The sequence below is a fragment of the Bacillus yapensis genome, assembly GCF_005280205.1.
Lineage (GTDB): Bacteria > Bacillota > Bacilli > Bacillales > Cytobacillaceae > Robertmurraya > Robertmurraya yapensis.
This window is the reverse complement of the sequence record NZ_SUND01000015.1, coordinates 1-57,671: the sequence shown is the minus strand read 5'-3', so window position 1 is coordinate 57,671 and position 57,671 is coordinate 1. Positions and strand designations below refer to the sequence as shown.

The following is a 57,671-nucleotide window of genomic DNA, read 5'->3' as shown; positions in this document are numbered from 1 at the left end:
ATTAAGGGTTTCAATATCTTGGTAGTCTTCGATATTGGCAAACTTTACGTTTGTCATCCCGATTTCTTCCCCTTGATATATATATGGCGTTCCCTGAAGCATATGAAGACAAATCGCTAACATTTTCGCTGATAATTCTCGGTAGTCTCCGTCATTTCCAAATCGAGAAACCACACGTGGCTGGTCATGGTTGTTCCAATACAAGCTATTCCATCCTGTTTCATGTAAGGAGAGCTGCCATTTTTCTAGATTTTCCTTAAGGGCCACTAAATCAAATGGCTGAACATCCCATTTCTCAAAAGGTCCGCTATCTAAATCCATATGCTCAAACGTGAAGACCATATTCAACTCTTGGTTTTCCGGGTTCGTATACACTTTCGCATCCTCCGGTGACGCCCCTGGAGTTTCCCCTACTGTTAAAACATCATAGTTGCTCAAAACCTTCTCATTCATTTCTTTTAAAAACGAATGAATCTTTGGCCCATTAATGAAGTACGGACTACCATTGCCATACAATTGCCCTGGATGCTTTTCCCCATCTGGAAGGCGCGTATCCTTCGAGATAAAATTGATGACATCCATACGAAATCCGCCGATCCCTTTATCCAACCAAAAAGTCATCATATCAAAAATGTCTTTTCGAAGAGGCTCGTGCTCCCAGTTCAAGTCGGGTTGTTTCTTCGAAAATAAATGTAAATAATATGAATCTGTCTGTTCATCTTTTTCCCAAGCAGAGCCTGAAAAAACGGAACCCCAGTTATTTGGAGGATTTCCGTCTACACCATCTCTCCAAATATAATAATCACGGTATTTCGATTCCTTCGATGAACGCGACTCAACAAACCACGCATGCTCATCTGATGTGTGATTGACGACAAGGTCCATCACAATGCGAATGTCTCTTTTGTTTGCTTCATCTATTAGCTTATCAAAATCATCCATTGTCCCAAACTCTTGCATAATCGCTTGATAATCGCGAATGTCATAGCCATTGTCGTCGTTCGGAGAATCATAGACTGGACTTAGCCATACTACATCTACTCCCAGCGTTTTCAAATAATCAAGCTTTGAAATAATCCCCTGTAGGTCACCAATTCCGTCCCCGTTCGAATCCATGAAACTTCTCGGATATATTTGGTACACCACACTACGTTTCCACCAAGGCTCTTTTGTCTTTTCCAAAGCCAAGCACCTCCTCTTCCTCCTTATTCTAATTTTTCTTCATCATTTACGCAAGCGTTTGCACTAAATAAAATGAACTCTTTTCTAATGCAAAAAGCGCCCCCATTACGTTTGGGAACGCCTCAACAATTTTATCAACACTAGCGAGAAGACTCCTTCCTCAACAACGTAGGGAGAAGATGAATCGCTCTTTGTGTCTAATTTCGGAATTAAATGAAATCTAAAGGACAACGTTTTGAGAATTTGATAAAATAAAATTAAGAACGGATGTTCCTTTGGGGGGTGGTTGAGAAATGAGGAAAACCTATTTTTCTACTCGTGTATACAAAAATGAGCTACCAGAAAAATATAACGACTCTATTTCTCATACCCTTCTTTTGTTCAGTCGTTCTAAACACTTCGCATTTCAAACACAAGTATTAGAAAAACGTTCGAATGAATCGAGAAGAGAAAAATCGCTGCATCTTACCGTAAAAGAACGTTTTCAATTGAATGATCATTATGCAGGTAGTGCTGTTCAAGAAGCAAACGCCCTAATCAAATCCCAAAATGAGCTTAAAAAAATGTATATCCAAAATAAAGAGGTTCAATTGGATTCAGTGAAAAAGAAAATCAAATCAACCAAACGGCATTTAACGACTCTTTTAAAAATAAAACAATCTTTTGTAAACGGAAATCCAAAATTTATTCAAACCTCCAGAGGACAACAATTTGGCCATTTTTTTGTGGTGAAATTTAAATTTAGATCTGACATATACTATCATGCTTACCAATTTGAACATGACTATTTAGATGTTCAAATCGTTCATTTCAAAAATAGATTAGGTCGATTGAAATTCAGATTAGATAGGTTGCAAAAGGAGCTAGAAAGCTTAAAACATAACACTAAAAGTGTAGTCTTTGGCACGAAAAAATTATTCAAGGCTCAACACACAAAGGAAAACTATCAAAATGACCACCAAGAATGGCGAAAAGATTGGGAACAAGCTCGCTATCATCAAATGACCATTAGTGGACGAAAAGATGCCAAGGTCGGCAATTTTGTGTTTTGTTATATTCCAAAGACGAGAGAACTTCATTTCACTACCCCGGATGGGACTAAGATAAAGATTGAAAACCTTGTATTTCCATATGGTCAAGAGCAGGTTGACCACGCAATTGAAACACAGATGAGCTGCAAAAACAAAAAGAAATACGGCAAACCCATTGCATGGTCTGTCGAAGACCATGGGGACTACTATATTTTTAAGTGTATAGTGGATGTTCCAGAAAACCCTCATAAAAATTTTAGTCGGGCAGACGGCTTATTAGGTTTGGATTTAAATGTAGACCATGTCGCATGGTCCAATATCAACACAAAAGGTCAACTGATAAAATCAGGTGTGTTTTCTTTCGATTTAGATGGAAAAACATCTGATCAAATTACGAAAATCATTGAAAACAAGGCAGTGGTCATTGTTGATTTAGCAATGAAGTTAAATAAACCTATTGCTTTGGAAAAATTAAATACCACCCAATCCAAAGTTTCTCATCCATACGGCAATAGAAAAGCCAATAAAGCGATGAGTCAATTTGCATATAATAAGATGATTTCTGCCATTAAAAACCGCGCAGAGAAAATGGGTGTAGCCGTGTTTGATGTGAATCCAGCCTACACATCCCAAATTGGCAAAATCAAATATATGAAGCGTTTGGGTATCTCGATTCATCAAGCTGCTTCTTATGTGATTGCACGACGTGCAATGGGTTTCAAAGAAACACTTCCACCAGTGTTGCATTCCCTGTTACCAGAGAAGATAGCAGGTCTACATCACTGGGCGCAGTGGAAGTGGGTTTCGTCATGCCTGTCTGATGTTCGTAAACACGCGTTCTATCGGATAGAACTTTTTGCCTGCGACAAGATTGACTCAATGAATCAACTCTTTCCTCAAGGGGCTCTATCAGACTTGGAGGTAAAAGGTTTGTCAAAGGTGAAAAGTAGAAAAACCATTGCTTAGTTGAACGGGCGATGGTCTACTAAATTCTTTAGTAGCCTTTTTAGGAATCCCCTTCCTCAAAAATCCATTTGGATTTTAGGTAGGGGTAGTTCAAAAGTCCAATTCTCCTAACCTTTCATAAGCACGATTCTTCGTTAGATTTTGTGACTGCCATGAATGGCTCTTTATATACACTCTATCCTTTTTTTGCTGCTGGAGCATAGACTCTACCCCTGTAACATTAGGATGTTTTTCGTAGAGCTCAATTAGGGCGAGAGTGCCCGTAGCAGATAAATTCCTTAAATAGTAAATATCAATTTTCCCGGTCTCCTCGTAACGAGCAATGTTTTTATCAGCGACAACCTTATTGAGATTGACCATATTAATGCCCGCATAATAAATCAGGGTAGCAATGAAATAGAAATGGAACAATGAAAGCTTCTCGAGCCAGATTTTTACGAGCGTATAAGCAAGAATAACCATAAGAAATATCATGAAGGAAACGACGAGAACCCGGGTAAATGTATATCCGTACGCCTCTTCATACAAATTCATTCTCATAAAAGCTGATACTAAAAGAACTCCACTTGCCAAGACGAGAACCGAAAGGGCAAGCTTCATTACTTTTTTCAAAGCACCAAATAGATTTTTTGTAAAAGTAATCACAATGGTTGTTACTGTCAAATTGATGAGCGTAACAAACAGCAATTCAAAAAATCCACGACGGGCATATTCTGCATACGTATAACCATCTGCCAAAGCCCCATTAAAGAAATACTTGAACTGAACAACAATAAATAATAAATAGACCAAATTAAGGAGGAAGAGGACCGTTAGTGTGATAATTCCATCTAGGGTTACACTAGATACTTCTCTTGGATGGATTTGAATTTTTCGTTGTAAAAGTACTTGTAAATAACCAAAGAATCCAAAAGTACAGAACAAGATAATAATGAACCTTATAAAATACTCAGGACTAAAATTAATCAACTCAGGCAACATCCCGATAAGTCTTTCAAATTGAGCATCAGCTGAGATTAAAAGCTGCAAAACAACAAATAAAACGGGAATGGAAATCGCAATTCCAATTAAAATCTTTTTCCATGCTTCATGTTGAGCTGATTTATTGCTGTTTGCAAAAAGCTTAGTAGCATGACTCGCGAATTTCGCATTAAAAACGATACTGTCAATTAGACGTTTTAGCGTATAACCGATGAAAAACAGACGATTCCATTCGATATTTTTTGGCGCTGTAATGAGGGCCAGGTGGAATATCACAAGAGCAGGAATCACAAGAATATTTAATACGTAAAAAGCCATGACATCGTATAAATAATACCCTGCAGACAACAACCAGATCACTATCAACACAAAGTATCCAAGCCTTTGATGGGAAAAGGAAAAGGCTCTAAATCGCCAAAATACTAACATGTAAAATGCAACAATGAAGCCAAAGAAAGAGAGACCTATTTGACCCCTAAAAAACGATTCTTCTGCCACAACTCCGGCAATTAAACACAACAATAAGAAAATCCAGTCTAGCTTCCCAATTTTTATTTCCATGATGTATCCTCCATTTATTTCGTAATTCTATATACATAGAATTACTATGTATTAGGCCAAAAAAAAGCTTAGATCGAAGCTTTTTTCCCCCACTTATAACTAATAAGACATACTGGATATAAAAGAATCGTGAACAGGATGCATAGCATGATAAAGGTTTCCGTTAATAACGGACGGAACCACTCATGCGGAATGATCTTGAACACCGTTAAAATCATTAAGGATAAATTCGGGATTAACGCTAATAAAAATGTATTACGCAATAACCGTTTCCCTTTATGGCCGAAGCCCTTGCCGATTTCATAGCCAAGCAATGCCCAAAAAAACATATATATTAGAGCGATTAAGATTGGAACGGATGTCAGCTGATCCCAAAGACTCGTGAGCCAGCTCCAATCAAGTAGATTATGAGCTAAAGTTAGAGCCCCTCCACCACCAAAAAAAAGAATATTCACAGCAATAAATAGCCATTTCATATTACTCGGCGTGACCGATAACTCTTCCTTCCACATGGCTGCGATTTCTCCTGGTGTACCAAACCGCGAATAGACTTGTTCACGCATATCTGATTCCTCTACTTGTCCATAAAAGCTGATGAGGAGTTCATCCAGATGGGCATCATATTCCATTAATATTGATTCTTTTTCTGGATGATTACCTAGCTGCCTTGCAAGTTCATTTAGAAATTCATTCTTCAGCAGTTCCATGTTTTTGTCTCCCCATCACCTTGTTCATTACTGAAACAAAGTCGTTCCATTCACGGGTTTTCTCTAACAGCATCTCTTTTCCTGCGTCTGTGATGCGATAATATTTTCTAGCTGGACCCTTCTCTTGTTCCTGCCAGTAGCATTCAATGTATTCTTGCTTTTCAAGCTTATGCAGGGCTGGATACAAAGTGCCTTCTTTAAAGGAAAACTCGTTGCTGCTTCGCTTTTCTAGCTCTTTTACAAGCTCGTAGCCGTACATATCCCGCTCTTCAAGCAACTGGAGTAACAAAAGGGCTGTGCTTCCTTTTACCAATTCACGATTAAACATTTTCTCACCTACCTAGAATTTTTAGGTATATAGAAATCCTACACCGTTACAAAGAAAATGTAAAGTGTAGGATTGAAAAAAGTTCCAATTATTCTATTCCAGTTTCTGCTTCCCATTTAGCGATTTCTTCGCGGACACGTGGTGCCACTTCCGTTCCTAAGAGCTCAATTGCTTTCATCACGTCTTCATGCGGCATTGTCCCCACTGGTACGTGAAGCATAAAACGAGTGATGCCCACATTCTTACGAAGATGGATGATTTTTTGTGCAACCGTTTCTGAATCTCCTACATATAAGGCTCCCTCGAAACTTCTTGCTGCATCGAAGGCAGCGCGGTCGTAATGGCCCCAGCCTCGCTCACGACCAATGACATTCATCGCTTGCTGAGTTGGTGGGAAGAATTTTTCACAGGCCGTGTCGTTATCTTCTGCAATAAAACCATGAGAATGAGAAGCAACTGGTAGCTTAGACACATCATGGCCAGCTTGAGCTGCTGCGCGCTTATAAAGCTGGACTAGGGAAGCGAATTGAACTGGTCTTCCGCCAATAATCGCTAATACAAGTGGCAATCCTAGCTGACCTGCACGGACAACTGATTGCGGAGTTCCACCACTTCCAATCCATACCGGTAACGGATCTTGAACCGGTCGTGGATACACCCCCAAATTATTAATCGCCGGACGATGGTTTCCACGCCATGTTACTTTTTCGGATTCTCTTATTTTTAAAAGTAAGTCTAGCTTCTCTTCGAATAATTCATGATAATCATCTAAATCGTAGCCAAAAAGTGGGAAAGACTCGATAAAAGATCCTCGTCCTGCCATAATTTCTGCCCGTCCATTCGAAATGCCATCAAGCATTGCAAAATCCTGGAATACGCGTACTGGATCATCTGAAGAAAGAACTGATACAGCACTTGTTAGTCTGATTTTTTTCGTTTGTGGTGCTGCTGCAGCAAGTAAAATAGCTGGGGATGAGGCTGCATAATCTTTTCGATGATGTTCCCCCACACCAAAGACGTCCAGTCCGACTTGATCAGCAAGAATGATTTCCTCTACTACTTCACGTAATCTCTGTGCATGGCTTATGACCTCGCCAGTTTTGACATCTGGCGTCGTTTCTACAAATGTACTAATTCCTATTTCCACTATGTATTTCCTCCTATGCTTTTTATCTTCATTTTGAGACTTTTTTACTTGAATCGCAAGAAATTAGTCGAAAGAAGACAAGGACTCTTAAAAATAAGGGAATATCTGGTACAATCTAGTTGGTGGTGATGTTAATGGAACCGAAATGGCTCGAATGGGCAAAACAACTGCAGTCCATTGCCCAAGCAGGATTAACCTATTCGAAGGATATTTATGACATTGAAAGATTTGAGCTAATTAGAGGCATGAGCATCGATATTCTTTCCCAGTACACGGAAGTGGATCAAACGATCATTCGGGATCTTTTTGCCAATGAAACAGGCTATGCAACTCCGAAAATAGATGTTAGAGCAGTAGTGTTTAGAGACAACAAAATTTTAATGGTGAGAGAAAATATGGACGGTGACTGGGCTTTGCCAGGCGGTTGGGGTGATATCGGGCTAACACCACGTGAAGTTGTGGTTAAAGAAGTAAAGGAAGAAGCCGGTTTTGATGTGAAAGCAACTAAGCTATTGGGGATACTTGATAAAAAATGTCATCCTCACCCTCCTTCTCCCTATCATGTCTATAAAATATTCATCCAATGCGAAATCATAGGCGGACAGGCGGAAGAGGGACTCGAAACAAGCGCGGTTGATTTCTTTGCTGAAAATGATCTCCCTCCACTATCCATCGCTCGAAATACCGAATCACAAATCAAATGGGCGTTTAAGTATTTGCATAATCCGCAGGAACCGGTGCGTTTTGATTGATTTGGTCAACACCATAACAAAAAGGCTTTGGATCTCGCATTCCAAGCCTTTTTGTCCCCGTATTACTATCACACCAGTCCGATTTATGGATTATTTTTAATACAACGGCACCTTCCATGGTTCTTTTAAATCTTGATAACGAGTGACAGAAGCCAAATGTAAACTCATTTCTTCAGGAACTTCTTTTAAGCCCTCAACTTTCAACTCAATCGTTGTCTTATACCGACCGTTCTTATCCTTTTCATTCAGAACAGATCCGCTCCAAGTGGTAGCATAGGCATTGCCTTTTTCATCGACTATAACCCAATCTCGCAGCTCCGAAGCCTGTTCCTCTTTCCCACCCTCCATTTCGATCTTAAGAAACCTTTCTCTTTCAATTGGAATTACCGATTTACGTAAGGAGTACTCGCTCGCCATATCAACTTTTTGAATCGTGATATAATTCCCCTCATACTCAAAATTGACTGGATGCTTTTTTAACTCCTTTGGCTTGATGTTTACAGAAAAATCTGAGGGTACCGTCTTTACAATTCTATCAAGGACAAAAGTTAACTGTTTCTCTTCTTTTTGTGGAACAAAGGATTCATTCCAAGCTACTTGTCCTATCTGCTCCAAATCTTCCCCTTGACCTTGAATCATTCCGATATCAACTGAAGTTCCTTCCCCTTCAAAAAAGGCATAATCATAATTGTAATACACCGGTTTCAATGCTGCATTTTCAATATGATATTGTACCCCTGTACTAAATCCTAGAAAGGATTGAACGACTTCCTCTCCAAAAGTTTCTTTAAACTTTTGAATTTGTGTTTCTATTCTTTCTCTTTCTTCCTCAGTAAAAGATGTTTCGTATCGTAATACACTTGAAGAAGGAGCAAATCGAAACTCTTTCATTGTTAATGAAACACCCTGAATATTAATGTGGGCATCGTTTAAAGCCAAATTTTTAGTAGACTTGATGCTTTCCGTTAAATCAATCGGCACTTCTAAGTCCCATTTCCCAGATGTCCCATCAAGTTCCTTAATATCAAACTTTAAGGTTAACTCCTTTAAAGTATCCAAATCTTTTAATGAAAGTTCTATTACTCCATATTCATCCGACGACTCCCCGGACCATCCAAGGCTAGTGATTTCAAGCTGACTCCCACTGGAATCAAAAGCTACAAGCTCATTTTTTGTTTCATCAAATTCCAAATAACTATCTAGAACTGCTCCTTCCTGATCAAGAATTTGATAGGATATAGCAATACGTGTAGGATCTGCAACTACATCCTCGACTCTAAGTGTTCTCCCCTTGTCTGTCACTTCCTTATTTATTCTCGAAGCAAAACCAGCATCCGAGGCCATTTTTAAGCCTTCATCCACATGTCCTGTCGAAAAAAATCCTCCGACCAATTTGGCAAGGCTTGGGCTTACGGTTGTAGTTAATCCTATAGCAAGTACAACTCCTGCTGCGATTAACAAGATTCTCTTCCAAGGGGTCCTCCTCAAGCGAACTTTTTGTTCATAAGGCTCGAGCTGTTCGAGAACAAACATATCAAACTCATCGGGTAATTCAGGCGTTTTTAAGGTTTCTATTAAAAAATGTTGCTCCTCCTCAAAAGCTACAACTACTCGCCTACATTCCTTACAATTGGTAATATGCGCATAGATATGATGTATATCTTCTTCAGCTAATAGATTATCAACATACTGGGACAATTTATCGGTCGTTGGACAGTTCATGAAAATAACCTCCTTCCTGTATCACTGTATCTCTCATTTTTTTCTTTGCTCGAAAAAGCTTATTTCTCACATTGGTAATAGGCATACCGACTAGTTCACCAATCTCCTCATAAGTTAATTCATTGACATATCTCAATAAAATAATCATTCGTTCATCATCTGGCAATGTTGCAATTAATCTTTCTAACTGTCTCTGTTTCTCTTTTTTCAGAAAGATCACTTCAGGATTGTTAGGGTTTACTACGGAGTCTTCATTGACTCCTACCAGTTCTAGGGAATATTGCTTTTTACGGAACTGATCCATACAATGGTTGATTGCTACCCGATATAGCCAGCTAGAAAAAGAGCCTTTCTGTTCATACTTTTCCAGCTGGTGATACACTTTTATAAAAGCATCTTGGACCAAATCTTGTGCATCTTGAGGATTTTTTGTCATCCGTACAATAGTTGCGTATAATGGATTTTTGTATTTTTTTATAATATTTCCATAGGCTTGCTTATCTCCAGAAAGCACTTCACTAATCCATTTCAAATCCTCTTCCATACTGACCTCCTTACGACAAAAGATATGCGCACTCCTTTGTTTTATCATTTCATCTATTATAACGAGTGTTCACAGGTAAAAATTTCATATATTCATAAAAAAATCTATTAGATGAAATTAGTCGAGCTTTTTCCTTGATAAAAAACATGAGGTTTATGTTAAAATATGTTAATAACTTACAAATGGTTTATTGATATAATTTTACATGACTACGTACGGATAAGAGGGGATATTATGGAACATACAGGTCTAGTATTAGAAGGCGGCGGTAGCCGTGGTGTTTATACAGGAGGCGTCCTTCGTTATCTAATGGAAGAGGAAATTTATTTTCCTTATATAGTAGGTGTATCTGCTGGTGCATGTAATGGTACTTCCTACGTTTCTCGTCAGATTGACCGTAATAAGATCGTTACGATTGATTATGCGAATCATCCTGAGTTTTTGTCTTTCCGGAATTTAATTAAAAAGAGACAGCTTTTTGGCATGGACTTTTTGTTCGATAAGCTACCAAATGAGTTGGTCCCCTTTGATTTTGAGACTTATTATCAGGCCAAAGAAGAGTTTGTCGTTGGTGTAACTGATTGTATATCTGGTGAACCTGTATTTTATAAAAAGGATGCTTACGCTAATAAAGAAGTCCTAACCTTGCTTCGTGCATCGAGTTCTTTGCCATTAGTTGCACCTGTTGTCCATTTTGATAATCGCATCCTTATGGACGGTGGCATATCGGATCCGATCCCAATCAAGCAATCCGTTACCGACGGAAATCCCAAAAACGTTGTCATTTTAACGCAAAACAGAGGCTATGTGAAAAAGCCACAATCAATGGGCTGGTATCTTCGAAAAAAATATAGTCAGTATCCTGGCTTATTGAAAGCTATTGAGAATCGTCATAAAGTTTATAACGAAACGCTACAATATATTTTTGATGAAGAGAAAAAAGGGAATGTTTTTGTCATTGCGCCAACTGACAAATTAGAGGTTGGACGTTATGAAAGAAATATAAGCAAACTAGATGCGTTATATCAAAAAGGCTTTGAAGATGTTAAAAAAATCTCTGAACCACTCAAAGAGTTTTTATCATAGGCTGTTTTCGTAAAGATTGTTGTTAAAATCCTACTGCCGTTGGCCAGCGGCCGATTTTAACGTAGAAATAGCCATTTGGCGCATCTTAACGAGTTTGCAAGCTCTTTTCTCATTAATTTACGATCAGTATCATTTTAAACAAAGTTAAATTCATTGATTTATTTTTTCCTAAAGCAACAAAGTTTGAGAAAAGAGCCTTATCATAGGCACAACAAAACGCTTGGAATTAAATTTTTCCAAGCGTTTATTTATTTCGGTCTTTCTATCGAAAAAATTTCGCCAACCTTGGCATAATTAGATCCAGCCAAGCGGCCTACAGCAGCAAGTCCTCTTGGGTCAATTCTTCCTTTTTCATAGAGTTCCTCAATTACATGGAATCGAACAACCTTCCCGATAATGAGATCATTATTATTGCCCAATTCCAATGAATGTTCTAATGTACATTCCATGCGGATTTTCGCTTCTTTTATCCCTGGAACAGAAATAATTTCACTATCAATCGGCGTCAAACCTGCTAATGCTACCTCACTTTGATCAGGTGTAAGACTGGCAGCTGTCAGATTAATTTTCTCTACATTATCTTCATCAACGATATGAACGACAAATTCTTTTGATTCTAGAATGTTTCTTGATGTGTCCTTACGATTTCCATTTCTACGACCAATGGAAACGGAAATCATCGGTGGATCCGAAGACACGATATTGAAATAACTAAAAGGTGCACCATTTAATACTCCTTCTTTAGACATTGATATCACGAAGGCGATTGGCCTTGGAATGATACTCCCAATCAATAACTTATAATTTTCTCTTTCATTATTAGTAGTCGGGTCAATGGATATCAAAGGTTCATCCCCTTTAGTCAAGTTCTCTTACTTCAAACGGAATGACAGCCTGCTCGATTTGCTCACGATGTGGTTCGTATTGTTCTGGTAGCATGAAATGCTGTCCCATTGTCTCATAAGATTCATCATGGGCAAAGCCTGGAGGATCTGTGGCAATTTCAAATAAAATTTCTCCATGCTCTCTAAAGTAAATCGCGTTAAAGTAGTTTCTGTCTTGGACTGGAGTCACGCCATAACCAAAGCTTTCAACATATTTCTTCCAATCTAATTGGTCAGCATCGTCGTTAGCTCTCCATGCAATATGATGAACGGTCCCTACGCCCATACGTCCCCGTCCAACTGAAGTTGCTTTTAAGTCTACTACATTTCCGATTTCTGCAGAAGAGCGGAAACGGATGATATCTCCTTCTTGTCCTACTCGTTCAAGGCCTAATACATTTTCTAAAAGATCGGCAGTTTTTTCTGGCTGTGCTGACAATAGAGTTGCACCACCAAATCCTTTAATCGCTACTTCTGGTGTGACGCCACCAAATGTCCAAGTATTAAGCTCTCCTTCTTCGCGCTCAACCATTTCCAAATGAAGTCCATGTGGATCATCAAATTGAATATATCGTTCGCCAAAGCGTTCTACTTTTGTAAATGGAACCTCAAACTTTTCTAATCTTTTTTCCCAAAACGCCAATGCACCAACTGGTACTGCATAAGACGTGATTCCAACTTGCCCATCTCCAATTTTTCCTTGATAGGCATTTGCCCATGGGAAGAATGTGATAATCGTACCTGGCTTCCCACCATCATTTCCAAAATAAAAATGATACGTACCAGGATCGTCAAAATTCACTGTTTGCTTCATTAAACGTAATCCTAAAACACCTGCATAAAAATCAACATTTTCTTGAGGATGACCTACAATAGCTGTTATATGATGAATTCCTGTAGTTTGTTTGCTCATGATATTCTCTCCTTTTTCATTAGTTTTTCCATAATATGAAAATCAATTATCTCGAATTCGAGATAATATCTCAAAAAAAATATAGTTAATTAAAATATCTTGAATCTGAGATAATTTTATAATGGTTTGTGCACTATGTCAATAGAAAAAGGTATTTCTGATTTAGAGTAGAAAATATTTATATATCAATTTGTCCGAATGTAGAAATCAGAAATAAATAAATAAACAAACACGCACAAAAAAACAAAGGGGAATTAATATGAGCAAAAAACTGAAGACAAGATTGACTCAATGAATCAACTCTTTCCTCAATGGGCTCTCTCAGACTTGGAGGCAAAAGGTTTGTCAAAGGTGAGAAGTAGAAAACCCATTGCCTAGTTGAACGGGCGATGGTCTACTAAATTCTTTAGTAGCCTTTTTAGGAATCCCCTTCCTCAAAAATCTAAATAGATTTTAGGTAGGGGTAGTTCAATTATTGATGAGAAATGCATAGAGAGCAACCGAATTGGTTGCCCTCTTTTTTTTACAATTCAGGTTCAAATGTTTTACAATCCGTTTCTTCGCTCTTGGAAGCTTCTTTCCCTTTGTGACTCACCACGTAAATCGCATCTGCGTGACATCTATTGCCTTGCCCCCAATAGGTACAGTTCGCTACTTCACAAAGTACATCCTGTGCCAAAGTATCTCACCTCCCTGTATTTTAGGATTTGCCGCAATGGTCGGTTCATACTGGGTAAGATTTGCCGTCAGATAGAGATGGCGTTGAACGAATAATCCACTGATCTTATATGGTGAACTAGGTCACCTTGATATTCTAATTGGAAATGTTCGATTTGTTGGAGGTCGTGTGGCGAAATTAATGAAAGTGGCTTGTTGAATTGAACGACCCCACCTTTGTTTAGAGTCGTAGCGACAAATTCTGAACAAAAATAGGCATGCTCTCGTTTCAGTTGTTTCTTTAAAATAAATGCAAATAGTCCTATAAAATTGTATCTATACAGATGTTTTTGGGATTCGATGTTTTTGACGAAATCCTTCATGATTTGAAGCTGACTGTCCGTAACAGTAAAGCTATAAATTCTACACCTGGCATTTTTGAATAATCCTTCGTCTACGCTCTCTTTTACAAAACCACCGATGAATGGGTTTCTCGGATCTTTTCGACCAAAACTGTATACTTCTTTGAGGTTCTGGTCAAACGCGATAGAAGCGTGGTTATATGGCTTTTTAGTATATAGCTTAATCATCCTTGTAAATAATGTCCCCGTATCGGTTAAAAGCAAGTATACCTTTCTCTCTCCCATTATGATCCCCTCATGTCTTTATTTACTCTTTCATCTTAAAGGAGATTTGACGGGGTCATAATGGACTAGAGAAATATTTTCGACTCGGACTTGAGACGTATTTCCGACTTAGCCTCATCCTGTGCTTCGAGCCATTTGTCGGTCAGCTTTGGCCCTTCCTTGACTCATCCTGGCGTACAAATTCAATTTATCGGTCAGCTCGTCTCCTTCTGGCTTTATCTTGGCGTACAAATCCCATTTATCGGTCAACTTCACCCCCTTCTGTGCTTATCTTGGCGTACAAATCCTATTTGTCGGTCAGCTTCATCCACTTATGCACTTATGTTGGCGTGCACCCCCCCCAAAAAACAAAAAAAACCGAAGAGATACCCAATAGTATCTCTCCGGCCTGAAACCAAACCAATAAATTAATCTTCTTCAATTTCCTTACGGTTTTTCTTGAACATCTTAGACAATACTTCGTATACGATTGGCACAACAATCAATGTTAATAACGTCGAACTTGTTAAACCACCGATAACCGTAATTGCTAGACCCTTCGAGATTAAACCGCCGCCTCCACCAGCACCCATAGCTAATGGAATTAATGCACCAATTGTTGCAATTGCTGTCATTAGGATTGGGCGAAGACGTGTTGCTCCCGCTTCAAGGATGGCTTCACGCATGCTCATTCCATCGCGTTCCATATGGATAATACGATCCACGAGTACAATTGCGTTTGTGACAACGATACCGATTAACATCAAGAGACCCATCATAACCGATACAGAGATTGTTTCGCCTGCTAGATACAATCCAACAAACGATCCAATTACTGCAAATGGTAATGAGAACAGGATCGCAAATGGTGCTAATCCTTCACCAAATGTCACAACAAGAATGAAGTATACAATAGCGATTGCCGCAGCCATTGCAACACCAAGCTGTGTAAATGTTTCAGTCATATCTGCTTGAACCCCAGCGACACCAACTGTTACACCTTTTGGTAAATCTAATTTATCGATATCTTTTTCAACTTCTGCTGAAGTTTTAGAAATATCTTTATCTAAAATTGTACCTGACACCGTAGCATAGTATTCACCTTTACTACGAGCTAGTGTATTTAATGTTGTACCTTCTTCAACAGTTACAAGTTCAGAAAGCGGCATTGTTGTTCCAAGAGCTGTTGGTACCTGAGTAGCTAAAATATCATCAATGGATTTTGGCTGCTCTGTTTGCTCTTTTTGAACAATAACTTCTAATTCGTCACCGTCTTTTTCAACTGTTGTTAAAACATCTTCTGTTTTAGTTGGATTTAACATCATGACAATTTGACCTGTCGTTAAACCATATTGTAGCAATTCATCTTGCTCAACTTTGAAGGTATACTCGACATATGCTTCTTCTGCACTTGAAGAAACATCCTCTAAGCCATCATTCTTCTTCATAACATCTTCTACTTGTTTTACAGCGTCATTTAATTTGTCTAAATCTTCACTGTAGAACGTATAGCTAACTTCATTTGTAGACATCGACATTGACGTGAAGTTCTGGCTCTTCCATTCTCCGCTTTGTCCGATGTTGAAGACATACTCTTCAATTTCATCGCGAACCTCTGCGAAGTTCTCCATGTCTGGGTCAAAGATTAGGTACATTAACGCACCGCCTGCTCCTCCGCCCATCATCGCTGTCATCGGATCAGCACTATCATTATCAGTAATAGATACTTGAACAATGTCAATGTCTTTACGATCAAGCATTTTTTCTTCTACTTTTTCAACATTTGCTAATGTATCCTCCATCAGCTCGCCAGCTTCTGGTGTGTACGTTAAATACATAACCTTTTCTTCTTCACTACCCATGAAGCTAAAACCAATTAGTGGAGTTAACGCCAAGCTACCTGCTAATAATACGATCGCGATAAGAGAAGTAATGATTTTATGATTAAGGGCCTTTGCAAGTACCCCCTTGTACCAATTCGCTAATTTCCCTACCTCTTTATGATTGCTTTCTGTTTTTTCACCATAAAGCTTCTTTCTAAATAAGAAGTGAGAAAGAGCTGGTACAATCGTGATCGCGACTAATAATGAAGCTCCAAGAGCAAATGTCATCGTTAAAGCAAACGGCATGAACAATTCTCCAACCATACCGCCTACAAAAATAAGTGGAGCGAATACCGCAACAGTTACTAATGTTGATGACAAAATTGGTTTGAACATTTCAATCGTTGCTTCACGAATCAATCCACGACCTGTGAATTTTTCTCCTTTTAAGTGGAGACGACGATATATATTTTCCACGACGACGATCGAGTCATCGATAACACGACCAATGGCCACAGTAATCGCACCAAGAGTCATAATATTAAGCGTAATGTCCAACCAGTTCAAAATCATTAACGCCATAAAGATTGAAACTGGGATAGAAACGATTGAAATAATCGTTGATTTAAAATCACGTAAGAATAAAAGGATGATTAGAACCGCAATTAAACCACCAAATACCGCCTTTTCAACCATCGTAGTTACGGATTCCTTAATTGGTTCACCTTGGTCAAGAGAAACATCCACTACAAGACCATCGATTCTTTCTTTCTCATCTTCCATTAAATCCTTCACAGCATCGACAACGTCAACTGTGTTTGCTTGTTGCCCTTTAACAATTTGGATGGCAATCGCGTTTTCACCATTTGTACGTGAAACCGATTGTTCTCTACCAACCAATTCAATTTTAGCGATATCGCCTAATTTAACGAATGGAGAAGGTTGCGATTGCGAAGGTGTTACTGGAATAAGCATGTCTTTTAATTCATCAGCCGTCATAAATTTACCATCGACGGAAACAGCTTGTTCACCTTCTTCAAACTCGTAAAGACCTAGTGAAACAGCAAGGTCACTCGCTTGAATCATTTCCTTCACTTTATCTTCCGTTAAGCCAAGCTCCTTCATTTTTGCTTCATCGTAAGTAAGCTCAACTTCTTCAATATGCTGACCTGTAATTGTTGCGGAAGCAACGCCATCGATCTTTTCAATCTTTGGAAGTAAAACATCTTCTACCGTTGATGTTAATTCAACAATATCCTCTGTTTCACTACTTACACTAAGTGCCACAACTGGCATCATATTCATACTAAGTGCCGTAACCGTAGGCTCCTGAGCCCCTTCTGGCATGGTTACTGTATCTAACGCAGATTCTAACGCGCGTTTTGCCTCGTCCATATCTACGCCGTAATCATATTCAACTTGAATATTGGCCATATTGGAATAAGAATTGGAATAGACAGCTTTCACGTCTTCCAAATTTTCAACTGCTTTTTCGATTGGCATCGAAATTTCTTCCATCACCTTTTCAGGAGTGGCACCAGGGTATACACCCATAACCATTAAGTATGGAATCGAAATATTTGGTATGGTCTCCATTTTCATTCTTGTACCGGAATATATCCCCGACGCAGTTATGATTATTGTGAGGAGCCACACTGCTAGTTTGTTTTTAATAACAAAATTGACTAACCCTTTCACTGTTACACCTACCCTTAATTGACTTTGCGAACTCATTTTCTTATAATAATGACTAACTGGTCATTTGTCAATAAATTACCTAGGAGAGATATGAAGAAATGGTAAAGAAATTATTAATTATGGAAAAAGCATTAGAACTCTTTGCAAAGCAAGGATTCGAAGCTACTTCTGTCCAACAGATTACCGATTATTGTGGGATCTCAAAAGGTGCTTTTTATCTTTCATTTAAATCAAAAGAAGAGTTAATTTTAGAGCTGATCGATCATTTTATGAAACAGTTCATATCTGACATTGACTACTCGGTCAAAAATACGAACAAAGATGATCTTCTATCCGCTTTTTTCTATGCAACTTATCAAAGTTTCCAAGAACACTCTAACTTTGCCAAGATTCTTATTCAGGAACAAGCCCATTCCTTAAGCGAGGAGTTCCTTCTTAGAATGCGTGACTATGATCATAAATTGGACAAAGCCATATTAACTATGATTGAACGCGTATATGGCCCTAAAATCGAAACTATCAAATATGATTTAATCTATAGTATCAAAGGATTTGTGAACAATTATTCCGGATTAATCCTTTTCAATAACCTACCAGTAGATGTCGACTTACTCGTTCGTTCGTTGGTGGAAAAAACAAATATTCTTGCACAACATATGACGATCCCGTTCGTCTCTCCAGAAATTTCGACACTGTTATTACGGTCGAAGGACGAAAAAGTTTCAAAAGAGCAACTCATCGAATTACTCGAGCAAAAATTAAACGAACTTGATGAGTCAATCGAAAAAGAATCATTAAGCCTACTAAAACAACAGCTGCTGGAACCATCTTTTAGTCCTGCGATCGTAAAAGGGCTATTGGAAAACATCCGAAATCACCCCCACTGTAAATGGATTTCTTACTTGTTGCGAGATTTTTTTGAAATTTAAAAAGCGATCCCTCGATTGGATCGCTTTTACTTTTATGAAGAATAAATTATTCTGCAATAACCACTTTGTAAATTCTATATGTAAACATACTGAATACTTTTCCCAAACTTTTCAGAGTCATTTCTTTATATCATCTTCCGGTTCCTCTGATTCTTCCCACCCATATAGATCGTTAATTTCTTTCGCCAGTTCATCTAAAAATTCATCAGATAATAACGGATCATTTTCTTTCAGCATGCCAGATCCTCCTTATGCTTGATAACAAATTGTTCATTATTTTTTACTAACATTTCCCTTTTTTAAAGTTTTATCCTCTATGAAAAATAGTTATTTACTTTTTCAGATCACAGGAGTATTATTATCACAGTTTCAAATTTCTAAATCGCTGAAACCGATAGGTACGGGGGAACCATTTTCGTGGATTTCAATGTGAATCCAAGGGGTGAATCCTTTATTGGTAGGGCTACTCAATGGTCCGAATCCGACAGCTAACCTCGTAAGCGTTATATGAGAAGGAAGGTGGAACTTGTGGGACAAAAATTATAATGTCTACAAGTCTATTTCGTGATGACTTGTAGGCATTTTTTTATTCGCAAAAAAGTTACGCTGCTTCGAAATTTCTTTTTGGGGTAAATTACGTTTATAAAAATTGTGGTGGTGTAGTAAGTCATGATGTTTCCATTGAAGAGACTGTTAATAGGTCGACCATTAAAATCAACAGAACTCGGTGAGCAAAAGCTTAATAAAACGAAAGCATTGGCTATCCTGTCTTCCGATGCTTTATCTTCTGTTGCTTATGGTCCAGAACAAATATTAATTGTCTTATTAACAATAAGTGCGGCAGCTTTCTGGTATTCCATACCGATTGCTATAGGAGTATTAGTCCTACTTACAGCACTTATTTTATCGTATCGACAGATTATTTTTGCGTATCCTCATGGTGGTGGAGCCTATGTGGTGTCTAAAAATAACTTAGGGGTTAATCCAGGGCTCATTGCAGGTGGGTCTTTACTTGTTGATTATATTTTAACGGTAGCAGTAAGTGTATCAGCAGGAACAGATGCAATCACTTCTGCATTTCCGGCACTCCATTCTCACAATGTGCTGATAGCTATCATTTTTGTGATCTTTCTTACTTTATTGAATTTGAGGGGAGTAACGGAATCTGCTTCTATTTTAGCATATCCGGTTTATTTATTTGTATTGGCACTACTTATTCTTATCGGTGTTGGGTTATTTAATATTGCGACTGGTTCCGTCCCACCGGATTTACATACTCCAGTCGGGACTCAGATAGCAGGAATTAGCCTATTTTTACTTTTAAAGGCATTCGCCTCAGGAAGTTCAGCCTTAACAGGGGTTGAAGCGATTTCCAATGCGATTCCAAACTTTAAAGATCCTGCTCCAAAAAATGCAGCAAAGACCCTCGCTTTTATGGGCGGATTACTAGCAATATTGTTTTCAGGCATTGTTTTCTTATCTTATTATTACGGAATTGTTCCAAGTATCGAAGAAACGGTTGTCTCACAACTTGCCGAAGACACCTTTGGAAGAAACTTTATGTATTTCTTCGTTCAAGGTACGACAGCCTTAATCTTAATACTTGCCGCCAACACGGGATACACAGCTTTCCCATTATTGGCGGTTAACCTAGCAAAAGATAAGTTTATTCCGAGAATGTTTACGATTCGCGGAGACCGACTTGGATATTCCAATGGAATTATCTTTCTAGGACTTGCTTCTATTGTCTTAATTATCGCCTTTGGCGGGCAAACTGAGCATCTTATTCCACTTTATGCAGTTGGTGTATTCATTCCATTTACTTTGTCCCAAACTGGAATGGTCGTGAAATGGCTGCGTGAAAAGCCACAAGGTTGGGTTGGAAAACTTATTATTAATGCATTAGGAGCTATCATTTGTTTAGTTGTTACCTTGATGTTCTTTATTACTAAGTTTCCACAAGTATGGTCCGTACTAGTTTTCATACCGGTGATTATGTTCGTCTTTCACCGAATTAAGAACCATTATGAAGCCGTTGGTGACCAACTTAGAATTACAGAAGATAATCATGCTGTCCCGATTGAAGGGAATGTTATTATTGTCCCAGTTGCAGGCATTACCCGAGTAGTCGAGAATTCATTAAACTACGCAAAATCGCTTAATCCAAATCAAATTATTGCAGTATATGTTTCTTTTGAAAGAGACGAAGAGAAGAAATTCGAGGAAAAGTGGCAAAAGTGGCAGCCTGATATCCGCCTTGTGACTTTGCATTCACAATACAGAAGTATCATCCAACCACTTACGAAATTTGTGGATATTGTCCAGCATAAAGCAAGTGAGTCTAACTATGGGGTAACAGTGGTCATCCCTCAATTCTTACCAAAAAAGGGTTGGCAAAACATTCTTCATAACCAATCTAGTTTACTCATTCGTGCATTCTTGCTTTTCCGAAGAGATGTTATGATTACAACTGTTCCATTTCATTTGAAAAAGTAATGAAAGACTCCTCAAAATTTTTGAGGAGATTTTTTTTGCATAGTGAATTGCTTCCTTTATAAATTAATTGGATAAAGAAATCGGCACTAAAACATCTAGTAGCTCTTTGTAATGATTATGTAAAGGATTTCTCCTAGCTCAAAAGTGTTGATCATTTAATGTTATAATGTTCTAAACCAGAAAATTTTCAACCCTCCATTACTTCTTCGAGTCTGTTAAATGACAGATACTCAATCTAAACAAGGGAGAGAATGCGATGAAGCTTATAGCTCTTGATATGGACGGTACCACTTTAAATTCAAAAAAAGAAATGAGCGAAGAAAACATCCGAGCGATTAAAAAAGCTCAAGAAGAAGGGCATATCGTCATGATTTTATCGGGAAGACCGTTTGTCTTAATCAACGAACAGATTTCCAAACATGGTCTGGAGTGTCCGATTGGCGGGAATAATGGCACAGAGTTATATAAAGAAGGAAAATTGCTTGAGCGAACTTCTTTAACTACAGCTCAAAGTCTACAAATAGCTTCCGAACTTGAAAAAGAAATTGTCCCTTATAAAATTGGAACAGACAAAGGTACGTTTGTGCATAAAGATTGGTTTGAACGATTTGATCAAGTCCTAGAATCTGGACGTGTGCCCGATGAATACTTCACGCATAAAGATTACAAGATGTTCACTGCGTCTCCTAAGGTTTATGGACAAGGATTTTTCCAACAATATGAGGACGTCATCCATGAGGAATCTGCTGTGCAAAAAATTCTTGTCTTAACACTCGATCCTGAACAAAGGCAACGATTGCAGACAAATTTAGAGGCTATCGGCGAAATTTGTGTCACCTCGTCCTCTCCTTTTAATCTTGAGATTATGCACATAAACGGGAATAAAGGAAACGGACTTAGAGCGATGGCTCAGCATCTCAATATTCCTATCGAAGACACGATTGCTATTGGGGATGAGAAAAACGATCTCCCGATGTTTGCTGTAGCTGGATTATCTATTGCCATGGGTAATGCCGATGAAGAAATTAAGAATGCTACTGACCTTGTAACTTTAACGAATGATGAAAACGGTGTAGCTTACGCCATTGAGCAATATGTATTAAAAGGTTCTTATATATCGTAAATAGAAAGAGATACCGCATCTAAAAACGGTATCTCTTTTTTTACTTCAAGCTTCTTTTCAAAAATGCTTTCGTTCGATCAAATTGAGGGTTCTCAAATAATGCTTTTGCATTTCCTGACTCGACGACTTCCCCATTGTCCATGAAGATTGCTTTCGTGGCCACTTCTTGGGCAAATCCCATTTCGTGTGTAACGACCACCATCGTCATCTTTTCTTTCGCGAGATTTTTCATCACCTCTAGGACTTCACCAGTTAACTCTGGATCGAGAGCTGAAGTAGGTTCATCAAATAACAAAATTTCCGGTTCCATCATGAGTGCTCTCGCAATCGCTACTCGTTGTTTTTGACCTCCTGAGAGATTAGCAGGATAGGCATTTTTCCACTTCGTCAAACCAACCTTTTCTAGCAATTCCTCAGATCGCGCCTTAATTTTGCTCATTGGTTCTTTTTTTGCTAGTTTAGGCGCAATCTCCAAATTGCCACTGACCGTTAAATGCGGGAACAAGTCAAAATGCTGAAATACCATGCCCATTTTTGACGTAATTTGTTTAATTTCCTGTGGTTTAGCATAGATTCCTTTTTCCACAAGGGATTCATCATTTATTTGGATCGTTCCTCCATCAATCTCTTCAAGGTGGATTAAGCTGCGTAAAAGAGTACTTTTTCCCGAACCAGAAGGACCAATAATCGCAACCACATCGTTTTTATTAATATCGAGTGAAATCCCTTTAAGGACATCGAGCTCGCCATATGATTTCTTCAGATTAGAAACACTGATAATTGGCATATCCATACTCCTTATTATTCAAACTTAAATTTACGTTCAAGATATTTAAAGAACAACGATAACACGAGTGTCATGACCAAATAAATAATAGCCGCAATGAAAAATGGCACGATCGTGAAATCCCGATTCACAGCTGTTTGGGCAAAGTGTAATAATTCTGGTACTGCAACTGCATAAAGCAAAGCTGTATCTTTCACTAAGGTAATCGATTCATTCGCCACTGCTGGCAGAGCGATACGAATCATTTGCGGGACTATAATCCGTGTTAAGGACTGCCACTTCGTCATTCCGAGAACCTTTGATGCTTCATATTGCCCCTTATCAATGGACAGAAGGCCACCCCTAAAGATTTCCGCAAAATAGGCAGCATAGTTAAGAACAAATCCTAAAGTGGCGGCAACAAATCGATCGAGTACAAGATATTCGCCCACTCCAGGAATCATCGGTAATCCAAAACAAATGAATAATAACTGTAGCAATAACGGTGTCCCGCGCATGACATAGATATACCCATGCGCCAAATAGGAAAGAATTTTCACCTTGCTATTCACTGCAAGTGTTAACAGGAATCCTAGTGGGATCGACAACACAATCGCAATAATAAATAAAAGAATTGTTGTTTGTGCCCCCTCAAGCATAGGCTTAAGCAGGGTAATGATATATTCTGACGACATTTTCCTTGTCCCTCCGAAAAATAAAACAGGCTTTCCAGTGGAAATCCTGTTTTAACAACTATTTGTTACTTACACGATCGCTTACTTCAATAATCGATCTTCACCAAACCAGGTTTTCGAAATTTCACCGGCCGTACCGTCTTTGACTAATTCATCCAGTGCCGATTGCAGCTGGTTAAGCAATTCATCGTTTCCTTTCTTGACTCCGATTCCATATTCTTCAGGAGCAAGAGACTCATCAAGCACTTTAAACGTATCTTTTTGAATGGTCATATAGTAATCAATAACAATGGAATCAATAATGACGGCGTCCAAACGACCGCTTTTTAAATCATTTAAGGCAGTTACATTATCAGAGAACTCGGTAACCTCTTTAACTTTAGAGCTTAATTCACTTGCATTCAAAGCATCAGCTGCAGAAGAAAGTGCTTGTAGGCCAACAACCTTACCGTTTAAATCATCTAGCTTTGTCAGCTTTGAATCCTCCAACGTAACGACCACTTGCGCATTGCTTAAATACGGTTTTGTAAACAACACTTTTTCTTTGCGTTCATCGGTAATAGTGTAGCCATTCCAAATAAGGTCAATACGACCACTGCTTAATTCAGATTCCTTCGCTTTCCAATCAATCGGCTGGAATTCAGGAATTTTCCCCATCTTCTCCACGACTGCCTTCGCTAAATCAATATCGAATCCAACGATTTCATTGTTTTCATCACGAAAACCCATTGGAGCAAATTTATCATCGATTCCAATCACAATCGTTTGTTCATCTTCTTTTGAAGATGAATTCGAACACGCTGTGAAAAGAGTTAAAGTAATTATTGAAGCTAGTATATATAGAACGAATCTCTTTTTCATGATTCTGACACCCTCTATTTGATATTATTTTTTCGAAACGCTTTAGTTCGCTAATATATTAATGAGTTAACGAATATAAATTTACCATACCAGAAAAATATTTGTCAACAATAACATTTTAATATATTAGCAGACTAAAGGATTGGTTTTTCTCTCATAAACAAAAAATAGGTAGGACTTTTCTTAAGCCCTACCCATTTTTTCTTATAATTTTTTTTGCACCTCTAAATAATGAATTTGAGGTCCATCATTTTTTTGAACCCTAAAGATGTAACCACCGTATTCTACTTCGGTACCAGTCGTGGCATCAAATTCTTGAGTCAAGAACCAGCCTCCAATCGTATCCGTCTCTTCTTCTGAAAGATCCGTACCTAATAAATTGTTAACATCCTCAATTCGTAATTTAGCGTCGATGATATAATGATCTTCCTTTAATTTTCGAATATCAGGAACTTCATCCTCATCAAATTCATCTCGAATTTCACCAACAATTTCTTCTAGAATATCTTCAACCGTCACTAATCCAGAAGTTCCGCCATATTCATCCATCAGAATCGCCATGTGGATGCGTTCTTTTTGCATTTTTACTAATAGATCATGAATTGGCACATTCTCAATCACACGAATAACTGGATTAATGAACTTCTCTAAGTCGAATTCTTCTTTAGAAGTTTGAAGGTAAAAGTGAGCCGTTAAAAATTCTTTCATATTAATAAAACCACGAATACTATCCTTATCCCCATCAACAACTGGATAACGAGTATAATTTTCGGTTTTAATGGTGTTCAAAATTTCATCAAAGGTACCATCCAAGGAAATCGTGACCATCTCTGTTCTTGGTACCATAATTTCTTTCGCAATTCTTTCATCAAATTCAAAAATATTATTCATATACTTCAATTCATTTTTATTAATTTCCCCACTCTTATAGCTTTCGGATAATAAAATACGAAGCTCTTCTTCGGAGTGCGCAACTTCATGTTCTGATGCTGGTTTTAAACCGAATAAACCAACAAGCACACGAGCTGAGCCATTCAAAAACCAAATGAATGGGTACATGATTTTATAGAACAAGATAATTGGTTTTGCAAATAAAAGTGTAACTTCTTCTGCTTTTTGAATAGCCGCTGTTTTTGGGGCTAGCTCCCCGATCACCACATGTAAAAATGTAACTAATGCAAAGGCAATCCCAAAAGATAGAATATGTGTAATTGATTCATTTAAGTGAAAATACTCAAACAAAGGGTGCAATAATCTTTCAACAGTCGGCTCACCTAACCACCCTAATCCCAAAGCTGTAATTGTAATTCCTAGCTGGCAGGCTGATAGGTATTCATCTAAGTGCGTAACTACTCTTTTAGCCGCTATCGCACCTTTATTTCCTTCTGAAATCAGTTGATCAATTCTTGAAACACGTACTTTTACAATCGCAAATTCTGTTGCTACGAAAAAGGCTGTTAATGCAATTAATAGTACAATTAAAATTAAGTTAATAGTCGTCAATCATTCGCCTTACCTAGGTAAGGCATACACCTCCAGTATTTTTCTAATTTATCTTATTATGTGTATTAACTAAGCAATAAAAGCAATGTCTGGATTAAAGACAGGCTTTCGGGTGAAATTTTTTTCTTTATTTCAGCGAATCTCGTTTGATCCGTCTTCTCCAGCTGTGCTAAAACTTCAGAAACTTCCTTTTCAAGTCCTTGAATCTTCAAGCGTAATTCTAATACATCAACCTCTTCTGAATATTTTTCAATGATCTCTTGTTTGATCTCATCAAGTGACATACCTTCTATTTTTCGTTTTTCAATGAAGTGAATTCTTTCGATGGAAGATAAGTCATAATATCGATAATTTGAAGCAGAACGTTCTGCTTTTAACAAACCTAGGTTTGTATAATAATCAATCGTTCTCTTTGTAACATGAGTTATATCAGCTAATTCACCTATTTTTAATTTCTCAGCCCCAAGAATTTCACCCCAAACTATAACGTTATGGTTTCTCCATGATTTATACAAGGTAAAATGCACCCTATCATTCATATACGTTGATTATCTATAAAAGTTTCATTTTTTTGCACGAGACCTTAGCAATGCTTCCATTCTAAGATCAAAAAGAACACGAAGAAATCCCTCTTCGTGTTCCACAAATCCTTTTATCCTAGCAATTGTTTTCTGCTCGATTTATCTTTGTACATATTCCGATCTGCTTGAGCGAATAGTTCCGTCATTTTCCCTAATGAATGTGAAGTATAGGCATGGCCAATCGACAATTTGATATTGATATTCGAGTCAATTTCGTTATGTCTATGTATTTCTGTTGTAATGTCCTGAACGAGATGCTCGATCTCTTTTTCAGTTTTTTCCACAACTAGTAAGACAAACTCGTCTCCACCAATTCTTGCGACCATGATATCATCAGAGCTAAATTGATTTAATAACGTTGCCGCCTCTTGAATTAATTCATCTCCCGCTTTATGCCCAAAGTTATCATTCCTAAATTTTAGTTCATCTAAATCACACAAAACAATTCCTGCAGATGTGTCTATTTGTCCATCTAAATCAGAAAAGATCGATTCAAAAAAAGTTCGATTATAGATATCGGTTAGAGCATCATGATTAATCTGAAACTCTAAATCCTTCCGTAATTTTATCTTTTCATCAATATTCCGCATAATTCCCTGAATTGCTACAAGCTCACCATTTTCATAAATAGGAGTTGTATATTCCTCAAACCATCTATACTCGCCTTCTTTATCTCTCCATCGTTGAATGATTGGTTGACTATAATCGAGTGTACCATTTAATTTTTTGATAAACTGGTCATAATCCTCGGGATGGATCAACTCCAAAGGTACAAAGGGGTTTTCAAATGCCTCTTCGATGATTCCTTCTCCAAGGAATTTATCCAAAGCAGGGCTTATATATCTGTGCCCCATTTCTGGTTTTATATCAAAGTGATAGATAACATCCGTAGAGCCCTCTAATAATTGCAGGATTCTTTCTTTGTTGTTAAAACTCGATTTCCATTTTTTCTTAACAAACTTGATACATACCTGACAAATAATGATTCCCACAATTAAGCCAAAAGAAAAATACATGACCCCCATAATAGATTCTCCCACTTTTCTATTAGTTTCGGTCCCAGTTGTAAATTAATTTCTTCAAAATAAATAGACTAACCGAATCCCGATTAGTCCCTTTTTCTCTATAAGAACATTTCGGTAACTGGCAGACATAATCTTTCGATCTTAGTCCCTATAGTTTTGCGTCTTCACCTTTCGATGAATTTGCCTTTATCGGTGCTATATTTAGTTAAAACAATCCCCAATTGTTATACTTAAATTTTACAGTAGAAAAATGACAAATACAAGAAAAACATAGAACTTTTTACCTATATTTTCAGGAGTTTTTTCCTAGTTGATCCCGAAAACAGTCAGGAGATTAAAGGACAATTCAACACTGCTTCTCACAACATATTATAAGTCTTTTTACCTATTTTTCTTTTTTCGGAAAAATAGTGTAGGAAAAGGACCAAATGAAATCAATGATTAAAATTTTCATCCAAATATTACTGATGCTAGCAATTGGATTATGATTGCTCGTTTTGATAATCCCCTCTATCCCTTGCGGCAATGGAATGTTGAAGAGAGAATCAGGAACAAAGCCAAATAGGATGGCGAAGATGATATGAGCCATTACAAAAGTAAGGAAATGACCATAAAAATTTCGTCTTTCTTGTTTGGCATGTTCCTTTCCGTATACATCCCCTCTTGTATCTTCCTCCACAATTGATTGAGTTTCCCCTTTTAGATGAGCAACCTTTTTCTTAATCCACCTGTCCAATTTTTTAAAATCACTTTTTCCAAAAATTAAGCCATAAATGATAAAGATGACAATAATGACTTGAAATGAGGAAAAGGTTCCCACATGGATATAATCCAATACTCCGAGGAATAGAACTGCTAATTCTTCTAGAATAAGGATAATGAATGCCACAAGGCTCGCTTTCTTCATCCGGAACCAATAACGGAACAGAAGTGCCAACACAACAAAGACCCAGAATATGACCTCTGAGATTATTAAAAATGCTATCTTATGCTCTAGCAAAAATGTGATCACCTGAGTTCCTCCGATCGTGCTTTGAATATGTACTCTATTATATGTATTTCCTATACCATACTATGTTTTTTTGATCGACTACAGTCCATAAGTTGCCCCATGATATCTCCTTGTAAAGAATAATTGTTCTACTAAACTCATTAATTAAATCATTTTTTTCTCAAGAATGATTTTATGTAATCCCTTTTCATCTGTATATGTTTCAATCACATCGAATCCGAATTTGATATTTAGAATTAACATATTGCGCCACTTATTCATTGTCTTTGTTCGAACAATTTTATACCCTTTTTCCCGTAAGTATGCGTGTTGTTTATCCATTAAAGTAGCAGCGATACCATTCTCTCTATAATGGGTATCCACGCCTCCCAACCAACTATAAAATGTCTCTCTATCAATCTCATATCCAATTTTATAACCAATCACTCTGTTACCATCCATCGCGGTAATAATTAATATATGAGGTTTTCTTGCCAGTTTATCGCTCAAGTTATCCGTTGTCCCAAAAATACTTCTATGTAATTTATTGATTCCCTCTACAACCGTGCTCTCAGGTATTGAGGTATAAATTTGATAATGAAAGTTCAATAATTACTCCTCCCTCTAAACATTTAAATATTCGTCAAAATGTCTCTCAGTCCTTCTGCAAATACAAAAAGAAAAGGAAATGCCGCAGCATCTCCTCTTCTTTTTGTTATCCATTTTTTCCTTTCCATGAATCCTTTAAGGAAACTATTCTATTGAAACTTAGCTTTTCACCAGCTTTGTCTAAAATAAAATATCCATGTCGAAAGAATTGAAATCGATCTCCGATATTTGCATTTGTTATGCTAGATTCTACTCTACAATTCCCCATCGTAATCTTGGATTTAGGATTTATTTTTTCTTCCCAACTTTTTTCCTTGTCTTTCACAATCTCATCATCTTCAAATAGTGATTCATAGAGATTCACTTCAACGGATTCACTATTTAAAGCTGAAACCCAGTGAATAATCCCTTTGACTTTCCTACCTGTAAAACCAGTTCCACTCTTCGTTTCTGGATCATAGGTGCACTTCAGTTCAATGATTTCTCCCGAGTCATCCTTAACCACTTCATGACACCTTATGATATAAGCCCCTTTTAAACGAACTTCTGTATCCAATGACAATCTTTTAAACCCTTTTACCGGCACTTCCATAAAGTCTTCTTTCTCGATATAAATTTCGTTCGAGAACAGTACCTCACGGGTGCCTAAATCAGGATTTTCCTTATTATTTTCGATTGGTAAAAGTTCAGTTTCGTCGTAATTTGTAATCGTCACCTTTAAAGGATTAAGCACCGCCATTACACTATTAACTTTCGTTTTTAATTCATCGCGTAATACTTGCTCCAACATCCTAAAATCGACAACACTTTGATGCCGCACAAAGCCCATGTCATTCACAAAGGTTCGAATACTTTCTGGAGTAAAACCTCTTCTTCTAAGTCCGCCTAAAGTAGGCAACCTTGGGTCATCCCATCCTTCTACAAAATTCCCTTCCACTAATTCCCGTAAATATCGTTTACTTGTGACAACGCCGGTAATGTTCACTCGACCGAATTCCCGTTGCTTCGGTGGCTCCTTTATTTCCAATTCATTCAACACCCATTCGTACAATGGACGGTGATCTTTAAATTCGATCGAGCATAAGGAATGTGTGATCCCTTCCAATGCATCTTGTATTGGGTGCGCAAAATCGTACATTGGATAAATGCACCACTTGTTCCCCGTTCGATAATGTTCTGCGTGAATAATTCGATATAAAATAGGGTCCCTTAAATTGATATTGGGTGAGGCCATATCAATTTTTGCTCTTAATACCATGGAACCATTCGAGAAATCACCATTTTTCATCCGTTTAAACAATTCGAGGTTTTCCTCAATCGTTCGATCTCGAAAAGGACTATTTTTACCAGGCTCCGTTAAAGTCCCTCGATATTTTGTCGTATCCTCAGGCGATAATTCACACACATATGCTTTTCCCTTTTTGATCAGCTTGAGGGCCGCCTCGAATATTTCATCTGAATAATCCGATCCATAAAAGACTCTGTCGCCAGGGTCATACCCAAGCCACTTCATATCTTTAATAATAGAGTTTACATATTCAATATCTTCTTTTAACGGATTGGTATCATCAAAACGAAGATTGAAACGTCCTTTAAATTTTTGTGCGACCATATAATTCATATTAATGGCATAAGCACTCCCGATATGAAGATGACCATTCGGTTCAGGGGGAAACCTTGTACACACCACTCGACTGAATACACCGTTCTCCATATCTTCTTCAATAATTCGCTCGATAGAATTACTTTTCTCCTCCATTTGTATTCCTCCTTGAATTATTTTTGATAAAAACAAAAAAATCCCACCCCCAAGACTTCTAAATAAGTCTTGGGGACGAGATTTGATATCGCGGTGCCACCCCAGTTCGTTAATATGTCACCATATTAACCTCTTCAGGTACGGTATTATCTAAAATACGTATACCCTAGCTCTATAACAGGAGCTCCTGTCACACTATCCCCAAATTGGTTCCAATGTGATTACTCAGAGTCTTGGTTCGTTGAACTATTCTTACTCCTTTTCAGCAACCGGAGCTCTCTGTGAAGAACTAATTTCATCTACTCTTCTCGTCATAGCAATTACAATTTTTGAATTTTGTAAAATAATATCAGTGTATGCGAACTTTGTAAAGATGTCGTTTAGGATTGTGCTTTTCCAGCTGATTTCTTACTCGGTGCAAACCAACCGATTAGAGCAATGGCAATTAACACGCCATAGAAGATCGTCGTCCAAAGCGTACTGTGCGGAAAATGATGATCTAAGATTCCAATATCCTCATGGGCAAGAGTAATGACCGCTAGCTTAACACCCACCCAAGCTACAATTGCATAAGCTGTTGTTTCCAATGCTGGACGTTTGGCCAAAAGCTGAACAAACCATGTAGCTGCGAATTTGATCAAGATAAGACCGGCAATCCCACCAAGAACAACTACGATAAACTGGCCACCATCCATTCCACCGAAGTCGCCTAGCGGTGAATCCGGTAACCCAAGTGCGAGGGCCACTGCAGCAAGAATTGAATCAATAGCAAAAGCTAGGTCGGCAAGTGCAATTTTTCCTACCGTTGGCCAAAAGCCTTTCCCAGCAGCTTCCTTTTCATCATCCTTATGAATATCCTCATTCTTTTTCCCAAATTTCGCTTGTATCACATGCTTTAAACCTAAGTAAAGAAGATAGGCCGCTCCTATCGCTTGTATTTGCCAAACGTTTGCAATAAAAGAGATGGCAAACAGCGCAATGAATCTAAAAACAAAGGCCATAATAATTCCATAATTTATTGCTCTTTTTTTCTCATTATCCGGTAAATGCTTGGCTATCACTGCTAGCACAAGGGCATTATCCGCTGACAGCAATCCTTCTAATCCAATTAAAATTAGCAATGCCCAAGCATACTCAAGCCATATTGACTCCATTTCATTCTCTCCTTTTCAAAAACGCAAAAATGTATACCGATTAAGGCTGCTAATAATAGATTTTCCCAATTATCCTCGGGTATCCTCAACAATTTGACTTAATCAATTTATGCAGTAAATTCTCTTTATTAATTAATATCATTTTTTCCAAAATTAAAGAACTGATTAGCTCTCAACTCTTATCTACTGAAAAAACTGGATAGCTTGCCAGTATTAAGAATCAAAAGATTGGATGGTTTTCGAAGCCAACCCATTATTATCCAACTTTGGTTACATCTCCTCAGGCGCCGCCATCCCCAATAACCGTAACCCTTCTTTTAACACAACTTTTACTGAATACACGAGTGTTAATCTCGCCTGTTTTTGAACTTCATCGTCCAAGATACGGACAGAGGCATAATATTTATTAAATGCTTTCGAAAGCTCAATAAGGAACTTAGCAATTTGAGAAGGGTCATATCCTTCAAATGCGCGCTTAATCACATCCGGAAAAGACATTAAAGCCGTAATGACAGGCCAAGCCTCATCATCAATCATCAAAGCATGTTCGCTGTCCTGATAATTCCCCTTTCTTAACAGTGACGCCGCACGGGCATGCGTGTATTGAACATATGGTCCTGTTTCCCCTTCAAATCGCAGCATATCTTTTAAGGAAAACTCGATGTCATTCTGGCGGTAATTTTTCAAGTCGTGGAAAATGACTGCACCCGTCCCAACCTGATGGGCCACTTCATCTTTTGCTGTTAATCCAGGGTTCTTTTCTAAAATATCGTTCAGAGCTAGTTGAATGGCTTCATCAATCACTTCCCCTAATAAAACCACTTTGCCTTTTCGCGTCGACATTTTCTTCCCATCTTTTAAAATCATTCCAAATGGGATATGCACCATCCCTGCATGCCATGAATAGCCCATTTTATCTAACACAGAAAATAATTGCTTAAAATGAAGGGTCTGTTCATTTCCGACGACGTATAATGACTGTGCAAAATGATACGTCTCTTGGCGATAAATGGCCGCGGCCAAATCACGCGTTGCATAAAGCGTCGTTCCATCGCTTTTCTTAATGAGACATGGGGGTAGGTCTTCAGCTAATTGCACCACTTGAGCACCCTTCGATTCTTCCAGCAAGTTTTTTTCTTCAAGAATTTCCACAACACGGTCCATTTTGTCATTATAAAAGGCTTCTCCATGATAGGAATCGAAGGTTATCCCGAGCATTTGATAGAGCTTCGAAAATTCTTGTAATGATTCTTCCTTGAACCATTCCCACAAGCTTAGTGCTTCTTCGTCACCATCTTCTAATTTTTTGAACCATTCTCTCCCCTTATCATTCAGCTCCGGATTTTTTTCCGCTTCTTCATGAAATTGGACGTATAATTTTAATAGCTCTTTAATCGGATTTTCTTTTACTCTTTCTTCATTTCCCCACATTTTATAAGCGACGATCAATTTCCCAAACTGCGTTCCCCAATCCCCTAAATGATTGATTCTAACTGGTCTGAAACCATACTTTTCAGCAATCAACGCTAACGAATTTCCGATGACGGTAGATCGTAAATGCCCCATCGAAAAAGGTTTCGCGATATTAGGAGAGGAAAAATCGATCGTAACAATCTGGTCATTCCCCAATGTCAATTTCCCGTATTCTTCTTTTTCCGAAAGGATTTCATTTAGCACTTTTTGAGAAACCTCTCTCTTATTTAAGAAGACATTCACATACCCACCGACGGCCTCTACTTTTTCAAAAAGTGGTGTTTCAATCTTCTCGGCGATTTCAATGGCAATACTTTGGGGTGACTTTCGGTAAAGCTTCGCTAATTCAAAACAAGGAAACGCCATATCTCCCATATCTTGAAACCTCGGTTTTTCAATCATCTTAAGCAATTGATTTCTTTCAAGCTGACCATCTAAAACCTGAACTAGAACATCGACAAACTCATTTTTGAAATTCATAATTTTCTCCTTCCATAAAAAAACTCCCGCCTCTTTTATAAAAAAAGAGACGAGAGTTCTGTTATCCCGTGGTACCACTCTAATTGTTTTTGTCCAAAACAAAAACCGCTTCAATTTGATAACGAGGCCGTCCTCGCCTTTCCCTACTCGCTTTCAGGAAAGAATCTCTAAAGTGCGTTTCATTATTTGTTCCATGCTAGGCTCACACCTTCCCTAACTCGCTATGACTTCACAAATAACTACTCTCTTTATCATCGATTTTTTGGTATTTTAAACTATTATAGCTTCTTATTTGAAATTTACAACATCTTTGAAAAATTATTCTTCTGCTTGAATAGTGCTCTTTTTTGATGTCATACCACCAGATAACACGAATTTCATCGCATCTTCAGGCTTTACATCAATGATCTCCACTTGATCCTTTGGGATTAAAAAGGTAAAACCTGCAATTTGGAACGACTGCTGAACATAGACAGCTACATAATCCTTTAAGGGGCTATGCAAGCTCTCCACATCTTCAGAAGTAATAAAGCCAATAGCTTTCGCTTCTGTTCCAGGAACAGTGACCAACGCAACCTTCGAAAAGGACTTCTTCTCTCCAAAAAATGAATTGATCGTGTCTTTAATGACGGAATAGATGGATTTGATAATCGGGATATTTTCAAGCAATCGATCAAGTAAACGGACAATCGTCCCTGTGAAGAATTTTGTCGACATCCATCCTAAAATCGTGATTACGACAATTGTAAACAGTAGTCCGATTCCAGGAATATAATCTTCCTGCAAATAAGGCTTAAGAAAGCTTCCCAATACACCATCTAAGAACATAAATGTTTTGTAGATTACGAATATGACGAGAATGATCGGCACTATCGTTAAAATTCCATTCACAAAATTACGCAAAATATGCTTCATTGTCACTTCTCCTTAGTATTACTCTTTATTCCTTGTATTTTAAAAGATACCAGTAGAATTCACATCCGTCTATTTTACTTACATTCTATCTAGATCACCATTCGACAAAAATCTCCTAACACTAGGAAAATTCTCATTTAAAAAGATGCTTCCAAACTCGAAATATGTTGTAACAATGGTGAATCTACACTATTAACGAATCTATTAAACTATCTTATGATTTACTAGAGTAAATTAATTAAAAATTCACACTATTAAAGGAGGTATTTTTATTATGAAAAAATTTTTAACTGTATGCTTTTCAGGAATATTGACTATCGGGGCATTTACGGCTGTGATTCCATCTGTCAGCGCTGTTGGGAATGGTCCAAATTACGGTGGGAATGAATCGGTACAAACCTCCATTCTCCAAACTTATTCTAGCATGGTAGATTACTTGAAAGTACAGGATGAAAAGCAAGAAGCTCTTGAGCTAGAAGTTATCGGTAAAACCGTTAAGGGCCGCGATATCTACATGGCAAAATACATAAAGAATCCTGAAAATCCAACCATTCTATTCCTAACTCAGCAACATGGGAATGAGCAGCTCACAACAGAAGGTGCATTGGAGTTCATTAAACATTTAGGGACGAATAAAACAAAAGGTGTCCTCGATAATGTTAATGTGCTCATCATTCCAATGCTGAACGCGGATGGTTCAATGGGAGATGTGAACTTCTCACTCGAGAATTATGTAGCAGATGGTGGTAGACATTTAACGCGCTACAATGCCAATGAGGTCGACTTGAATCGCGAACATGATAAAGCGACAGTGGATATGGAGCCAGAAGTTCGCGCCTTACACGAAAATGTATTCCAAAAGTACAACATTGATTATATGATTGACCTCCATCACCAAGGCTCACAAAGTGCCATTAATGATGAGTATGTTTCAGGCTCCATCCTTTATCCTACGAATGAAAATGTAAAAGCTGAAGTACTCGCGAAATCCAAGAAACTCGGTGCGGTTGTCTATCATTCTATTAGCTCAAAAGGATGGGGATTGATCGGAAAATACAATGGAGGCAGTGGAGAAAATATTGGACGAAACGGTGCTGCGGTAAGATATGACATTGCCACCCTATTGTTTGAAATGCGTGGAATGTCCGACCATGAATATGAATCTTATGTCCTCGGTCAAAAGAGTAACGGTTATCTAATCAAACAAACGATCACTACACTTGATTCAACTGTGAGAGCGATCGCTGATGGTTCAATCGAAACAGCTGATACAAGTTTTTGGGATACACTGCCAACGCAAAGATCCAAGACTTCTGAAGAAGAAGACGAGTAATATCAGCACAAACACAAGTCCCCCTTTGGTCTTGATTGACCTTAGAGGGACTTTTCTTATCTAATGGTGGCTACTTGCTTAATGGTTTTCTCTAGCTTTTCATCGACTTTACTCGCGTCTTCGATATGCTGCATGATCACGACATTGGCTTCGTCAAAAAGTGTTTTTGTATCCTGCATTTCGTTCATCACATCTTGTGAAAACTCTTTTTGCTCAACAATCGTTTCAAGGACTTCGCTTACTTCCGTTTCAACATGTTTTATGACAGAGGTGATGGAATCAATCTTATTTGAGGTAGTCTTACTTAAATCGATTCCTTCTCTAATTAACTTTGTGCTAGCAGTCGTAGATTGCAGCGTGATATTAATATCCTTTTGAATATTATCTGTTAAGACACTTATGTTATTTGTACTCTCCGCTGTACTTTCCGCTAGCTTCCTTACTTCCTCCGCCACAACAGCAAATCCTTTTCCATGCTCTCCTGCTCTTGCAGCTTCAATCGAGGCATTTAGAGCTAACAAATTGGTTTGATCCGCAATTTCTTTAATCACTTTGACGATCATTTCGATCTCTTTGGAACTATCGTTTAGGAGACTCATTTTATGATAGGTTTCCTCCAGCTCTTCTCCAAGTTGAGTGATGAGTTCCTCGACGTGATTAACTAAGTCTCTTCCTTCTTCTGTTTTCACAACCATCTCTTTTGCAGATTCTATTAACCCTTTTCCTTTTTGAAAAAGCTGTAGGGAATTGTCTAGTGAAGCCTGGCTTATTTGATTGACTGTGTCAAAACGTTTCTTAATATCCGCCACTAAATCCTTCATGACATGATGTTGATGATTGACGATTTCATGTTGCTCGATTGTTCCTGACAGCTCGGTATTGAACTTTTCCAAAAAAACCTCAAAAGATGTCTCTTTTTCCTGACATTCTGAATAGATCTGCTCTAGTTTTTCTTGAAGTTCCTTTTTCTCTTCTTCTACTAATCTAAATTGTTTTTTTGTCGTAAACATGTTCGTCTTGCCCCTATCTTCTCAATGTTAATTTGACTTTATAATAATTTACATCATATTTAAGTGATTAATTTCACTAAGACTTCAGTTGAGCACTTCTAAAAAAAACATTTTCGTATTTTAGAAGTATGAAAAATCAATAGACTGTCAACACTTAAACTAGAATACGAGAAACGAAGGAGGGGATGAAATGGATTATACACAGAGCATTCCTGAACAATTACCTGAAACGCTAGAGGAATTTTTAGAGGTATTGAAAAATCTCATATTGAGTTGAAGGAGGGGCATATGCACCGCCTTTTTTTCTTTGGATTTGAAAAAGCATACTTATTATGTAATCCATCCTTTACAAAATGCAATAGATCATTGACATTATGTAAATCATCCATTACAATCCTGTTATAAGATTTAATCATAGAGGAGTTACTTATGCTGAATAATCGAATTCGTGAACATCGTGCGAGACTTCGATGGACCCAGCAAAATTTAGCTGAAGAGATTGGGGTCACACGCCAAACCATTGGTCTGATCGAAAAAGGGGATTATTCTCCATCCATTACCTTGGCGCTCAAGATTGCCCATGCGTTTCAGGTTCCTGTCGAAGAAATTTTTTCACTAGAAGAGGAGAAAGGATGAAACATGTCTTGTTTGCAAAAATTGTTCGCTCACCATTGTTTTCGTTATTCATCTGGTGGTATGTCATAGGCGCTTACTACATCGTATTTTTTAGCCCATTTGAATCATCGTTGGAGATCAGAAGGTTTATGATCTTTCTTGTACTCCTAGTGCCAATATTACTTATCCTCATTCAATTTTTATATAATCAAAAAAATCCTAAGGATCCGATTACATTTAAACGTGGATTCTTACCTTGGGAGTTCCATGAAGTAGATGAAGGACAAAAATGGATTACTTATAACGCTTGTCGAAATGTGTATATCTACTATTCCATAGCACTACCCATTTCTATCGTGCTCTATGCCCTATTACGCAATATAGACAACATCCCCCTTCTTCTGATTGGGCTATTAGGTACAGGACAATATCTCGTATATTGGTTCACCATGAGAAAATTGAATGGTTTTTAGTTTAAAATAAAAAAATTTAATATAAGGAGAACATCCATGATCTTAGAATATTTACAAGAATGGTCTTACTTTGCCGTATTCTTTCTATCCGCAATTCCATGGGTAGAATCAGCCGCAGTTGTTGTGTTGGCCATTGCTTTTGGCTTAAGCCCCATTCCATCTACCATTTTGGCTTTTGCGGGGAATTGGTTAGTCGTAGTTATTGTCGTCTTGCTTTTCGACCGCTGGCAAGAATGGAGAAATAGGAAAAGAGCTGAAAAAGGAATACAAAAGGAAGATAATAAAAAGAGAGCGCGTGCACATGGGATATTTGTAAAATACGGTTTGCCTGGTCTCGCTTTATTGGGCCCTTTGCTAATCGGAACAGAAATCGCAGCTGCATTCGCCATGATTTTCAAAGCACCACGTAAGAACGTCCTGACTTGGATGACAGTCAGTCTCGCATTGTGGACAATACTGTTTGCAACAGCCACCTATTATGGTTTTAATATCCTCGGATGAATAAGAAAAGCCAGTCCACTATGAAGTGACTGGCTTTTCGCTTGGGTGAATACTTTTACAAATGCGATCAGCATTTGCTTTGACAGCGACCTCTGCAATATCATAGCTTGGGTGCATTACTCCTCAATATACTTCATGACATTTTGAAGATAACTCTCCAAAGGTTCTCGAGTATCAACAACCAAACAATTATATCCTGTCGGTTTCTTACTACTATTAACCGTAAATTGAAAAGCTTCTTCCGAATGAATCTCTTTTATTTGACTGGGTATTCTTTCACGATTTTTCAGGCGGAAATTAATGACACGACTATCATCAAGAAAACACTCAATATATTTATATTTAACATTATATTTTTCGGCTAAAAATGTCCCCTTTTCTACCATTTCTTCATATAAACAGGGGCTATCGAATATAACCGAATGCCCTTGAGACAAATGGAAATCGATTAATGACCAATCAATATTATAGGAAATCTCCCCTGAAAGCTTTCCATCAATTGGTGCGGCCTCTATCGATTGTAAAAGAGCAGACTTCACGATATCATGGTCAACAATAATGGCTCCTGTCTCTTTCGCAATTTGTCGAGCAAGTGTTGACTTCCCAGAACCGGGAAATCCGGACATTTGAATAAAAAACATGGTTATTTCTCCCCTAGTTCATATGCATTTTTTTCTATAGATATCTCTTCATCAGAATTTAGTCAATATGTTTACCCTACCATTTTACACAATCTTCTAAAAATAAGGTATAAAGTAAGCCTACTAATAACCATCCATTCGACCAATACTTGTTTTATGCTCGAAAATATCGTACTGCGTTCGCCCCTTCTCCTTCTGAAGCGTGATCATGTATTGTCCTTTCTCCGTTTCAAAAAAATAGGTCATTCCTCCGATATGCCTAATGTTTTTCATATTTGTATTCCCATCCAAAAAATCTTCGAGTATGTTCGGATCGGACAGTAGCTGGTTCAAATCTTGTTTGCTTCGCATTTCATTAAACCGATCTACCGGATTAATGTACAGGAGCAATAGCACACCTAATAGAATGATAAAAACTTTCAGCCATTTACTCATTTTTTTCTCCCCCTTCATTTTTATAAAAAGCCCCTTTGGTTCATCAAATCCAAAGGGGCTCATCATTTTCCTTATTTATCTAATAGTATTTCAGACTCTGTTTTATAACCTTTTTGTATATTAACTTACGTATCACTCTCATATATTCTTGAACTACTTCCCCAGGGATGATATCCATCACCGATATAGGTAAATCCGTATTTTTCATAGTAGCCAATATGATCCGTACAAAGAAAGACCTTATTGAAACCCGCTTTTTTCGCATCCGCTTTGGCACGCAGAAGCAGTTCCTTTCCTAAGGACTTGCCACGATAACGTTCATCGACGTAAACCGCACATATCCAGGGCCAGAGATCCATGCGACTGATAAAATCATTGCTAATCAAACCTGCACACCCAATAAATTCGCCTGCATCCTCCATTAAGTACCAGATAGGAAGGACATTTTCAGTCGCTATGCTATGAGTAATGCTGTCCTCATACACCTTTAGGCTATTCTCACTTGCCCATTTGCTTTGAAAATATTTGATTGCTTCATCCTTGTATTCTGGGTAATCTCTCACACTTATAATTTGCATAATAAGTTCCTTTCACCATCAAACATGATAGCTCATTGGATGGTACGACATTTACGCCGCAACTAATACCCATAAAAGGCATCTTTTTTGATATTTCGTTTCGAAATATTGTTATTTTGCAGGTGAGTAGAAATAGAATCTACCATCGCTTTCGGTCCAGCAATTAAGTAATGGCCATTGTCCTTATACGAGTTAGTGAATGTTTCTATCTCCCGATGTAAATCATCTTTTGAATCAAGGTAAGTAACCGTAACATTAGGAATTGCGTCTAATTCATCTTTATATATATATTCCTTGTTACTATCCATATAGAGTAGATGTATTTGTTTCCCTGCTCCATTTCCTTCTGCTTCAATTTGTTTTAAAATTGACCGGAATGGTGTAATGCCAATGCCACCTGCAATCAGAAGTGTCGGCTTATTATCGGTTAGATTAAATGAGCCTAGCGGACCGGCAATAGTCATTTTCGTTCCAGGTTTTAATTCTAGTAATGCCTTTTTAAAGTCACTTGGCTTATCCGTAATGCTCGTTGTTATTTTGACGACATTCTCTGAAGGGGAAGATGCCAAGGTAAACGGTTTAGTCGGGGTTTTGATTTTCTTATGAGTCACCGTAAGCAGTCCATGCTGGCCTGCTTTCCAGGTCCAATCGTCCCCTTTTTCAAAAACAAATGTATACACATCCTTTGATTCTTTGCGGTATTCTAAGAAAACTAGCTCACGCTTCTTAAATACTGCCACCATATCTTGAAAAAATCCCATTCTTTAGGTCCGAACCGAGTCTTATATTTCCCCTAACAATTTCTTAAGGTCTTCAACCTTGCTTGCCCAACCGTATTTTGCACCATTGAAGGCTTGATCTTCTTGGGCGAATCCTGTTTGCTCCAAATGTACGTAGGTTGTTCCATCCTCTTCCTTCAACGTCCATGTGACGATCGTGTTGATCGGACCGCCTACCCATGTATAAGATAACTTATAAGGCTCGTCCACTACTAAAACTTCACAATCTACAATTAAGTTCCATTCTGGATTTCTGAATTGACTTTTATGCCCCACGATTGGTTGGAAGTCATTTGCCATGATCCATTTTGAAAGAGTATCGGAATCAATTAACCCGTTCCATACCTTATTGATTGGATTTTTAAACTGAAAATCTAACGAAATATCTGCCATGATTTATTCCTCCGATAAAAGATTTTGTAAAACTGCCACTCTTTCTTTCCAAAACTCCTCGTAAAAGGAAAGCCAATCCTTTACTTCCTGTAAGGGAGCCGCATTTAATCGGTATCTTGTTTCTCTCCCAACTTTACGGTCAATAACCAGGCTTGCTTCTCTAAGGATTGTCAAATGCTTAGAAACAGCAGTCCGACCCATTTGAAATTGATCGGTTAATTCATGTAGAGGAAGTTCTTCTGCATTTGCCAATAAACGGATCAATTTACGTCTTGTTGGATCAGCAATGGCTACAAAGACATCACGCTTCTGCTCTGTTTTCGTAAAAAATCACTCCTTTTAAATACGACACCATTTGGTGTCTTAATTATATGACACTAAATGGTGTCACGTCAATTATTTTTCAACATCGCGATATTTCTTTTTTCTTCGAATATGCACTATTCTCTCAAGTATTCGAACATGTAGACACGCTATCTGTACTATTTTTCTCCTAAAAATGAAGAAAAAACCGTTCACCAAAGTGAACGATTCCCCATGTTTTTCCTTCAACAAAATGTACGGCTAGCAAATTAGTTCACGTCATCAAAAATCGCTAAAATCTCCTCTGCTGTTTCGGCAGCCACCAGCTTTTCAATATTCTCTTCCTCCGAGCAAACAATCGCAATCTTTGAAAGAATATCGAGATGCTCGTTATCTTTTCCTGCAATCCCAATCAGAAGCTTGACGATATTTCCACCACCAAAGTCTACTCCTTCTGGAACTTGAACAAATGAAATCCCTGATTGTTTGACAAAACTTTTTGAATCCTCTGTACCATGCGGAATTGCGACAAAGTTTCCCATATACGTGGAAGTTAATTGTTCACGTTCAAGCATTTTCTCAATATAATCAGCATCTACATAACCCTTCTCAACGAGAATGTTTCCTGTTAAACGAATGGCCTCCTCTTTTGTTACCACTGCTGTATTTAATAGGATATTTTCCTTTGCAAAAACTGACATCAACTAAACACTCCTTAATTCTTTTAATTTCTCATCAAAAAATTGATCAAATCTTCCTGAAAGTAATGCTTCTATACGTTCTTGATCACTTGATTGAAAGACCAAAATATTTTCTTCACTCTCAATGAAGAGGGTGCTAAGATAACTCAACACCTCTAACACTCTTTCCGACGCTTCTTCTGGAGAAAGCATTAAAATGAACACCTTCATCTCCATCCTGCTTCCATCCATTCCCACTACCTCAATAGGCGTCGCTACCGTATAGATTGAAAAGCAAGGTTCCAGAACATTTCGGGTTCTTGTATGAAATAGCGCAATCTTTGTTTCAGGTATACCCAGTCCACCGAGTTTCTCCCTTTCGAGAACGGCCTCAATCACTGATTCGATATTCGTAATCTTATTTCTTTCAAATAATCCCTTTACAGCGTAGTCTAAAATTTCCTCTGTTGTTTGGATCGAATGGAGTTCTTCTAGTTTAAAGCCTTTAAGAATTGCCTTAATGGTATAGGCGTATTCTTGGATTACAGAAAGTTCATTTATAAGCGTAGCTGCCGTTTTCTTACTCTCTCTGTCACGAAAAGCGACCTTGAAGTCCTTTTCTGAACTTTTCACCATTATTTGCTCATTAATATAGGTGCGAACTCTTTCAATTTCCTCTTTATTTAAAATTGGACTTACTAAAATATAATCCAAATTGGAATCTGGAATCGGAATCGTCGAAATAATGATCGAGTACTCGTCTGTCTCCATTTTCTTAAATTCCATCACCGAGACATTTTTTACCTGCTTCAGCTCTGGAAATTCTTTCTGCAACCGCGTGACAAGCATTTTCGATGTACCGATTCCACTGGAGCAAATCACCAAAGCTTTGACATTGCCAAGATCCTTAACCCCTAAAAGTACAGCACCAAAATGCATCACAAGATAGCCTATTTCTTCATCTGGCACGTCAAATTCATGAAAGGTTTGCCCCACGGCTTCTCTAACCATCGAAAACAGCTCAGGATAATCCTGCTTGATTTTATCTAATAGGGGATTGCTGATTCCCATTTTCTGTTTGATTCGATAGATAGCCGGTTTCAGATGTACGACTAATCCTTCAAATAAAGAGCGATTGCCCGTTAAATCTAAGCCTATTTGTTTTCCCACAAATTCAATCAAACTTCGTGTTTTAATAGCTACCTGATAACTTGAATCTTCCGCAATATACTCATTGTCATATCGCAACTTCGCACCCTTCAAGTGCATCGTTATATATGCAATCTCTGCTTGTGGAATCTGAATTTTGAATACCTGTTCTAATTCAGCGACGATTCTCTCTGCAAACTTGTATTCCTTTGAATCGAACTGATTATCCAAATAAGCTTGGTTAATGGTGATACCTTCCCCTTTTTGAATTCTTTCAACTGCCAGGGCAAGGTGAACAACTAACCCAATATAGGCGCTGTCTGCCATCGCAAAGGGTAATTCTTGGAGAATAGACTCAACTATTTTTTCAACTGTGATGAGCTTTTGTTTCTCAACCAGCCCTAACAGTCTTTCCGAAATGGAATTGATATGTTGGTTAGAGCGTTTTTGAATATTTTCTCTTGCAAAGGAGAGGATGTCTGATTCATTGAGATACTCAGAGATTAAGTGCCTCATTGCCCTTCTCTTTGCCCCTTCGTCCCCTTCAATTTCTACCCCATACCCTCTTTTTCGGATAAGAGAGAGTCCAGAGGTATGCAGTCTCTCTTCTAATTTTGTTAAGTCTGCACTAACAGTTGAAATCGTTACATTTAAATCATTGGCTAATCCAACTAGTTTAACCGGCCCCTTTGATTCTAACAGCTCACACAAAATAATGGTTTGCCGTTCATCCGGTGTATACTCGGTTCGAAAGAGATTAAATAAAAACATCTCTAGTTCATGTACTTTGTTTTGCTCTCCGGCGATCTGAACACCAACACCTGACTTTTTTTGCAACCAAAGATCATATTCTTTTAAAATATCTTCCACATTTTTTAGATCCCGATGTACCGTCCTGGCACTGACACCAAGTTGGTCAGCAAGATCTTTGACCGTAGACTCATTGTTTTTCGTTAATAGAATTTCAAGAATCTGTCGTTCTCTTGCGGAAATATACATGTACTTCACTCCCTGCAAGGATAGTACCTCCATGAAAAAAATGTTACCAAAGTTCTTATATTTTCATTTTATCTTATTACATCAATTGAACTACCCCCGCCTAAAATCCAATTGGAGTTTTGAGGAAGGGGATTCCTAAAAAGGCTACTAAATTATTTAGTAGACCATCGCCCGTTCAACTAGGCAATGGGTTTTCTACTTTTCACCTTGAACAAACCTTTTACCTCCAAGTCTGAAAGAGCCCCTTGAGGAAAGAGTTGATTCATTGAGTCAATCTTGTCGCAGGAGAAAAGTTCTATCTGATAGAACGTGTGTTTACGAACATCGGTTAGGCATGATGAAATCCACTTCCACTGCGCCCAGTGATGTAGACCTGCTATCTTCTCCGGTAACAGGGAATGCAACACTGGTGGAAGCGTTTCTTTGAATCCCATTGCACGTCGTGCAATCACATAAGAAGCAGCTTGGTGAATCGAGATTCCCAAACGCTTCATGTATTTGATTTTTCCAATTTGGGAGGTATAAGCGGGATTCACATCAAACACGGCTACCCCCATTTTCTCTGCCCGGTTTTTAATGGCAGAAATCATTTTATTGTACGCAAATTGACTCATCGCTTTATTGGCTTTTCTATTGCCGTATGGATGAGAAACTTTTGATTGGGTGGTATTTAATTTTTCCAAAGCAATGGGCTTATTTAACTTCATCGCCAAATCAACAATGACCACTGCCTTGTTTTCAATGATTTTTGTAATTTGTTCAGAAGTTTTTCCATCTAAATCAAAAGAAAACACACCTGATTTTATCAGTTGCCCTTTTGCATTGATATTGGACCAGGCGATATGGTCTACATTTAAATCCAAACCTAATAGGCCGTCTGCCCGACTAAAATTTTTATGAGGGTTCTCTAGCACATCCACTATACACTTGAAAATATAATAGTCCCCATGGTCTTCGGCAGACCACGCAATTGGCTTTCCGTATTTCTTTTTGTTTTTGCAGCCCATCTGTGTTTCGATTGCGTGGTCAACCTGTTCTTGACCATATGGAAATACAAGGTTTTCAATCCTTATCTGAGTGCCATCCGGGGTTATGAAATGAAATTCTCTCGTTTCTGGAATATAACAAAACACGAAATTGCCGACTTTGGCATCTTTTCGGCCACTAATGGTCATTTGATGATAGCGAGCTTGTTCCCAATCTTTTCGCCATTGTTGATGATCGTTTTGATAGTTTTCTATGGTATGTTGTGCTTTAAATAATTTTTTCGTGCCAAAAACTACACTGTTACTATTACTTTTCAAACTCTTTATCTGTTTTTCCAACCTATCTAATCTGAATTTCAATCGACCTAATCTATTCTTGAAATGAGCGATTTGAACATCTAAGTAGTCATGTTCAAACTGATAGGCGTGATAGTAAATGTCTGTTTTCTTATAGAATTTCACGACAAAAAAATGCCCAACTTGTTGTTCTCTAGAGTTTTGATTGAATTTTGGATTTCCGTTTACAAAAGATTGTTTTATTTTTGAAAGAGTCGTTAAATGGCGTCTGGTTGATTTTATTTTCTTTTTAACTGAAGTCATTTGAACTTCTTTATTTTCTATATACATTTTTCGAAGTTCATTTTGAGATTTGATTAGGGCGTTCGCTTCTTGAATAGCACTACCTGCATAATGATCATTCAATTGAAAACGTTCTTTTACGGTAAGATGTAGAGATTTTTTTCTCCTCGATTCATTCGAACGTTTTTCTAATACTTGTGTTTGAAATGTGAAGTGTTTAGAACGACTAAACAAAAGAAGGGTATGAAAAATAGATTCGTTATATTTTTCTGGTAACGTATATTTGTATACACGAGTAGAAAAATAGGTTTTCCTCATTTCTCAACCCCCTAAAGGAACGTTTGTTCTTAATTTTATTTTATCAAATTTTCAAAACGTTGTCCTTTAGATTTCATTTAATTCCGAAATTAGACACAAAAAAGCGATTCATCTCCTCCCTACGTTGTTGAGGAAGGAGTCTTCTCGCTAGTGTTGATAAAACCTGGCACATTTCTGTGCCAGGCATATAATCTATTCTTTCTTTAAAGAATCGACTAATTCATCATATTTTGGACTATTAAGGAAGTTCTCCACTGAAATATGAACAACATTCGGAAGTTTTGCTTTGGCACGATCAGTTAAGTCCTTATGGGTAATAACTACATCAGCGTCAGCTGGCAAATTGCTTATGGCTGTGTTCGTAACGGTTATTCCTAAACCAGCTTTTTGCACTTTATTTCGTAAAATTGATGCACCCATTGCACTGGAACCCATACCCGCATCACAAGCAAATACAATTTTGTTTACTACATCTGGATTAATGGCAGTTTGTGTTGTTAATACAGAAGACACAGAGCTTTTCTTTCCTTTCATTTCTTCCATTTTAGCTGTTGCAGAAGTTAAATCCTCTTCTGTTGCTTTGCTTGTTTTTAAGATTAAAGAAGCGACTGCGAATGAAACGGCTGTTGCGACGATTACCCCCGCTAACACACCAAGGTAATTTCCTTTTGGTGTCATCGCAATTAATGCAAAAATACTACCTGGTGATGGTGCCGCAACAAGACCTGCGTTGAAAAGGTTAAACGTGAATACTCCACTGACGCCTCCTGCCATAGCAGCAAGTATTAACATAGGCTTCATTAAGATATATGGGAAGTAAATTTCATGAATACCACCTAAGAAGTGGATAATCACTGCACCTGGTGCTGTTTGTTTTGCAGTGCCTTTCCCAAACAACCAGAATGCAAGCAGAATACCAAGTCCCGGTCCAGGGTTTGTTTCTAATAAGAATAGAATGGATTTTCCTGCATCAGCGGCCTGTTCAATCCCTAACGGACTTAAAATTCCATGGTTAATCGCGTTATTTAAGAATAGAACCTTTGCTGGTTCAATAACTATGTTCGCTAACGGTAATAAATTAGCATTAATAATTGCTTCAACTCCGGAAGCTAATACATTACTTAAGCCTTCTACAACTGGTCCAATTGCTTTAAAAGCAATGATGGTTAACAATCCACCGAGGATTCCAGCAGAGAAATTGTTCACAAGCATTTCGAATCCAGCTTTGATTTTGCCATGAACCGCTTGGTCAAACTTCTTAATTACATATCCACCAATCGGTCCCATGATCATAGCGCCCAAGAACATCGGAATATCAGTTCCAACGATAACCCCCATTGTAGCGGTAGCACCAACTACCCCACCGCGGATATCGTGAACCATTCGACCACCGGTAAAACCAATTAATAATGGCAATAAATACTTAATCATTGGATCGACTAGTTTTGCTAAATCTTCATTCGGAAGCCAGCCTGTTTCAATAAATAATGCTGTAATAAGTCCCCACGCAATAAAGGCCCCGATATTCGGCAGTACCATATTACTTAAGTTACTTCCGAATTTTTGTATTTTTACTTTTGCATTTGATTTATCTTGTGTTGTTTCGTTCATCTCTTTTTCCCCCTTTGACGACTTTGTTCCTTACAAATCTAATATTAAAGCGTTTTCAATAACTCATCAATTTAATCAAAAATGCATTTTGTCACAATGATTGTTGACATCATTAAAATAGGGCATAAGTCACTCGATTTTTCCACCCCCCCTACTTTAGCAACCTTGTTTGCTATTTCGTACCCATAAAAAAATAAAACCCCCTGAATAAATCGGGAGTCTTGTTTAAGAGAAGAATATAATTCAAAAATAGAAATCAGTCTTCTATTAATATTTATCAATTGTAGCCCCAAGGACAGAGGCCCGGATGAAATCAAGATTTTGAAACCTTTTAAGTTCAGCTGGTGTACCTGTAACCACAGCACCATTCAGACGTATATTTCCATTCGTAGTCTGCGTGTTTTCTTTAATTCCCTTCAATGCTTCTTTCACTGTACTTCGATGGCTACCATTTTCGATTAACTGTTCTAAGGTTTGGATAAACAACGGACCATATTCTTCAGAATATGGAATCTCAGGTCTGACTTCAAATCCAAAAGCGCCACCCCCACCCTTAGTCTTTACACTATCGCCATCTAATGTTTGCTCCATTTTTTCCATTTGAGCAGAAGTTGTTGTATCTACCCAAAGCCAATTGACATAATCCTGTCCCAACTTCTCAGCCGCTTCCGCTATAGTCAAAGGCTCCTTAAAGGAAAGTGCCACCTCAATCAACTTGTTGTCATCTAAGGTAACAGCAATATCAAGTTCATGCGGTAAATAGTCATAAGACAAGGCTGGATAATAGAAATCTATTTTCCTTTCATTATTAAAATTATTATAACGAACGTACCTTTTTAGTTCATCATCTATGCTATTCACTTCGACCATACCGCTTCCTTTTTCAAGAATTTCACTTCTTCCAAAGAGCGGAATTTTTTCGGTTTGCTTATCCCAAACAATCGATTGATCACCGATGTTCTTCTTATATGTTGTCTCTGCTTCTACACTAAAAAGGTTGTAGCTATAGAAGGTATCACTCAACATAATATTTGCACCATGAATGCTATTGTAAAGAGGATCTTTGTTCTCGATTTTTTTCGTTAAAATATACTTGCTTCCCATAAAGAGAATGACGAGTAAGATGATAGTCGTTATTACTGTAATGGATACATACTTAATCGTTTGTTTCCTTTTTGACTTTTTGACGGCTTTCTGCAAAGAGGGGCTACTCATAAAATCAATCTCATTTTCATGATTTGTTTTGTTATTGTCAGTCATAAGCTGCCTCCTTATAAATTTCTTCTAACTTTTTTCTAGCTCTGAATAAATTTGTTTTAACTGAGCTGACGCTTATTTCTAATAATCTTGAGATTTCTTCGTATGTAAGTCCAGATTGATATTTTAATAGCAACAACTCTTGATAGAGAGGTTTTAATCGTGATAACGCTTTCCCGAGTTCACTGTTCCTTTCCTTTTCTAAAAAGATCGTTTCGGGAAGTTCCTTTGCATCTACATTAAGTATTTCCTCATTTAGATCCAGCACATATCTTCCTTGTTTACGGCATTGATCATAATAAGCATTTATCGCTACTCGTATTAACCAACCACGTATTTTAGCGTTCTTGATCGAATCGTTATAAAGAATATATTTATAAGCTGCTTCCTGAACGGCGTCCTCCGCATCTAGCTTCGAAATACCCAATTTTCGTAAGTACCTAAATACAATATTAAGTTCTGCATTGAGTTCATTATCCTGTCTTATTCCATTCATCAGCAGCCTCCTACAAACAAGACGTAGAACTTTGAAAAAAGTTTACAATTTATTAAAAATTCGCGATCGTATCGATAAGGAAGTAAACTATTTTTATAATTCCAGGTTTTGGATAATAATGTTATAATATAGTATAATTACCAATTTTATTATATGTTTTGATTATTGGCAAAAAAGAAAAGGGGCGTATTTATGAGTAAAAGATTACTAGCTAGTAGTATTTTAGTAGGTATGTTAGCCACAGGGATTAGTTTTGGCGAGCATACATATGCATCAGAGAATACCGCTTTAGTGAATGATACTCATCACGAGATGGCTTCCGAGCAAATTGTCAAAATGCATGAAGGGGAAACACCCATTTCAGTTAGTGTGGATGAACAAACAGGGATAACGATAGAAATTTATGAAGTCAAAGAAACACCTTTCCAAACGTTTGCCTCTGGTTGGCAAACCATTGGATCTGACTCTTTCACTTTGTATAACGACAATAAATTCCGTACAAATGGAACCATTGTTAAATCAGGTGGTGGAGACTTTGGCGTACGCGTAAGTGCACATACTTCTTCTTCCATTACTGGTTCATCACCTTTAATGACTTTTCAGTTATTTGAAGACGATCCGTCAGGTGATGAGTTTGTAGGACAGGCTAGTTTCTCCAACAAATCAGGTTCTAGTTATGATGTCGTTTTTAGAAGCATCGGGAGTTATGTCGATGGTACAGATGGCAAAGCTGAATTTTACGTAAAACACGCAGAGAACTATAAATTGAGCAGCGGTTCCCTTAGGGTTACTTATATCGACTAATTAAAAGGGCAGGATAAGTTACTTACTCATCCTGCCCTTACGGATCTTGCAGAAGAATACTCGGAAGCATGGGATTTCTCTAGCTTACATTCCATATCAAAAGGAGATTAATAGGAGGAAGCTTTAAAATCTTCTTTCCTCCTCCACTGAATAAATTTGTATCTCAGATTAACACTAACACTAGTGTTATCATTTAACACTAAACTTCAATGTGGAGGGATATACTTTGAATATTCTCTTTAGCTTATTCTCAACCATAATTATTATGGGTATTAGAGCAGCATTCTTAATTAGTAGTACAACTTCCAGATTAAGATCTTTGTTAAGTATGCCATCTTTGATTTAAGCACTGAGCATTCACGCAAGTGTTGTCTAATAAGCATTGTTGTTGAAAAAAAGGTGAGCATAGAAATATGCTTGCCTTTTTTAGTGAATTCGTCTCAATGGAAAACAATACATTTATTTTAGGATAACGGGTACATTAACTTACATATTTAAATTTTTAGGAAGTGATTGTTTTGAAATTTGCAAATGCTCTGGAAGCATTACATATTTAGGGTATACTGCGATTATTTTGACAACGGTTTATACCATAATCATTACAATTCTAGGATTGAAAACGATGCAGATGGTGAAATATATTTACGATTCAAATAGAAGGAAAAATAAGGATTAGATGAATATTCCTTACCCAATTTACTAAAAAGAGTATTGAGGTGATAATGTGGATGAGATTAAATTAAAACTCACATCTTCCGAAATAGGAAGTTTGTGGGGAGAGTATGTAAATGGAACTGCCGTTGATATTGTAAATAGATATATGGTTTCTATTATTGAGGATGAGCAAATTAAAGCTGTTTTTGAGGATGCTATCAAGACATTCGAAAAGCAAAAACAACAAATCGCTACTTTTATAATAAATGAGGGGTTTCCAGTTCCAATTGGTTTTACTGAATCTGACCTCTTTAAAGGTAAACAGAGGTTGTTCACGGATATATTTTGCCTAAATTATTTGCATATCATGACATTACATGGTTTGCTAGGACACTCAACTTCTCTGGGCGTTTCTGTAAGAGAGGACTTACGGTATTTTTACGACTCCTGTGATAATGATGGGAAAAGGATGTATCATCAAACCATAGATTTATTGCTTGAGAAAGGAAGTTTCCAGAGGGACCCTTTATTTTATCCAGCTCAAAACCCTGAATATGTTTCCAGCCAAGATTTCATAGATGGTTTTTTCGGAAAGGGTAGGATGTTAGCAGCGACAGAAATCATAAGCATTTCTTTTAACCTAAAAAAAAGTATTATGGCAAAAACTCTTTCAATCGCATTTAGTCAAGTCGCACAAACAAAGGAAGTAAGGAAGTTTTTAGAGCATTCCGAAAAGGTGGCTGACCAACAAATAAAAGATTTTTCACAAATTTTGCAAACGGATAATTTACCAGTTCCTAAGTCTTGGGAGACTGAAATTACAACTTCTACAGATTCTCCTTTTTCTGATAAGTTAATGTTGTATCATACTGGTTTCCTATTTCAAGCTGCACAAGCGTATCACGGGACAGGTTTGGCATCCGCAATGCGTACAGACCTTGTAGCCACTTACGAAAGCACCATTCTACAAAATCTTATGCTTACTAAAAAGTGGTTTAATATTATGGTGCAAAATAAATGGTTAGAGCAGCCTCCACTTGCACCTAATAGAAAAGAAATTGCAAAAGAAATATAATAAGCTCTGTTTCTAGGGTAATTATATTTGAATAAGAATGCATTTGAAAAACTAATGTGGAGCATTGCACTTCCGGGGTTTGGTCAGTATTTAAACGGAAAATATATTAAAGGCACGGTTTACTTGATTCTTGAATTCCTGATAAATATACAAGCGAATTTTAATCAGCTTATACTTTTAAGTTTTCATGGAGAAATTGGTAATGCCATAAAACATACGGATTATAAGTGGCTCATGTTTTATCCTTGTTTGTACTTTTTCTCTATGTGGGATGCGGTGAAAGATGCAGGTGGAGGGAAAGACCCTTATTCTTTTCTTCCGTATGTGTTTGCTGGATATTTTGTAACTGTTGGATTGATTTTTTCCTCGAAATTAATGGTATTTGGAGTGTTATTGGGTCCGGTCTGGCTCCCTATGTTGTTTGTTTTTCCCGGAATAGCCGTTGGAATTATTATTAAGAAAATCATAAATTTTTTTTAACAAAAAAAGGGTTGGTCCTCTTTACTTAATACCCAACCTTTTTTTGTTATCGTAATATTCATTCTCCACCGGCTCCACCATAGCTAACAATACCTGCCGCTTTGTTATTCCAAGATTCACGTTTAGCAATATCAAGTGCATTTTTTAATGCCCCAGTGATACTATGATTGTATTCCTGAACAATAAACACGAATCCAAAACGAATTTTTTGAATTAGTTCTACGATAATTTAATTGTTTGTTTGAGATAGTTGGCTAACAATTTGGGCCAAAGCCTCTTTCATCTGCGTGACTGGGTGTCTGATACAGTGGCATTCGTAATTATTTTAATAAAATTTGTAACGCTTCTTTCACAGTAGTTGGTTTGCGACCTAGAAGCATTTCTAAATCAGAATGTGGAGCTTCTAATCCACCTTCACGAATTCCATTTTGTATCATGACTAACATTGATACAAATTCTTCTGGCGCGCCAGCCTCTTTTAGCATTTTTGCATGAGCTTCAGAATCTACAGTTAATAAAGGAATTTCTTTACCTGTAACCTCATTAACTGCATCAACGAATTGTTGTAGTGTTAAGTTTTCACCTGCTAATTCGTATGCTTTATTATCGTGTCCATCACCTGCTAACACATTGGCAGTAGCTTCACCTAAATCTGGACGGTAGACCCAAGCTACCTTCCCTTCTCCTGCAGATGTAACCCAAGGTGCGCCATTTAAGCATTGTTGAATAGTACTAATTCGTTTTCAACATACCAGTTATTGCGAACGAATACATATGGAATACCTGATTCTTTAATGATGTTTTCACGTTCACGGTGAGGAGCAGCTAAAACGAAATCACTCACATCTGCACGCGGAGCACTTGAGTAAACCAATTGGGATACACCAGCCTCTTTCGCTGCTTCTACAGCATTTTTCTGCTGTTGAATTGCAGTTTCCATAACAGGTACTGTTGAAACTACGAAGACACGATCCACACCCTTGAACGCTTCAACTAATGTTTCTTTTTTCTCAAAATCTGTTAAGCGAACTTCAATTCCTTGTGCTTCATATGCCATTGCTTTTTCTGATTGTGGATCACGTACACCAGCGATAATATCGGATGCGGGTACTTTCTTCACTAAATTTTCAACAATATTTGATCCTAGTTTTCCTGCTGCACCTGTAACTAATATTTTCATTTTCATTTCCTCCAAAATGTATATTATGTTATATCATCTCAATTCTTTACTTTAAATAAAGGAAAAATACAACGAACGCTAGAATGGCTAAGATTAGAATCATCGCTGTATCCTTAAAGGAATCCTTTACCTTAATATGTGTAAGGATGCCTCCAATACCTGTAATACCAAGTATTAATGCTCCAGTTATTGCTGAAGTCTCTGACCAATATCCAACGATTAAAAGGACAGCCCCTACTAATTCCACAATCCCTGTTACAATTCTAAACCATTGTGGATATCCCCATTTTTTAAAACCTTCCACATGCATCTCAGATCCTGATACTTTCCCGAACCCTGCCATTAAAAACAGTAATGCAAGAATTCCTTGTAAAATGTAAGTTACGATTTCCATAAATCACTCTTCCCCTCTTGTTAATTAATTTTTTTATAACAATTCCATTAACCACTTTTTTACTTAGATAAAGCTCTGTGAACAATTGGTGCTACTTTGTTTGCCAGTAAATCAATGGATTTTTCTACTCTGGCTAATGGCTGACCACCCATATCAAATTGTCCCATAAAGCGTGAATGTCCGAATAACTCATGCTGATACAAGATCTTTTCCGCCAGTTCCTCTGCACTTCCTACGGCTAATATTTGACCTGCTGCTCGCTGAGGCATCAATTGCTCTGCTGTTGTATAGAAGTATGGAATACCACGGTCTTTTGAGAAGTAGCCCATATATTGATTATAGTGCGGTACAAATTCGGTAATCGCTTGTTCCCCTGTTTGGGCTATATACGAATGCCCTGTTACAGAAACCCTTAACTTAGATACATCATGACCCGCCTCTTTTGCACTTTGCCAGTATAGGTCGGTTAGTGGTTTGACGGATTCAGGACGACCACCTAACAAGCCAAGAGCCATATTTAAACCAAGTCTTCCTGCACGAACGGCACTGGCAGGGGTACCCCCAACGCCAATCCAAAGTGGAAGTTTCTTCTGAACAGGTCTAGGTGCTATTTGTGCATTTTGAAGGGGGGAACGAAAATTCCCTTGCCAACTGACGACTTCCTGCTCTTGCAATTTCAAAAATAGATTCAGCTTCTCTTCAAACAAATCATTGTAATCATTTAAACTTGCTCCAAAGAGAGAGAATGATTCTAAGAATGCCCCACGACCTAAAATAATTTCAGTACGTCCGTTTGATAATAAATCCAGTGTTGCAAAGTCTTCATAAACACGTACTGGATCAGCTGTACTAATAACAGATAACGTGCTCGTTAATTTAATATTTTTCGTCTCACGAGCAACAGCTGCGAGTAACATGGCATAAGAAGAGGTTACAAAATCCAGACGATGATGTTCTCCAACCCCAAATATATCTAGTCCCGCCTCATCTGCCATTTTTGCCATTTGAATAATATCTTCTACTCTGGACCCGGCAGTTCGACTATTCCCATTGGCATCAGGTATTCGTTCGCCTAATGAATAAACTCCAAATTCAAATTCTCTCATTCTATTGCCCTCCTAGTTGTTAAATACGATTGGCATTTTATGAATCCATTCATCTTTCTTCACAGTTTCCAGCATACATTTCGCTGCATTATAACGAGAAACACCCATCTTCCCTTTGGTATCCCCAAACGATACTGAATAACCATTTCCATTTGTTCTTACATTCGGATTAATAATCCGTACAACAGTCCAATCCATTTTAGAATTTTTAATCAATGTTTCTATTCCTTTCATCTCAGCGTATGGAGTAGGAGAGAATAGTTTTGGCATTATATTTGGAAACACAGTAATAAATTGTTTCACGTCTTCTTTAGCTGAGATACTAGGTGTTCCAAGTGTAATCAACCTTTTAAGTCCGCACTCTTCCATAACTGAGATAATAGCTTTATGTGCTTCTGTAATAGGAAGGTCCACAACTTGCCGTTTCATTGACAGTGCTGGTCCAAGAGCACTTAGCACAGCATCTCTTCCAAGGATTGCATCTTTTAATCTTTCTCGGTCTGTTAAAGCCCCAACTACAATTTGTAGTTTTTCATGTTCTATATTTAAAGCATTAGGTCGTCTCGTATAGGCTGTAACATCATATCCAGCCTCAAGTGCTTCCTTAATAACAAGCTGACCAATTTGTCCATTTGCTCCAAAAATCGTTATTTTCATTTTCTTCACTCCAACATCTTTTGTTTAGACAACATTTGTTGTATAGTTAATATATCAAGTTGAAAAACTTGAAGCAACCGACAAAATGAAACATCTATCGTTTAAACAACATATTGATAAAAATGTCTAAAAACAGGAGAAAAATTTATGGAAAAACTAATCGACCCCCGTATTCTCCGCACCCGTAAGCTGATTATGGATGCGTTTATCGAGTTATCAATGAAAAAAGAATTTAAAGACATCACCATTAAAGATATTACAAATGCTGCAACGGTTAATCGTGCAACCTTTTATTCTCATTTCATGGACAAATTTGACCTACTTGAGAAAGTATTAAGTGAAAGTGTAATGAGAGAAGTCATTCAAGAGGTAAGTACACATGAGGTAATTAATGAGGAAACTATTAAGGCTATTTTTTTATCAATCATCAAGTTTCAAACATCTATCAGTAACCAATGTAGACGAAGTTACGAGGCGTTTACACCCCAAATTGAAACGATTTTTAAACAGGAACTCCAAGCCTTTTTCTCAGAGTGGGCACAAAAGCAATGGCCTAATCAAAGCAAAACTGAGTTAGAGGTCTATGCCGTGATATTAAGCTGGGCACTTTATGGAGCTGCGATGCATTGGATGCAAAACCAAACCTCACAACCAGAAGATTATGTAGAGCAAATACTGCATATCATAAAAATGGAAAAACATAAATAAATGTTAATTTAATTTAAAACTAAACTGAACTCATCCTTTTTATTTTTATTCTCCAAATATAATAGAGCCTGTTTTTATATGAAAAAATAGGCTTTTATTTATTTTCATTTCCCCTTTTAATAAAACTCTCTCCAGTCTATCTACTATGTCCCCCAATAAAAATTGTGTTCTAACGCCGCTCCTCGCCTCCATCCCACTCACTCCCTTCCCCCACAAGGGCTCCCGTCCTATTCACCCGTTCACTCGGAATTCCTTCATAAAATAATTACGTTCCCGCTTTTTCCGCATTTCCACTCGAATTTGTAACGGTTTTTCACTGATTTTAAGAAAAAAACTAAGTTCCAGACTGGAAAGACACTGAACGAGAAACTGAGGATCTACTGGATAGTATTCAACTGCTAAAATGTTGGTATTTCCACCCCTCTCCCTCCCACTCCCCTCAAACCCTTGCGGTTCTAAGCCCCACCCTCTTATCTCGCCTTTTTTCTTCATTCCATTATGTTACATAG

At 37.7% G+C, this 57,671-nt stretch carries 55 protein-coding genes, 2 pseudogenes, 2 riboswitches and 2 other annotated features (1 of these 61 running past the window's edge); of the genes and pseudogenes, 14 read left to right on the top strand and 43 right to left on the bottom strand.

What is annotated here, in order from left to right:
- Window positions 1-1,116, bottom strand: the 5' portion of a protein-coding gene (locus tag FAR12_RS16890) for a glycoside hydrolase family 13 protein (RefSeq protein WP_246010431.1). The gene continues 486 nt to the left of window position 1, outside the view; only the first 1,116 of its 1,602 coding nucleotides appear in the window; it begins with the start codon at window positions 1,114-1,116; its stop codon lies off the left edge, out of view.
- A gap of 359 nt (window positions 1,117-1,475) precedes the next feature.
- Here FAR12_RS16890 and FAR12_RS16885 point away from each other — a divergent pair, with 359 nt between their 5' ends.
- On the top strand, window positions 1,476-3,179 hold the full coding sequence (locus FAR12_RS16885; protein ID WP_126409984.1) for an IS200/IS605 family accessory protein TnpB-related protein: 1,704 nt from the start codon (window positions 1,476-1,478) through the stop codon (window positions 3,177-3,179).
- 90 nt (window positions 3,180-3,269) lie between these two features.
- On the opposite strand, the gene FAR12_RS16880 is transcribed toward FAR12_RS16885, so the two are convergent.
- From FAR12_RS16880 to FAR12_RS16865, 4 genes are all read right to left on the bottom strand, one after another.
- Complete coding sequence (locus FAR12_RS16880) at window positions 3,270-4,721, bottom strand: DUF4153 domain-containing protein (protein ID WP_126409983.1); 1,452 nt, start codon at window positions 4,719-4,721, stop codon at window positions 3,270-3,272.
- Window positions 4,722-4,789: 68 nt separating this feature from the next.
- A complete protein-coding gene (locus FAR12_RS16875; protein WP_126409982.1) occupies window positions 4,790-5,428 on the bottom strand; it encodes an HAAS signaling domain-containing protein in 639 nt (212 codons plus the stop codon).
- On the bottom strand, window positions 5,409-5,756 hold the full coding sequence (locus FAR12_RS16870) for a PadR family transcriptional regulator (RefSeq protein WP_126409981.1): 348 nt from the start codon (window positions 5,754-5,756) through the stop codon (window positions 5,409-5,411). Before FAR12_RS16870 ends, FAR12_RS16875 begins: the two co-directional genes overlap by 20 nt.
- 88 nt (window positions 5,757-5,844) lie before the next feature.
- Window positions 5,845-6,903: an LLM class flavin-dependent oxidoreductase gene (locus tag FAR12_RS16865; RefSeq protein WP_126409980.1), complete on the bottom strand. Its 1,059-nt coding sequence runs from the start codon at window positions 6,901-6,903 to the stop codon at window positions 5,845-5,847.
- A 134-nt stretch (window positions 6,904-7,037) separates the two neighbouring features.
- On the opposite strand from FAR12_RS16865, the gene FAR12_RS16860 reads away from it, so the two are divergent.
- The gene (locus tag FAR12_RS16860) at window positions 7,038-7,655 is read left to right on the top strand and encodes an NUDIX hydrolase (protein WP_126409979.1); all 618 of its coding nucleotides are present in this window, start codon (window positions 7,038-7,040) and stop codon (window positions 7,653-7,655) included.
- A gap of 96 nt (window positions 7,656-7,751) precedes the next feature.
- Here FAR12_RS16860 and FAR12_RS16855 read toward each other — a convergent pair whose 3' ends face one another.
- Entirely contained in the window at window positions 7,752-9,377 is a 1,626-nt protein-coding gene (locus FAR12_RS16855) for a DUF4179 domain-containing protein (RefSeq protein WP_126410066.1), read from the bottom strand.
- A complete protein-coding gene (locus FAR12_RS16850) occupies window positions 9,355-9,921 on the bottom strand; it encodes an RNA polymerase sigma factor (RefSeq protein WP_126409978.1) in 567 nt (188 codons plus the stop codon). The genes FAR12_RS16855 and FAR12_RS16850 overlap by 23 nt, the downstream gene beginning before the upstream one ends.
- Window positions 9,922-10,152: 231 nt before the next feature.
- Here FAR12_RS16850 and FAR12_RS16845 point away from each other — a divergent pair, with 231 nt between their 5' ends.
- On the top strand, window positions 10,153-11,007 hold the full coding sequence (locus FAR12_RS16845) for a patatin-like phospholipase family protein (RefSeq protein ID WP_126410065.1): 855 nt from the start codon (window positions 10,153-10,155) through the stop codon (window positions 11,005-11,007).
- A gap of 248 nt (window positions 11,008-11,255) precedes the next feature.
- On the opposite strand, the gene FAR12_RS16840 is transcribed toward FAR12_RS16845, so the two are convergent.
- From FAR12_RS16840 to FAR12_RS16820, 5 genes are all read right to left on the bottom strand, one after another.
- On the bottom strand, window positions 11,256-11,852 hold the full coding sequence (locus FAR12_RS16840; protein WP_126409977.1) for a flavin reductase family protein: 597 nt from the start codon (window positions 11,850-11,852) through the stop codon (window positions 11,256-11,258).
- 13 nt (window positions 11,853-11,865) lie between these two features.
- Window positions 11,866-12,804 carry a ring-cleaving dioxygenase gene (locus FAR12_RS16835; protein WP_126409976.1) on the bottom strand — a complete coding sequence of 313 codons (939 nt, stop codon included), beginning with the start codon at window positions 12,802-12,804 and terminating at the stop codon, window positions 11,866-11,868.
- 523 nt (window positions 12,805-13,327) lie between these two features.
- Window positions 13,328-13,483 carry a DUF1540 domain-containing protein gene (locus FAR12_RS16830; protein WP_126409975.1) on the bottom strand — a complete coding sequence of 52 codons (156 nt, stop codon included), beginning with the start codon at window positions 13,481-13,483 and terminating at the stop codon, window positions 13,328-13,330.
- Between the two features lie 67 nt (window positions 13,484-13,550).
- Complete coding sequence (locus FAR12_RS16825; RefSeq protein WP_126409974.1) at window positions 13,551-14,108, bottom strand: hypothetical protein; 558 nt, start codon at window positions 14,106-14,108, stop codon at window positions 13,551-13,553.
- Window positions 14,109-14,515: 407 nt separating this feature from the next.
- The gene (locus FAR12_RS16820) at window positions 14,516-17,608 is read right to left on the bottom strand and encodes an efflux RND transporter permease subunit (RefSeq protein ID WP_126409973.1); all 3,093 of its coding nucleotides are present in this window, start codon (window positions 17,606-17,608) and stop codon (window positions 14,516-14,518) included.
- Between the two features lie 98 nt (window positions 17,609-17,706).
- Here FAR12_RS16820 and FAR12_RS16815 point away from each other — a divergent pair, with 98 nt between their 5' ends.
- The gene (locus tag FAR12_RS16815; RefSeq protein ID WP_126409972.1) at window positions 17,707-18,537 is read left to right on the top strand and encodes a TetR/AcrR family transcriptional regulator; all 831 of its coding nucleotides are present in this window, start codon (window positions 17,707-17,709) and stop codon (window positions 18,535-18,537) included.
- A gap of 117 nt (window positions 18,538-18,654) precedes the next feature.
- On the opposite strand, the gene FAR12_RS16810 is transcribed toward FAR12_RS16815, so the two are convergent.
- Window positions 18,655-18,774, bottom strand: a complete 120-nt coding sequence (locus tag FAR12_RS16810) for a hypothetical protein (protein ID WP_126409971.1) — start codon at window positions 18,772-18,774, stop codon at window positions 18,655-18,657.
- Between the two features lie 136 nt (window positions 18,775-18,910).
- A riboswitch (cyclic di-AMP (ydaO/yuaA leader) is annotated at window positions 18,911-19,056 on the top strand.
- A 150-nt stretch (window positions 19,057-19,206) separates the two neighbouring features.
- On the opposite strand from FAR12_RS16810, the gene FAR12_RS16805 reads away from it, so the two are divergent.
- Both FAR12_RS16805 and FAR12_RS16800 read left to right on the top strand, forming a co-directional pair.
- Window positions 19,207-21,033, top strand: coding sequence for an APC family permease (locus tag FAR12_RS16805; protein ID WP_126409970.1), 1,827 nt, complete (start codon window positions 19,207-19,209; stop codon window positions 21,031-21,033).
- Window positions 21,034-21,289: 256 nt separating this feature from the next.
- The gene (locus FAR12_RS16800; protein ID WP_126409969.1) at window positions 21,290-22,156 is read left to right on the top strand and encodes a Cof-type HAD-IIB family hydrolase; all 867 of its coding nucleotides are present in this window, start codon (window positions 21,290-21,292) and stop codon (window positions 22,154-22,156) included.
- A gap of 40 nt (window positions 22,157-22,196) precedes the next feature.
- Here the strand turns inward: FAR12_RS16800 and FAR12_RS16795 are convergent, their stop codons facing one another.
- From FAR12_RS16795 to FAR12_RS16740, 12 genes are all read right to left on the bottom strand, one after another.
- The gene (locus FAR12_RS16795) at window positions 22,197-22,943 is read right to left on the bottom strand and encodes an amino acid ABC transporter ATP-binding protein (RefSeq protein WP_126409968.1); all 747 of its coding nucleotides are present in this window, start codon (window positions 22,941-22,943) and stop codon (window positions 22,197-22,199) included.
- 14 nt (window positions 22,944-22,957) lie between these two features.
- Window positions 22,958-23,617 (bottom strand): amino acid ABC transporter permease, encoded by a 660-nt coding sequence (locus FAR12_RS16790; RefSeq protein WP_126409967.1) that lies wholly within the window; start codon window positions 23,615-23,617, stop codon window positions 22,958-22,960.
- A gap of 81 nt (window positions 23,618-23,698) precedes the next feature.
- Complete coding sequence (locus tag FAR12_RS16785) at window positions 23,699-24,478, bottom strand: amino acid ABC transporter substrate-binding protein (RefSeq protein WP_126409966.1); 780 nt, start codon at window positions 24,476-24,478, stop codon at window positions 23,699-23,701.
- A gap of 204 nt (window positions 24,479-24,682) precedes the next feature.
- Complete coding sequence (locus FAR12_RS16780; RefSeq protein WP_126409965.1) at window positions 24,683-25,981, bottom strand: hemolysin family protein; 1,299 nt, start codon at window positions 25,979-25,981, stop codon at window positions 24,683-24,685.
- A gap of 65 nt (window positions 25,982-26,046) precedes the next feature.
- Window positions 26,047-26,496, bottom strand: a complete 450-nt coding sequence (locus tag FAR12_RS16775) for a MerR family transcriptional regulator (protein ID WP_246010426.1) — start codon at window positions 26,494-26,496, stop codon at window positions 26,047-26,049.
- A 137-nt stretch (window positions 26,497-26,633) separates the two neighbouring features.
- Window positions 26,634-27,587 (bottom strand): GGDEF domain-containing protein, encoded by a 954-nt coding sequence (locus FAR12_RS16770; RefSeq protein ID WP_126409963.1) that lies wholly within the window; start codon window positions 27,585-27,587, stop codon window positions 26,634-26,636.
- 110 nt (window positions 27,588-27,697) lie between these two features.
- Window positions 27,698-27,782, bottom strand: a riboswitch (cyclic di-GMP riboswitch).
- A gap of 190 nt (window positions 27,783-27,972) precedes the next feature.
- Window positions 27,973-28,599, bottom strand: coding sequence for a hypothetical protein (locus FAR12_RS16765; RefSeq protein ID WP_126409962.1), 627 nt, complete (start codon window positions 28,597-28,599; stop codon window positions 27,973-27,975).
- Window positions 28,600-28,743: 144 nt separating this feature from the next.
- A complete protein-coding gene (locus FAR12_RS16760; protein ID WP_246010425.1) occupies window positions 28,744-29,187 on the bottom strand; it encodes a GNAT family N-acetyltransferase in 444 nt (147 codons plus the stop codon).
- 106 nt (window positions 29,188-29,293) lie between these two features.
- Window positions 29,294-30,946 carry a glutamine--tRNA ligase/YqeY domain fusion protein gene (locus tag FAR12_RS16755; protein WP_126409961.1) on the bottom strand — a complete coding sequence of 551 codons (1,653 nt, stop codon included), beginning with the start codon at window positions 30,944-30,946 and terminating at the stop codon, window positions 29,294-29,296.
- 68 nt (window positions 30,947-31,014) lie between these two features.
- Window positions 31,015-31,270: a binding site (T-box leader), on the bottom strand.
- A 56-nt stretch (window positions 31,271-31,326) separates the two neighbouring features.
- The gene (locus FAR12_RS16750) at window positions 31,327-32,100 is read right to left on the bottom strand and encodes a TerC family protein (RefSeq protein ID WP_126409960.1); all 774 of its coding nucleotides are present in this window, start codon (window positions 32,098-32,100) and stop codon (window positions 31,327-31,329) included.
- A 270-nt stretch (window positions 32,101-32,370) separates the two neighbouring features.
- Window positions 32,371-34,053 (bottom strand): arginine--tRNA ligase, encoded by a 1,683-nt coding sequence (gene argS / locus FAR12_RS16745; RefSeq protein ID WP_126409959.1) that lies wholly within the window; start codon window positions 34,051-34,053, stop codon window positions 32,371-32,373.
- 42 nt (window positions 34,054-34,095) lie between these two features.
- Window positions 34,096-34,317 (bottom strand) — a binding site (T-box leader).
- 54 nt (window positions 34,318-34,371) lie between these two features.
- Entirely contained in the window at window positions 34,372-34,968 is a 597-nt protein-coding gene (locus FAR12_RS16740) for a DUF502 domain-containing protein (RefSeq protein ID WP_126409958.1), read from the bottom strand.
- 274 nt (window positions 34,969-35,242) lie between these two features.
- On the opposite strand from FAR12_RS16740, the gene FAR12_RS16735 reads away from it, so the two are divergent.
- Window positions 35,243-36,301, top strand: coding sequence for a M14 family zinc carboxypeptidase (locus FAR12_RS16735; RefSeq protein ID WP_170972238.1), 1,059 nt, complete (start codon window positions 35,243-35,245; stop codon window positions 36,299-36,301).
- Between the two features lie 56 nt (window positions 36,302-36,357).
- On the opposite strand, the gene FAR12_RS16730 is transcribed toward FAR12_RS16735, so the two are convergent.
- Window positions 36,358-36,996 carry a methyl-accepting chemotaxis protein gene (locus FAR12_RS16730; protein ID WP_425456193.1) on the bottom strand — a complete coding sequence of 213 codons (639 nt, stop codon included), beginning with the start codon at window positions 36,994-36,996 and terminating at the stop codon, window positions 36,358-36,360.
- A gap of 744 nt (window positions 36,997-37,740) precedes the next feature.
- On the opposite strand from FAR12_RS16730, the gene FAR12_RS16725 reads away from it, so the two are divergent.
- Genes FAR12_RS16725 through FAR12_RS16715 form a run of 3 tightly spaced genes read left to right on the top strand, consistent with a single transcriptional unit; the run spans window position 37,741 to window position 38,900 of the window.
- Complete coding sequence (locus tag FAR12_RS16725; protein WP_126409955.1) at window positions 37,741-37,947, top strand: helix-turn-helix transcriptional regulator; 207 nt, start codon at window positions 37,741-37,743, stop codon at window positions 37,945-37,947.
- A complete protein-coding gene (locus FAR12_RS16720; protein ID WP_126409954.1) occupies window positions 37,944-38,399 on the top strand; it encodes a hypothetical protein in 456 nt (151 codons plus the stop codon). Before FAR12_RS16725 ends, FAR12_RS16720 begins: the two co-directional genes overlap by 4 nt.
- Window positions 38,400-38,435: 36 nt before the next feature.
- Window positions 38,436-38,900: a small multi-drug export protein gene (locus FAR12_RS16715; RefSeq protein ID WP_126409953.1), complete on the top strand. Its 465-nt coding sequence runs from the start codon at window positions 38,436-38,438 to the stop codon at window positions 38,898-38,900.
- A gap of 116 nt (window positions 38,901-39,016) precedes the next feature.
- Here FAR12_RS16715 and FAR12_RS16710 read toward each other — a convergent pair whose 3' ends face one another.
- The 12 genes from FAR12_RS16710 to FAR12_RS16655 form a co-directional block, all read right to left on the bottom strand.
- Window positions 39,017-39,541 carry a P-loop nucleotide/nucleoside kinase family protein gene (locus tag FAR12_RS16710; protein WP_126409952.1) on the bottom strand — a complete coding sequence of 175 codons (525 nt, stop codon included), beginning with the start codon at window positions 39,539-39,541 and terminating at the stop codon, window positions 39,017-39,019.
- Between the two features lie 123 nt (window positions 39,542-39,664).
- Window positions 39,665-39,976: a hypothetical protein gene (locus FAR12_RS16705; protein WP_126409951.1), complete on the bottom strand. Its 312-nt coding sequence runs from the start codon at window positions 39,974-39,976 to the stop codon at window positions 39,665-39,667.
- A gap of 125 nt (window positions 39,977-40,101) precedes the next feature.
- Window positions 40,102-40,539 carry a GNAT family N-acetyltransferase gene (locus tag FAR12_RS16700; RefSeq protein WP_246010424.1) on the bottom strand — a complete coding sequence of 146 codons (438 nt, stop codon included), beginning with the start codon at window positions 40,537-40,539 and terminating at the stop codon, window positions 40,102-40,104.
- Window positions 40,540-40,616: 77 nt separating this feature from the next.
- Window positions 40,617-41,315 carry an FAD-dependent oxidoreductase gene (locus FAR12_RS16695; RefSeq protein WP_126409949.1) on the bottom strand — a complete coding sequence of 233 codons (699 nt, stop codon included), beginning with the start codon at window positions 41,313-41,315 and terminating at the stop codon, window positions 40,617-40,619.
- Between the two features lie 21 nt (window positions 41,316-41,336).
- The gene (locus FAR12_RS16690) at window positions 41,337-41,726 is read right to left on the bottom strand and encodes an SRPBCC family protein (RefSeq protein WP_126409948.1); all 390 of its coding nucleotides are present in this window, start codon (window positions 41,724-41,726) and stop codon (window positions 41,337-41,339) included.
- Between the two features lie 3 nt (window positions 41,727-41,729).
- On the bottom strand, window positions 41,730-41,990 hold the full coding sequence (locus FAR12_RS16685) for an ArsR/SmtB family transcription factor (protein ID WP_246010423.1): 261 nt from the start codon (window positions 41,988-41,990) through the stop codon (window positions 41,730-41,732).
- Window positions 41,991-42,298: 308 nt separating this feature from the next.
- Entirely contained in the window at window positions 42,299-42,730 is a 432-nt protein-coding gene (locus FAR12_RS16680) for a PTS mannitol transporter subunit IIA (RefSeq protein ID WP_126409946.1), read from the bottom strand.
- A 3-nt stretch (window positions 42,731-42,733) separates the two neighbouring features.
- Window positions 42,734-44,866: a BglG family transcription antiterminator gene (locus tag FAR12_RS16675; protein ID WP_246010430.1), complete on the bottom strand. Its 2,133-nt coding sequence runs from the start codon at window positions 44,864-44,866 to the stop codon at window positions 42,734-42,736.
- Between the two features lie 170 nt (window positions 44,867-45,036).
- Window positions 45,037-46,740 (bottom strand): IS200/IS605 family accessory protein TnpB-related protein, encoded by a 1,704-nt coding sequence (locus FAR12_RS23665; RefSeq protein ID WP_185819433.1) that lies wholly within the window; start codon window positions 46,738-46,740, stop codon window positions 45,037-45,039.
- 192 nt (window positions 46,741-46,932) lie between these two features.
- A complete protein-coding gene (locus FAR12_RS16665; RefSeq protein WP_126409944.1) occupies window positions 46,933-48,351 on the bottom strand; it encodes a PTS mannitol transporter subunit IIBC in 1,419 nt (472 codons plus the stop codon).
- Window positions 48,352-48,618: 267 nt separating this feature from the next.
- Complete coding sequence (locus FAR12_RS16660) at window positions 48,619-49,611, bottom strand: anti sigma factor C-terminal domain-containing protein (protein WP_126409943.1); 993 nt, start codon at window positions 49,609-49,611, stop codon at window positions 48,619-48,621.
- Window positions 49,604-50,104: an RNA polymerase sigma factor gene (locus FAR12_RS16655; protein WP_126409942.1), complete on the bottom strand. Its 501-nt coding sequence runs from the start codon at window positions 50,102-50,104 to the stop codon at window positions 49,604-49,606. Before FAR12_RS16655 ends, FAR12_RS16660 begins: the two co-directional genes overlap by 8 nt.
- Window positions 50,105-50,296: 192 nt before the next feature.
- Between FAR12_RS16655 and FAR12_RS16650 the strand changes: the two genes are divergently transcribed.
- From FAR12_RS16650 to FAR12_RS16640, 3 genes are all read left to right on the top strand, one after another.
- A complete protein-coding gene (locus tag FAR12_RS16650; RefSeq protein WP_126409941.1) occupies window positions 50,297-50,908 on the top strand; it encodes a hypothetical protein in 612 nt (203 codons plus the stop codon).
- Between the two features lie 724 nt (window positions 50,909-51,632).
- A complete protein-coding gene (locus FAR12_RS16645; protein ID WP_126409940.1) occupies window positions 51,633-52,637 on the top strand; it encodes a DUF3231 family protein in 1,005 nt (334 codons plus the stop codon).
- Between the two features lie 27 nt (window positions 52,638-52,664).
- Window positions 52,665-53,117 carry a hypothetical protein gene (locus tag FAR12_RS16640; protein WP_170972237.1) on the top strand — a complete coding sequence of 151 codons (453 nt, stop codon included), beginning with the start codon at window positions 52,665-52,667 and terminating at the stop codon, window positions 53,115-53,117.
- Between the two features lie 64 nt (window positions 53,118-53,181).
- On the opposite strand, the pseudogene FAR12_RS16635 reads toward FAR12_RS16640, so the two are convergent.
- The 5 genes and pseudogenes from FAR12_RS16635 to FAR12_RS16615 form a co-directional block, all read right to left on the bottom strand.
- A pseudogene (locus FAR12_RS16635) lies at window positions 53,182-53,313 on the bottom strand (NADPH-dependent FMN reductase); the annotation flags it as partial.
- A 124-nt stretch (window positions 53,314-53,437) separates the two neighbouring features.
- Window positions 53,438-54,297: pseudogene (locus tag FAR12_RS16630) on the bottom strand (SDR family oxidoreductase).
- Between the two features lie 46 nt (window positions 54,298-54,343).
- The gene (locus FAR12_RS16625; protein ID WP_126409939.1) at window positions 54,344-54,691 is read right to left on the bottom strand and encodes a DoxX family protein; all 348 of its coding nucleotides are present in this window, start codon (window positions 54,689-54,691) and stop codon (window positions 54,344-54,346) included.
- 59 nt (window positions 54,692-54,750) lie between these two features.
- Window positions 54,751-55,797 carry an LLM class flavin-dependent oxidoreductase gene (locus tag FAR12_RS16620; RefSeq protein ID WP_126409938.1) on the bottom strand — a complete coding sequence of 349 codons (1,047 nt, stop codon included), beginning with the start codon at window positions 55,795-55,797 and terminating at the stop codon, window positions 54,751-54,753.
- Window positions 55,798-55,809: 12 nt separating this feature from the next.
- A complete protein-coding gene (locus tag FAR12_RS16615) occupies window positions 55,810-56,454 on the bottom strand; it encodes an NAD(P)H-binding protein (RefSeq protein ID WP_126409937.1) in 645 nt (214 codons plus the stop codon).
- Between the two features lie 147 nt (window positions 56,455-56,601).
- On the opposite strand from FAR12_RS16615, the gene FAR12_RS16610 reads away from it, so the two are divergent.
- A complete protein-coding gene (locus FAR12_RS16610; protein WP_126409936.1) occupies window positions 56,602-57,162 on the top strand; it encodes a TetR/AcrR family transcriptional regulator in 561 nt (186 codons plus the stop codon).
- Window positions 57,163-57,671 lie beyond the last annotated feature (509 nt).

Coding starts and splice junctions, on each gene's coding strand:
- FAR12_RS16850 (WP_126409978.1), bottom strand. CDS start 9,921: ATGGAAGAGGATTTGAAATGGATTAGTGAAGTGCTTTCTGGAGATAAG.
- FAR12_RS16810 (WP_126409971.1), bottom strand. CDS start 18,774: ATGCTGAAAGAAAATGATCCGTTATTATCTGATGAATTTTTAGATGAA.
- FAR12_RS16815 (WP_126409972.1), top strand. CDS start 17,707: ATGGTAAAGAAATTATTAATTATGGAAAAAGCATTAGAACTCTTTGCA.
- FAR12_RS16680 (WP_126409946.1), bottom strand. CDS start 42,730: ATGTCAGTTTTTGCAAAGGAAAATATCCTATTAAATACAGCAGTGGTA.
- FAR12_RS16715 (WP_126409953.1), top strand. CDS start 38,436: ATGATCTTAGAATATTTACAAGAATGGTCTTACTTTGCCGTATTCTTT.
- FAR12_RS23665 (WP_185819433.1), bottom strand. CDS start 46,740: ATGAGGAAAACCTATTTTTCTACTCGTGTATACAAATATACGTTACCA.
- FAR12_RS16720 (WP_126409954.1), top strand. CDS start 37,944: ATGAAACATGTCTTGTTTGCAAAAATTGTTCGCTCACCATTGTTTTCG.
- FAR12_RS16825 (WP_126409974.1), bottom strand. CDS start 14,108: ATGGGAGAGAGAAAGGTATACTTGCTTTTAACCGATACGGGGACATTA.
- FAR12_RS16735 (WP_170972238.1), top strand. CDS start 35,243: ATGAAAAAATTTTTAACTGTATGCTTTTCAGGAATATTGACTATCGGG.
- FAR12_RS16755 (WP_126409961.1), bottom strand. CDS start 30,946: ATGGAGGAGAAAAGTAATTCTATCGAGCGAATTATTGAAGAAGATATG.
- FAR12_RS16875 (WP_126409982.1), bottom strand. CDS start 5,428: ATGGAACTGCTGAAGAATGAATTTCTAAATGAACTTGCAAGGCAGCTA.
- FAR12_RS16805 (WP_126409970.1), top strand. CDS start 19,207: ATGATGTTTCCATTGAAGAGACTGTTAATAGGTCGACCATTAAAATCA.
- argS (WP_126409959.1), bottom strand. CDS start 34,053: ATGAATTTCAAAAATGAGTTTGTCGATGTTCTAGTTCAGGTTTTAGAT.
- FAR12_RS16690 (WP_126409948.1), bottom strand. CDS start 41,726: ATGGCAGATATTTCGTTAGATTTTCAGTTTAAAAATCCAATCAATAAG.
- FAR12_RS16770 (WP_126409963.1), bottom strand. CDS start 27,587: ATGGGGGTCATGTATTTTTCTTTTGGCTTAATTGTGGGAATCATTATT.
- FAR12_RS16855 (WP_126410066.1), bottom strand. CDS start 9,377: ATGAACTGTCCAACGACCGATAAATTGTCCCAGTATGTTGATAATCTA.
- FAR12_RS16650 (WP_126409941.1), top strand. CDS start 50,297: ATGAGTAAAAGATTACTAGCTAGTAGTATTTTAGTAGGTATGTTAGCC.
- FAR12_RS16835 (WP_126409976.1), bottom strand. CDS start 12,804: ATGAGCAAACAAACTACAGGAATTCATCATATAACAGCTATTGTAGGT.
- FAR12_RS16660 (WP_126409943.1), bottom strand. CDS start 49,611: ATGACTGACAATAACAAAACAAATCATGAAAATGAGATTGATTTTATG.
- FAR12_RS16610 (WP_126409936.1), top strand. CDS start 56,602: ATGGAAAAACTAATCGACCCCCGTATTCTCCGCACCCGTAAGCTGATT.
- FAR12_RS16620 (WP_126409938.1), bottom strand. CDS start 55,797: ATGAGAGAATTTGAATTTGGAGTTTATTCATTAGGCGAACGAATACCT.
- FAR12_RS16870 (WP_126409981.1), bottom strand. CDS start 5,756: ATGTTTAATCGTGAATTGGTAAAAGGAAGCACAGCCCTTTTGTTACTC.
- FAR12_RS16800 (WP_126409969.1), top strand. CDS start 21,290: ATGAAGCTTATAGCTCTTGATATGGACGGTACCACTTTAAATTCAAAA.
- FAR12_RS16710 (WP_126409952.1), bottom strand. CDS start 39,541: ATGTTTTTTATTCAAATGTCCGGATTTCCCGGTTCTGGGAAGTCAACA.
- FAR12_RS16695 (WP_126409949.1), bottom strand. CDS start 41,315: ATGGGATTTTTTCAAGATATGGTGGCAGTATTTAAGAAGCGTGAGCTA.
- FAR12_RS16615 (WP_126409937.1), bottom strand. CDS start 56,454: ATGAAAATAACGATTTTTGGAGCAAATGGACAAATTGGTCAGCTTGTT.
- FAR12_RS16725 (WP_126409955.1), top strand. CDS start 37,741: ATGCTGAATAATCGAATTCGTGAACATCGTGCGAGACTTCGATGGACC.
- FAR12_RS16880 (WP_126409983.1), bottom strand. CDS start 4,721: ATGGAAATAAAAATTGGGAAGCTAGACTGGATTTTCTTATTGTTGTGT.
- FAR12_RS16730 (WP_425456193.1), bottom strand. CDS start 36,996: ATGGTTGTGAAAACAGAAGAAGGAAGAGACTTAGTTAATCACGTCGAG.
- FAR12_RS16665 (WP_126409944.1), bottom strand. CDS start 48,351: ATGAACGAAACAACACAAGATAAATCAAATGCAAAAGTAAAAATACAA.
- FAR12_RS16705 (WP_126409951.1), bottom strand. CDS start 39,976: ATGAGTAAATGGCTGAAAGTTTTTATCATTCTATTAGGTGTGCTATTG.
- FAR12_RS16655 (WP_126409942.1), bottom strand. CDS start 50,104: ATGAATGGAATAAGACAGGATAATGAACTCAATGCAGAACTTAATATT.
- FAR12_RS16785 (WP_126409966.1), bottom strand. CDS start 24,478: ATGAAAAAGAGATTCGTTCTATATATACTAGCTTCAATAATTACTTTA.
- FAR12_RS16860 (WP_126409979.1), top strand. CDS start 7,038: ATGGAACCGAAATGGCTCGAATGGGCAAAACAACTGCAGTCCATTGCC.
- FAR12_RS16795 (WP_126409968.1), bottom strand. CDS start 22,943: ATGCCAATTATCAGTGTTTCTAATCTGAAGAAATCATATGGCGAGCTC.
- FAR12_RS16740 (WP_126409958.1), bottom strand. CDS start 34,968: ATGAAGCATATTTTGCGTAATTTTGTGAATGGAATTTTAACGATAGTG.
- FAR12_RS16790 (WP_126409967.1), bottom strand. CDS start 23,617: ATGTCGTCAGAATATATCATTACCCTGCTTAAGCCTATGCTTGAGGGG.
- FAR12_RS16625 (WP_126409939.1), bottom strand. CDS start 54,691: ATGGAAATCGTAACTTACATTTTACAAGGAATTCTTGCATTACTGTTT.
- FAR12_RS16750 (WP_126409960.1), bottom strand. CDS start 32,100: ATGGAGTCAATATGGCTTGAGTATGCTTGGGCATTGCTAATTTTAATT.
- FAR12_RS16885 (WP_126409984.1), top strand. CDS start 1,476: ATGAGGAAAACCTATTTTTCTACTCGTGTATACAAAAATGAGCTACCA.